Below are 57,671 nucleotides of genomic sequence, written 5' to 3'. Positions count from 1 at the left end.
TACGCTTCTATTCTAAAAATCTGATTTTTTTGAGTATGTTGAAAGTTGGCAATTAAATGGGATGCATTTTCAGCCTTTAAATTTTGTTCGAATTTCAAATAGTTATTACTTGGATTTTGATAAAATTGACCATAAGCTAAGGAGAATTGAGAGTTCTTACCTGTTTTGTATGATAATGAAGCTCTTGGTGAAATAGAAAACTCGTTAGAAAAACTTGAATGTTCTGCTCTTATACCAATTTTAGTAGCTAAATTTTTAGAAAAGAAAATATCAGTTTCTGCAAAAGAAGCGAACAAGTTATTATTAAAACCATAATCAAATGAAGAGTTATTGATTGGATTGTAAGTTTCATCAAATTTTGTGATAAAATATTCAGAACCAAAAGCAACTCTAAATCTACTTGAAAATAGTTTTTTGAATTTCAACTTAAAATGTGCAGAATTTTCATTGTTATGAATCAAATCGTCAATTATTTTTACAGTTGAATGGTCATTGGTAAAACTCATTCCTGTTTCTACCCTCCAATTGTTCCCAAATTTATTTTTGTAGGTGCTATTTATATACAGGTTTCTATTTTCTAATCCAAAACGGAATCCATTATCAAAATTAATATCATCTTGAATTACATCTAAATCAGTATAACTAAAAGCTCCGTAAACTTTTAACATAGAATCGTCTTTAAAACTGTGCCTATACACCATTTCTCCACTTGCAGATTGATAAGGGCTTAACCAAGTATTTCTGTCTGGAAACAATTCTGTATAGGGTTGTAAATTGATGTAAGAAGTATTGATGCTAAACGAATTGTTGCCCCATATTTGAGTATTTCCAACACCTACACCTACTGTCATTAAAGAAATGTCTGTCTTTTCTTGGTCGGGTTTATCAGTTGTTGTTAAATCTAAAACACCAGACAAGGCTTGTCCGTATTCAGCTGAATATCCACCAGTAGAAAAAGTAATTCCTTTGAATAAAAAAGGTGAATAACGTCCACGAGTTGGGGCGTTATTTGGAGATGGACTATAAGGTGTAAATACTCTAATACCATCAATAAAAATTTGAGTTTCTTCTGCATCTCCACCTCTCACAAATAGTCTACCATCTTCGGCAGCAGCAGAAGTTCCTGGAAGCGTTTGTAAAGCTCCTAAAACATCACCAACAGCACTTGCTGTAGTCACAATATCTAAAGGTTTTAATACAGTAACTTTAGCTTTTTCTCCCGCTCTAAATGTTCCCGCATTTATAGTTACTGCGTCTAAAGAGTTAATATCATCTCTTAATTTTACCACTAAATTTTTAAGTTTAGAAACATCCTCTATTTTAACAAAAGGCTCAAAAGAAACAAAAGAAACAACTAAAGTTTGCGTTCCTTTTTCATCGGTTTTGAATGAAAACTCTCCTTTGTCATTCGATGAGCTACCATCGTAAGTTCCATCTAAATATACATTTGCACCAATAATAGGATTGTTTTTTGAGTCAGTAACTTTTCCAGAAATTATTGCTTGTGCAACTATTGAAAGTTGACTAATAGTAAAAAGTAAAAATAAAATACGTTTCATCAGTTTTGTTTTTTGATGATACAAAGATGTGCAGGTTTTATCCTTTTAAATAAAAAGAAATACCGAGTTGTAAATTTTAAATGATGAGTTGTGATTTTTATTTATATTTAAAGAAAATTAACTAAACTTTAAATTTTATGAAAAAAGTAGGAAGCTATATGGCCATTTTTGGTCTGTTGGCAATTGTGTTAAATTTTGTAGATCGAGTGCCTACATTATTAATGTGGATTTATAACTGGGGAGATACTACAGCTTGGGTTATTAAAATTGGCCTTGTCGTTGTTGGTGCAGTTCTTTATTTTATGGGTGGTGCTTCTGCTAGTTCTGAAGAAGAAGCAAAAGAAGAAATAACAGAGTAAAAATTTTGTGTATTCCAGTTTATAAAATTGGAATACACAAATCTACTATAAACTTGTTTTCTGGATGTTCAGCAGCATTGTTATAATAGATTTCAAAAGGATCATTTTCTCCTTTTTTGTAACCATTTTCTGTCATCCACACAAAAGAAGATTCCCAGGCCTGTTGAAACTCAAAGGGTGTGATTTCTAACCTAGAAACTATACATCTTTTAGGGCTTAGTACTCGTAAATTCACTTCTTCATCTAGTTCAATTGGGTCATTTAGAACAATACAAGCACTCATTCTTAAATTATTAGGATCTGTAATTTTAGGACTATCATGATAAATAGTAACCATTCTTGTTTGATCATTTATCAAACCTTTTGGTGTTGCCCATTTAACTAATTTATTATAAATACTACCAATTGCTTCCATTTTTCCTTTGTGGGCAATGTATGCTAAATCTAATCTTTGCGTTTTTTTTATTTCTGGTTTTATTTTCATTGTTAACCAATTTAAAGCGTTATCTATATTACAAATATATTGTTCAAAAGTAATTTCTATTTGTCCATTCTTGCTTTCATTTTTACAAATCTTGCTGTATTTTTCAGTGCTTTCTTCTTTGAATTTGTTTGGTGAAATTCCATAAAACTTTTTAAATGCTCTTGAAAAGGATGATAAATCACTAAAACCAACTTGTTCTGCAATTTCAGTTATTGTTTTTTCTTTTTGATGTAATAAAAAAGAAGCCGCTTTTTCAATTCTTTTTCGGATGATAAAATTATGCACAGTTTCTCCAACGACAACAGAAAATAAACGATGAAAATGATATTGAGAAAAGTAAGCTTTATCTGCTATTGTTTTTAAACTTAATTTACCAGCTAAATTTTCTTGAATATAATGAATGGCTGTATTTAATCGAGCAATATTTTCTTTGGCAATTTTAGGATTACTCACGAATCTGATTTTTGTAATTGATAGAATATAAATCCACTTGCAAAATATAAAATTACATCTACATAGTCCTTTGTATATCTTGCTAAATATTTTGGAAATACAAACTCAAAAAGAATACTGTACAGTAAGCATAAGTATATAATTACACCTAAACTAAGGGTGTAGTTTTTATCATTTTTAGACCATCTTAAAGTTTGTAAACTTATAAAGAGCACAATAGGTACTATTAGAAAATCATTCAAATAATGGTTAATGATTTTAGGTAAAGGAACAGAAAAATGTTGAAGAATATAGACTGTAGTTCCCGTTACTAAACAGAAAAGAAAATAATATATAAGTTTTGTATTCATTAGTTAGCCAGCAGCAACCATTGCAATAAACCAAGCTAAACCAGCTCCAATTGCGCTTACTATCATAATTGCAGAATATAAAATCCATCCAAAAAGTTTATATAAAAAGAATGGATGTTTTTTTAAGCGTTCTGCTAAATTTGGATTTTCTAATTTATAAATTGCTCTTTCTATTTCTGCCTTTTTTACTTCTTCAGCTTTTATTTCTCTTTTTTTAGCATCAGAAATTAAAGCATTACAAAAAGTACAATAATCTGAATTTTTATTAACTGTACCACATTCAGAACACTTTATAATTTTTGTACCCATTAGAAGTTTATTTCTTTGTTTTTCTTTTTGTAAGGACGAATAATCAAACGTGTTTCTCTATCAAAACGAATATAATTATAGACCCAATTTAGAAAAACAATCGCTTTATTTCTGAATCCTATAAGAGAAAATAGATGTACAAACATCCAAACAAACCAAGCAAAAACACCTTGAAATTTCCATTTAGGTAAATCTACTACTGCTTTATTTCTTCCAATAGTGGCCATAGAACCTTTATCATTATAGACGAATTCTTTCTGCTTTTTGTTACTAAATTTTGAAATTATATTTTTAGCCACTAATTTTCCTTGTTGAATAGCAGGTTGTGCCATCATAGGATGACCATAAGGATTTTTTTCTGATGACATACAAGCCACATCACCTACAGCATAAATATTGGTGTAGCTTTCAACTTGATTGAATTCGTTTACTTTAATCCTAGCAGCTCTTTCTATAACACAATCTTGTTGTAAACCATCAATCATTTGTCCTTTTACACCAGCTGCCCAAATAACAGTTTCTGCTCTAAAATTATCTTCACCATTAGTGGTAACGGTTTTACCATCATAATCTAAAACGCGCAAATTTTTCCAAACATTTACTCCCAAACCAATTAAAAAATCTTCTGCTTTTTCGGATGCTTTTGAGCTCATTCCTTTGAGCAAACAATCAGAACTTTGAATTAAATTAATTTGCATCTGACGAATGTCTAAATCAGGATAATCTTTTGGTAAAATAGCCTTTTTCATTTCGGCTAATGCACCTGCCAGTTCTACACCTGTTGGACCACCTCCAACAATAACAAAATTCATTAAAGCATTTCTTTCATCAATATTAGAAGTTAATAATGCTTCTTCAAAATTTTCTAAAATTAAACTTCTAATGTTTAAAGATTGCGGAACTGATTTCATTTCCATTGCAAACTTTTGGATATTAGTGTTTCCAAAAAAGTTGGTGGTAGAACCTGTCGCAATGATTAATTCATCATAATCTAAATCACCAATTGTGGTTTCAACGATATTTTTATCAGGATGAATTTTAACTACTTCTGCTAATCTAAAATAAAAATTCTCTACATCATTAAAACGTTTTCTTAGAGGAAAAGCAATAGAATCTGGTTCTAAACCTCCAGTAGCTACTTGATATAGTAAAGGTTGAAACGTATGATAATTGTGTTTATCAATTAAAACGACTTGTATTTCTTGCTCTTCTAATCCTTTTGCAGCAGCTAAACCTGCAAATCCTCCACCAATAATGACTACTCTTGGAAAACTTGTTTGTGGAATATTCATTTAAATATTTTGATTGATCAATTTCGAATAACAAATTTACTGAAAAGTGCCGATTTCTTATTTGAAACTTCTTTTTATTTCTTGGAGTGTTTTGTTAGAATTGATAAATTCTGTAATAATTTTTTCTTGCAAAATTTCTAAAGGTGCTTCAAAATAATCTGCCCATTGATTGTTTTTAAATAGATGATGAATTTGTTTCACTCTTTTTTGGGCATCAGTAAAAGTAAAGTTTTGAATTTCTTTTGTTTCTTGATTAACTTGAATTCTAGCTGTTTTCAACTCAAAATCAACTTTAATTGAAAAGGTTTTTTCAGATGAATTGATAGGGTAGAAGTCAGTCCATTTTGCAAAACCAATTACAGTTTTTTGGTTTTTATAATTTTCATTTGAAATTAATTTCCATCTACAATTGGCAACTCTTCCCCAATGATTGGATTTTCTATACACACCTTCTTCAGTATAAAAATAATAACTATCAGATTTACTTTTGTAATGAGTGTTTTTTGGAAAATCAAAATCATCAACTTGCAAGAACTCGCAAAAAGTATGTTTAAAAAAGTTATTTTGATGATAGGTTTTCAAATGATTTTTGGATTAAAATAAAAACGCAACCAAGTTAATGATTGCGTTTTAAATATATATAGATTCTGAACTTTGTTCAGATATTGGACTTATTTAACTTCTTCGAAGTCTACATCCTCAACATTGTCACCTTGGTCAGTACTTCCTTCAGGTTGACCTTGTTGCGCTCCTGCATCTGCACCACCAGCTTGTTGTTGAGCAGCATACATTTCTTCAGAAGCAACTTTCCAAGCTTCATTAATCTTTTCCATTGCAGCATCAATTTGAGCTAAATCTTTAGACTCGTGAGCAGCTTTTAATTCAGTTAAAGCGGCTTCAATTGGCTCTTTCTTATCAGCAGATAATTTATCACCAAATTCTTTTAATTGCTTTTCTGTTTGGAAAATCATAGAATCTGCACCGTTTATTTTCTCTGCAGTTTCTTTAGCTAACTTATCTGCATCAGCATTTGCTTCTGCTTCTTGTCTCATTTTTTCGATTTCTTCTTCAGATAAACCAGAAGAAGCTTCAATTCTAATTTCGTGAGATTTGTTAGTTCCTTTATCTAAAGCTGATACTTTAATAATACCATTTGCATCAATATCAAAAGTTACTTCAATTTGAGGAACTCCTCTTTGTGCTGGAGGTAAACCGTCTAAATGGAAACGACCAATAGTATTGTTATCTGCAGCCATTGCTCTTTCACCTTGTAATACGTGGATTTCCACAGAAGGTTGATTGTCTACAGCTGTAGAAAATACTTGCGATTTTTTAGTTGGAATGGTAGTGTTTGCATCAATTAATTTTGTGAAAACATTACCCATTGTTTCAATACCTAATGATAAAGGTGTTACATCTAATAAAAGAACGTCTTTTACATCACCCGTTAAAACTCCACCTTGAATTGCAGCTCCTAAAGAAACAACTTCATCAGGATTTACACCTTTACTTGGTGCTTTTCCGAAGAATTTTTCAACAGCTTCTTGAATTGCTGGTATTCTTGTAGAACCACCTACTAAGATAATTTCATCAATTTCAGAAGTAGACAAATCAGCGTTTTTTAAAGCTGTTTTACAAGGTTCAATTGTTCTTTTTACTAAATCGTCAATTAATTGCTCAAACTTAGCTCTACTTAAAGTTCTTACTAAGTGTTTTGGTCCGCTAGCGGTAGCAGTTACATAAGGTAAGTTTATTTCTGTAGATGTAGAACTTGACAATTCAATTTTTGCTTTTTCAGCAGCTTCTTTTAAACGTTGTAAAGCCATTGGGTCTTTACGTAAGTCCATATTTTCATCTGCTTGAAACTCATCAGCTAGCCAATTGATGATTTTTTCATCAACATCATCACCACCTAAATGTGTATCACCATCAGTAGCTAATACTTCAAATACACCATCACCTAATTCTAAGATAGAAACATCGTGCGTACCACCACCAAAGTCAAAAACAACGATTTTTTTATCATCATTTGCTTTGTCCATTCCGTAAGCTAATGCAGCAGCAGTAGGCTCGTTAATGATTCTTTCTACTTTTAAACCAGCAATTTCACCAGCTTCTTTTGTAGCTTGTCTTTGCGCATCGTTAAAGTAAGCAGGTACAGTAATAACAGCAGCAGAGACATCAGTTCCAAGATAATCTTCAGCTGTTTTTTTCATTTTTTGCAACACCATTGCAGAAATTTCTTGAGGCGTATATAAACGACCATCAATATCTACTCTTGGAGTGTCATTATCTCCTTTTACTACTTTATAAGGTACTCTTTTTATTTCTTTTGAAGATTCAGAGAATTTGTTACCCATAAAACGTTTAATAGAATAAACAGTTTTTGTAGGGTTAGTTACTGCTTGTCTTTTTGCAGGATCACCAATTTTACGTTCTCCTCCTTCTACAAAGGCAACAATAGATGGTGTTGTTCTTTTTCCTTCAGCATTAGGAATTACAACTGGCTCATTTCCTTCCATTACAGAAACACAAGAGTTTGTTGTTCCTAAATCGATTCCAATTATTTTACTCATAATAATTTATTTATATTAATTTTTTTATTTCAATTTTACGTTTTCTATTAGTCAAAGGGTGTGCCAACCGATTTTTGACTTGAAAATGTCAGTTTTTTAAAAAAATATTGAAAATGATGTGACATATTGACACGATATGTATCTAAAGATTAGAAACAAATCCAATTTGAAGACAATTATTATTTTCTTATATTTGGATAGTTCAATAAAAATGAAATAATATTTAATACACTAAACACAAAATCATGAGTAAATTTGACGAAAAAGTTGCTTTGTACAAAAAATTTATGGACGATAGAAATCTACGTTCTAATACTGAATTGTTAGCTGCAGTTACTAAAGGTTTAGGCCCTTCTATCTATAAGAAAGATGCTGAAACTGTTTCAGGGTCAGATCCTAAAGAATTAGCTACAGTAAAAAATAATTTCTTAATTAAAAAATTAGGATTAGCTGATAGTAAAGAATTGGATGAAGGTATTGAAGAAGTGATGGAAAGAATTGGAAAATCTGAAAGAAACAAGTACAGGGCTTGTGTTTACTATATGTTGGTAAAGAAATTTGATAAAGAAGCTGTTTACGGTTTCTAATAAGGTTTTATTTTTAATAAATTATAAAAATCCAACTCAAATGAGTTGGATTTTTTACATTTACAACAGTTTTAAGTTTAATTATTAGGAATGTCGCAATTTATTAGTGTTTTTGATATGCTAAAGATTGGTGTTGGTCCATCAAGTTCGCATACACTAGGTCCTTGGAGAGCAGCTCAAGAATGGGTTCAGAAATTAAGAGATAGTAATCTTTTTAATATGATTGATTCTGTAAAAGTAGATTTATATGGTTCTTTGTCTTTAACAGGAAAAGGGCACGCAACAGATTTAGCTATTTTATTGGGATTAAGTGAAGCTGATCCAGAATACATTCCTATTGAAGATATTTTTACGATTGTAGACAGAATTAATACGCAGGAAGAATTGCATTTTAAAGGAGGCAAGCAAATTGTTTTTCCAAATAATGCCATTCAGTTTCATAGAGATTTTTTGCCATTTCATTCTAATGGAGTTACGTTTAGAGGTTATTCTAAAGGTAAAGAAATATCAACAGAAACTTATTATTCTATTGGAGGTGGTTTTATTGTTCAAGAAAATGATACTTTAGAAGATGAAATTGAAATCAACAAACAAAACTTTCCCTATCCGATAAACAGGGCAAAACAATTAGAAGAATATTGCGAAAACGATAATTTATTAATTTCTGAAGTTGTTTTTAAAAATGAGTTGGAAATCAATTCAGCAGAGAAAATAGATGCTGAATTATCTAGAATTTGGGAAACAATGTTAGAATGTATGTATATAGGATGTCATACAGAAGGTATACTTCCAGGAGGATTAAACGTAAAAAGACGTGCATACAATACGCATCAAAAACTGATTAAAGACGCTGTGTATTCCAATCAAAAAGAATGGATTACTGCCATTAGAAGTACAGAAGTAAAATTTAGAGAAATTTTAAAATGGGTGAGTTGTTTTGCCTTATCTGTAAATGAAGTTAATGCTTCTTTAGGTAGAGTAGTAACAGCACCAACAAACGGAAGTGCTGGCGTAATTCCTGCAGTTTTAATGTATTATTTGGTGATAGAAAATCACGAAGCAGATTTTAATGAAATCAAACAATTTCTACTAACTGCTGGAGAAATTGGTAGTATTTTTAAGAAAAATGCCACAATTTCAGCAGCAATGGGAGGTTGTCAAGCAGAAATAGGTGTTTCTTCTGCAATGGCAGCTGGAGCTTTAACAGAATTGTTAGGTGGATCGCCAGCACAATGTTTAGTGGCAGCAGAAATAGCCATGGAGCATCATTTGGGTTTAACTTGCGATCCAATTGGAGGTTTAGTACAAGTACCTTGTATTGAGCGTAATTCTATGGGAGCTATAAAAGCAATTAATGCGGCAGAAATGGCTTTAGAAACCGACCCAAAAGAAGTAAAAGTACCATTAGATAAAGTAATTGATACTATGTGGGAAACCGCTAAAGATATGCACAAAAACTACAAAGAAACCTCAGAAGGAGGTTTGGCAATTAACGTTGGTTTAGCAGATTGTTGATTCAGGAGGCAGTTCTCGGTGTACAGTTTGCAGTCATTGCCAGTTTACGAAGTAATCTCTTATTTTATTTCAATTTTATCACCTAAAAACTTAGGTTCTACATTAAAAATAATATCTACAAATACTTTTACACGAGCTAAATATTCTCTAATTTTTACTTTAAAACCATATCTGTTGGAAACATCTTTTGCATTATAAGCAATGGCGTTAATGTCAAAATGTTCAGCTAAATAAATGGCTCTTTCATTATGAAATTTTTGGGAAATAAAGGTTATCGATTTTTGCCCAAAAATTTCTTTTATTCTAACAACAGAATCTAAAGTTCTAAAGCCTGCGTAGTCTAGAAATATTTTATTTTCGGGAATTCCTGCCTTTATCAAATCGATTTTAAAATCTGTAGGTTCGTCATAGGTTTTAGAACCATTATCTCCGCTAATTACAATATATTCAATTTTCCCAGATTTAAAGAGTTTTATTGCAGCCTCTAATCGATATTTATAATACAAGTTGATATCTCCATTGCTAATTCTTTTTGAAGTACCTAGAACTAAACCAACTTTATTCTTAGGAATATTAAAAGTTTCTACAAATAGTTTTTTATCAGCATTTTTTTCAATGATATAGTTAGATAAAAAAATACTGATAAATGAAATAATTGTTAAATAAATAACAGCTTTAAAGAACTTTTTTTTACGACTCATTTACCTCGTAAAAACCAATTCAGTTTCAGAAGACATTTCTTCAGAAAAACGATAATTTTCAACATCAAAACCTTTTAATTCTTCAATGGTTTTAATATTGTTATCAATAATATAACGTACCATTAATCCACGTGCTTTTTTAGCAAACGTCATAATGGTTTTGTACTGCCCGTTTTTAAAATCTTTAAAAACAGGAGTTATCATTGGTACTTTTAAAACCTTTTTAGGAATCACTTTAAAGTATTCAGAACTTGCTAAATTTATTAACAATTCGTTATCAGATAACTCTTCATTTAAAGCTTTGGCAACAGTATCATCCCAAAACTTATAAAGATTATCTCTTCTTCCTACTTTTAAACGTGTTCCCATTTCTAAACGATAAGGTTGAATTAAATCTAAAGGTTTTAATAATCCGTATAAACCTGATAAAATTCGCAAACGATCTTGCAATATTGGTAATTTTTCTGAAGACAAAGAGTTCACGTCAATTCCTCTAAAAACTTCACCTGTAAAAGCATAAATAGCTTGTTTAGAATTGTCTGGAGTAAATGGAGTGTTCCATTCTTGATTTCTTTCATAATTCAACCTTGCTAAATCATCAGAAATAGACATTAAGTCAGATAATTTTTTTCTTGAAAGTGTTTTTAGTTTTTTATTCAATTTTTCAGATTGTTCTAAAAAACGAGGTTGGGTGTATAAGCTCGTAGGAACTTTACTTTCGAAATCTAAAGATTTTGCAGGTGATATGATGATTTTCATTGTGTTTCTTTTGAAAGCAATAAAAGTACAAATGATTTCAATAATATCTAGTTGAAATAACTAATTAATACCAATAATATTATTTGTAAAGTTTATTGAATTCGTTTAAATCAAAATTATTTTATACATTCATCAAAATAATTTGTTTTTGATAAATAAAAACGTAAAAAAACCAATGTTTGAGTAAAGACGCTGAACTTGTTAAAAAGTTAAAAGATCCTAAAGAAAAAGATAAAGCTTTTAGTGAGTTGCTTGATGTGTATCAAGAACGGTTGTATTGGCATATTAGAAAGCTAGTAGTAACTCATGAAAATGCAGATGACGTCTTGCAAAATACGTTTATAAGGGTTTATAAAAGTATTCAAAATTTCGAAGGTAAAAGCGCTTTACACACTTGGATGTATAGAATTGCTTACAATGAATCGATGCGATTATTAGAAAAAAACAACAAAAAATCTTTTGAGAGTATAGATGAAATTTCTAGTTCTTATTTAGAAGTTCTTTTTGAAGACGAATATTTTGATGGCAACGAAATTCAGAAAAAACTTCATAAAATTATAGATGGTTTTAAAGAAAAACAAAAAAGAGTTTTTCAGATGAAATATTTTGATGACTTAAGTTTCCGGCAGATTTCAGAAATTCTAAATGTATCGGAAAGCACATTAAAATCAACCTACTATACAGCGGTAAAAATTATTGAAGAAAAAATATTTAAATAAATTCAAACTTTTTTAAAAAGTTAGGGTCTAACATACATATTATGGAAAAATCAGCACAAAATAATAAACAAAAGAACTTTCTAAAAGAAGTTGTAACAGGTGATATTTCTAACCATCATAAAAAATATTTAGGAACAACTATTCCTGAAGGATATTTTGAAAAATCGAAACTTTCTATTTTAGATAAAATAAAAGAAGAAACTACAATTTCTGAAACTTCAATAGAAGTAAAAAAACAAAAAGTTTTTTGGTTACAACCTAAAGTAAGATATGTTGCAGCAGCTTCTTTGGTTTTTATTTTAAGCTTAACAATTTGGTTACAAAAAGCAAATAATAATACATTAGATGATTATGGTATAGAATTATTATCTTTTAATGATGACGTTTTAGTTAACTCATTATTTTTAGATGATGATGAGTTAGATGCTTATGCAAGTACAACTGTAATAAACGAAATTGTTATAAAAGCAGAACTTTCTGAACAAAAGATGGATGATTTAATTTTAGATTCAATGATCTTAGATGACACATTATCAGACAATACGTTTATTGAATCTTTAATTTTATAAAAAAAAATAAAAATTTTCAAACTATTTAAAAAAAGAAGGTTCTAAGAAATAGAAACAATTAATAATTAAAATTTACCGATTATGAAAACTACAATTTCAAGAGAACAAATTTTAAAATCTAGCATTTTATTTTTCTCATTTACCGCATTTATTTTATCAGCTCTATTATTTACATCTTGTTCTGAGTCAGAAGTATCAGAATCTTTAATAGATGACACAGCTTTAATTACAAAAATTGAAACAGCATCAAAAGTAACTGTAGAGGAATCAAGTTTACCAGCTGCAACTAAAACAAGTTTTAATGGAGAATTATCAGATACTTTTATAAAAACTGTTGAGTTTGCTACAGGTTTAGGGTATAAAGTTTCTGTAGGAACTGATAATGAATCTAGAGCAGAATCTAGTGCAGATGTTTTCTTTTCAGCAGAAGGAAGACAATTAGCGGACAAAAGTGAAAGAGCTAAGAAAAGAAGACAAAAATGTTTTCAGTTTGTATTTCCTATAGATTTTATAATGCCTGACGATTCATCAATCACTTTAAACAGTAAAGAAGATTGGACATTAATTAGAGAATGGTATAAAGCAAATGCTGATGTTAAAGAACGTCCAGAATTGGTTTTTCCAGTTAATGTTACTTTAGAAGATGGTACTGAACAGACTTTAATTGATAGAGAAGAATTAAAGGCAGTAAAAGATTCTTGTAAAAAAGGAAAAGACAAAAGAAAATGTTATAAATTAGTTTTACCTGTTACTTTTACTATGCCAGATGCATCTGTTATAACAGTAAATGAAAAATCTGATTTTAAATTATTAAGAAGATGGCATAAAGCCAACCCAAGAGTAAAACGCAAAGGAGTTTTAAACTTTCCAGTAGATATTACATATAAAGATGGAACTACTGCTACTATTAATAATGCTGATGAAATGAAAGCAGCAAAACAAAGTTGTCGAGATTAAATAAATTTATTACTTTAGATGTCATTGAGTAAAACAAATAAGAAAATGAAAATCAAAACCATCATATTACAAATTAGCTTTATGAGTTTAATGATGTTTGGTAGTGCAATTTTTGCTCAAGAATCTAACTACAAGTTAATTACTAAAGAGCTCACTAAAGAACAAAAAGTATTATTGCAAAAAGAACGTGAGATAATGAAAGCTAATAGAGATGCTTTCAAAGCAACACTAACTAAAGAGCAATTAGCTATTCTAAAAGATAAAACAATTTCAAGATCAGAAGTAAGATTGCGTTTGATGAAAACATTTACCAAAACTCAAAAAGATTTGGTAAGAAATCAGCAAGTACGTCTGAGAAAAACAAGAGAGAGTTTTAGAAAAACCTTAACTAGAGAGCAAAGAAAAATGCTAAAAGAAAGGATAGATAAAATTAGAAAAGCAAAAGATAGAGGTGAGTTAAAAAATGGTCCTAGAGAAAGAAATTCCGATGGGAGAAAAACAAGACCAAAAAAGAATTAACATGAATTAATGATAAACTATTATCATAAAATAAAAACAAAATTAAAGGTTTTAGGGTTGCTATTGTTAACAATAGCAACCTCTTTTTGTTCATATGCACAAGAGAGAACAGATGAAGATATTGATGTTATTTTAGATGATTTGTTTTTTAATGATTCACAGTTTTTAGATGAATTAATTGAAGGCGGAAATTCATATAATTTTATATATACTTCATTAGCATATAATAATAATACTTATTTCTCAGGAAGAGATTCTGGTACAGATCAGTTTAATATGATTCCTCAAATTTCATATTATCATTCTTCAGGATTTAACGCTAGTATATCGGGTGTTTATTATCAAAATTTTGACCCCCATTGGGATTTTACAAGTGTTTCATTAGGCTATTTAAACACATTAGGAAAAACGAATAGCTTTATCTATAATTTTGGATATACAAAGTATTTTTATTCTGATGATTTTGATGATTTTACAAACTCTATAGACTTAAGCATTGGCCTAAGAAATAAAAAAAGAACCTTAGGAACCTCGATAGCCGCTTCTTATTTGTTTGGAACAGACGAATCATACCAATTAGTTTCCAGTTCTTTTGCAAGGGTTAATTTAGTTAGAAAACCAAATTTTGCTTTGAGATTAAGACCAACTTTGAGCTTAATTCTGGCTAAACAAGAGTTTACATATTGGCAACGTTTTAGAACTAGGCCATTTTTAAGAACAGTAGTTAATACCGTATTTGATTTATTAAATACCCAAGTTTCTATACCCATAAATTTTACTACAAAATCTTGGGATTTTGAATTAGGTTATTATTTAAATATACCTAATGCTGTTGCTAATGAAAGCGATTTGCCAACAACAAGTTTTTTTAGCTTGTCTATAGGTTACTTATTTGATTTAAGTAAATAGTTTTTTTTATCAATTATTAATTGTAATATTGCAATAAATAAATAAACATGGGTTTAACTAAGTCAGAAATTTTCACAAAACAACAAAATAGAATTGCTGTCATTGCTAAAGTTCTAGGACATCCAGCTAGAATTGCCATTTTGGAGCATTTAATTAATTTAAAAAACTGTGTGTGTGGAGATTTGGTAAAAGAGATTGGTTTAGCACAACCTACCATTTCCCAGCATTTAAAAGAGTTAAAAAAAATAGGATTGATTAAAGGTAAAATAGAAGGCACAAGTGTTTGTTATTGTATTCATGAAGAAAATTGGGAAAACATCAAAAACATTTTGAGCACATTCTTAAATAAAAATACAACAGGCAGCTGTTGTTAAAACATAAAATTATGAAGTTATCAGAAATAAAACAACACTTAAAAGAACTAGATAAAATAGCGTTTCAATTACCTAATGGAAAATTAGTTCCATCTCACTTTCACATAACAGAAGTTGGTAAAATAACCAAAGATTTTATCGATTGTGGAGGAAAAGTAAGAAGCGAAAATGTAATAAATTTCCAATTATGGGAAGAAAATGATTACGATCACAGATTACATCCAGAGAAGTTAATACATATAATAGAATTATCTGAAAAGATTTTTAAGTTTGATGATTTAGAGATAGAAGTAGAATACCAGGGCAAAGAAACCATAGGTAAGTACAATTTAGGTTTTGATGGTAAAAACTTCTTGTTAACTTCTAAAGTTACTGCATGTTTGGCATTAGAGGCTTGTGGAATTCCACCTGTAAAACCAAGAATTAAGATGTCAGATATACAAAATTCTTGTTGCGACCCAAGTTCTGGCTGTTGTTAAAAACAATATTATAAATATTATTAAACTTGTTATGTCACTTAAAACTGGAATAATAAGTTTTTTTTGTTTCTAAATGTGATAAAATGTTTTAGAGTAAGTCAAAACAGGTATTTTTACTGTTGATTTTTAATTAAAAATTGCGAACTTAGCTAACTACGAATATAAAAACATTAAAATATTACATATCCCTGTTTACCTTTATGGTTAAGTAATCATATAAAATAAAGTGGAGTCCAGATATCACTAAAAAAAAACGGGGCGTTATCAGAAAAGCCTAACGAGTATGAAAACTAAATTTATATAAGATGAAAAAAGGAATGACCAAAGTGAGCGTATTATACCCAAATGGTGAAAATAAAACATTTGACATGGATTATTACTGTAACACTCATTTACCAATGGTGAGTGAATTATTAGGCAACTCTCTTAAAGGTGCTACAGTTGAAAAAGGTATAGGAGGAGCTTCGCCTGGGTCACCTGCGCCATATGCGGGAATGGGAAACATGTATTTTAATTCTGTAGAAGATTTTGGAAATGCTTTTGGGCCAAATGCAGAAAAAATAATGGGAGATTTACCCAACTTCACTAATATCGAACCTATCATTCAAGTAAGTGAAGTGATGTAGTTTAGTGAAATAAACCTTACATAAGATTGTATAAAAGGCGTTTTAACGCCTTTTATACTTACTGTAAGCGAGAATTATTCTAATTCAATATCTTTAGAATGTTCAGAATAGGTTCTCCATTTCTCTAAACACTCAGACATATCTTTTGGAATATCAGAATTAAATTGTAAAAACTCCCCAGTTGTAGGGTGAGTAAAACCTAATGTTTTGGCATGTAAAGCTTGTCTTGGTAATGCTTTAAAACAGTTTTCTACAAACTGTTTGTATTTGGTAAAAGTAGTTCCTTTTAAAATTGTATTACCTCCATAGCGTTCATCATTAAAAAGTGTATGTCCAATATGCTTAAAATGTGCCCTAATTTGATGTGTTCTACCTGTTTCTAATTTGCATTGCACCAAAGTAACATAGGTTAAACGTTCTAAAACTTTAAAGTGTGTTACAGCGTGTTTTCCAAACTCACCATCTGGAAAAACAGACATTTGCAAACGATTTTTTAAACTACGTCCAATATTGCCTTCAATTCTACCTTCATCTTCTTCAATATTTCCCCAAACTAAGGCATAGTATAACCGTTCTGTAGTCCTATCAAAAAATTGTTTTGATAAATGAGCTAAAGCAAATTCTGTTTTGGCCACCACTAATAATCCACTTGTGTCTTTATCTATTCTGTGTACCAAACCAGGTCTTTCATTAGAATTGGTTGGTAAGTTTTCGATATGATGAATTAAACCGTTTACCAACGTACCAGAATGATTTCCATGTCCTGGATGTACAACCATTCCTGCAGGTTTGTTAATCACTATAACTGCATTATCTTCAAAAACAATATCTAAAGGAATATCTTGGGCAACTAATAAGTTTTCTTGTGGTGGATAGGCTAAAACAACTCTAACAATATCATGTGGTTTTACTTTATGATTTGATTTTACAGTAATGTCATTTACTAAAACATTGCCAGCTTTTGCGGCTTGTTGAATTTTGTTTCTAGTGGCATTTTGAATAAAATTCATCAAAAATTTATCAACTCTTAAAGGCTCTTGACCTTCAGTTGCTACAAACCTATGATGTTCATACAAATCATCGTTTTCGATATCTTGTGGTTGGTTTTCTTGCATTATTAATTTCCTCTACCATCACCTAAAACCAAATCTACAATAGAGTTTAGTGGTAATTTATCACCTGGGTTTAAAATTTTTCCGTTAAAACGTAGTCCACGAACCACATCTTTACCAATATCATGAACATAAGTAAAATTAGTTCCTACATTTAATCCTTTTGCTTTTAATTGAGAAGTGGCCTGTCTTTTTGTTCTTCCGTTTAAATCGGGTATAGTTATATCTCTATATTTAGATGGATTTAAAGTAAGATAAACTTTACGTTTTTCTTTAACAAAATCTCCAGCTTCTGGACTTTGTTCTATTACAGATTTTTTGGGGTAATCTGGATTATAACTCGCGCTGTCAATTACTATAAAATCTAAATTTAAGTCTTTTAATTTTTTATTAACGTCCTCTAAAGACATTTTATGCAAATTAGGTACCTGAATTTTTTGATCGTGATTAGTTGTAATGCTTAGCCAATATTTTAAAACAAAAACTAAAACTAATACGCCTACAATGGTAATTAAAATTTGTTTAAAAAAGGATTTACTTTTTAGAAACTGAAAAATACTCATTTTTTGATTTTTAATACTCACAAAGATATAAAAACTAAACGTTGCCGTTTCTATAATTATTTTGATAAATTTGTTTTATTATTTTACAATCAATGAAGAAGAACATCGCAATTGTTATGGGTGGTTATTCATCCGAAGTTAATATTTCTTTAAAAAGTGGAAACGTAGTATTTAATCATTTAGATAAAGAAAAGTATAATCCGTTTAAAGTTCATATTCTTAAAGAAAAGTGGGTGGTTTTAGATGATAATGGTAATGAATACCCAATTCTTAAAGACGATTTTTCTTTCGTTTTAAAAGGTAATAGAGTTAATTTTGATTGTGTTTTTAATGCAATTCATGGAGCACCTGGAGAAAATGGTATGTTATTGAGTTATTTTGAATTGATAAAGATTCCTCATACTTCAGCTCCATTTTATCAAATGGCATTAACATTTAACAAAAGAGACACTTTAAGTGTAGTAAAAGCCTATGGAATTAAAACGGCAGTTTCTGTATATTTGAATAGAGGTGATGAAATAAATCTTGAAAAAATTGTAGAAAAAGTAGGATTACCTTGTTTTGTAAAACCAAACAACGCAGGATCTAGTTATGGTATTTCTAAAGCACATAATTTAGATCAAATAATGCCCGCTATAGAAAAAGCATTCCAAGAAGATTCAGAGATTTTAATAGAATCTTTTTTGGATGGAGTTGAGGTTTCTGTTGGAGTGATTGAATACAAAGGTGAAGTAAAAGTTTTACCAATCACCGAAATCGTTTCAGAGAACGATTTCTTTGATTATGAAGCAAAATATGAAGGGAAATCTCAAGAAATAACCCCTGCAAGTATATCTTTAGAAGAACAACAAAAGGTAAATCAAATCGCTAAAAAAGTATATAACATATTAAATATGTCAGGATTTTCACGTTCTGAATATATTTTAGTAAATTGCGAACCATATTTCTTGGAAATGAATACTGTTCCTGGATTGACAGAGGAAAGTATTTTACCTCAACAAGCACAAGCAGCAGGAATTTCATTAAAAGAATTATTTGATAATGCTATAGAGAGTTCCCTCAATGGCTTTAAATAAAGCTTTTAAAGGTTTTTATTAAAGTTATTTTTCTATTTTTGTCGATGATTAGTATTATACTTTTAAGTGTAAAAGAGGGTACATGAAAAAAGCAATTTTCCCAGGGTCATTTGATCCAATTACTTCTGGCCATTATGATATTATTACTCGTGGAGTAACATTATTTGATGAGTTAATTATTGCTATTGGAGTTAATTCCAACAAAAAATACATGTTTTCTCTAGAACAAAGAAAAAAATTTATCGAAGACTCTTTTCAAAATAATCCAAAAATTAAAGTGGTGACTTACAAAGGTCTAACAGTAGATTTTTGTCAAAAAAACAATGTTGAATTTATATTAAGAGGTTTAAGAAACCCTGCTGATTTTGAGTTTGAGAAAGCTATAGCACATACAAACAGAGATTTAGCACCAATAGAAACGGTCTTTTTATTAACCGCGGCAAGTACCTCTTATATATCTTCATCAATTGTTCGAGAAGTAATAAGAAATAATGGAGATTATACAAAATTAGTTCCAGAAAGTGTTAGAATAACAAAAAAACAATAAATCAAAACAATTAATAGTAAATCAAAAAAAATGAAAAAATTTGTAGTTACAGTAATAATGATGATGATGATGATTGTTGGATACGGACAATCTTCTTTTTATAAGGTAGGAGATACATTGTATTACACTAATAACCGAGCCACCTATGTAAAAACAAATACTTTAGTAATTGTTAAAGAAACGAATGTTGGTAATAACAGTAATGTTTATAACGTTGAAAAATATTTATTAGACGATTCTAAGAATGAATATGTCTTGGATTCAAAATTTACATCAAATGGTTTGCAATTATTAAAAGCTAACGGAGATTTTGTTTCTTATCACAAAAACGGAAACAAAGCTTCTGAGGGGAAAACCGTAAATGGTCAAAAAGGTAAAGGAATTTGGACATATTACTACGAGAATGGTAAGAAGAAGTCTGAAGAAAAAATGTCTACAGGAAATTACTTTAGTGATAAAACACAAAATTTAATAATGAACTTTTGGGATGTTAATGGAGTACAAACTGTAACTGATGGAAATGGATTTGCTGAATTTATAAATGAAGAAGGTTTTACAGAAAAAGGGAGTTACAAAGGAGGTTTAAAAAACGGACTATGGACTGCCTTTGAAGGAAAAGTAAAAAAGTATGAAGAAACTTACAAAAAAGGAAAACTATCTAAAGGAACAAGTTGGAATGATGCGGGCGAGAGTTTTTCATACAAAGAGATTAGTAGTCCCGCTTATTACAAGAAAAGAGATAATGGTGCTGTAAGAAAATATGTAGATAAAAACTTTAATTCAAATACAGCAGGAATTGCAGGAGATATATTTGTAACTTTCTTAGTTACTAAAGAAGGTTTTGTTGGTCAAGTTAATGTTATAAGAGGTTTAACTGTAGACTATAATACCGAAGTAAAAAGAGTATTATCTGAAATGAAAGGGTGGGTGCCAGCTCAAAAAAGAGGTCAACCCTACAACTCAACTTATTCTTTAAACTTACGTTTTACAGAGTAATTATATGAAAAAAATACCTGTTGTAATTTCACTTATTTTAATAGCTTTTTCTTGTAGTAAAAGCAATAACAAGAATAAAGATTTTACAACAGTTTTCGAGAAAACAAAAGGATCTGAAACTCCAGAATATAAAACTGTTATTTCTTATTATCAAGATTTAGCAGAAGAATTTTCTGGAGTTTCTTTGTTTTCATTCGGACAGACAGATTCAGGAGAACCTTTGCACTTAGTAGTCTATAGTCAAGAAGAAATTTATAATGTTGATGAAATTAAAACTTCATCAAAGAATAGAATTCTAATTAATAACGGAATTCATCCAGGAGAATCTGATGGAATAGATGCTTCTATGATGATGTTAAGAGATATTGTTCAAAATGATTCTCTGAAAGAAAAGTATAAAAACTCAATTATTTGTATAATTCCAGTTTATAATATTGGAGGTGCGTTAAATCGAAATTCGCATACTAGAGCAAATCAAAACGGACCAAAAGAGTATGGTTTTAGAGGGAATTCTAGAAATTATGATTTAAATCGAGATTTTATAAAGCAAGACACCAAAAATGCTGCTGCTTTTACAGAAATATTTCATACAGTTAATCCAGATGTTTTTATTGATAATCACGTGAGTAATGGTGCAGATTATCAATACGCAATTACACACTTATTTACGCAGCATAATAAGTTAGGAGGGGATTTAGGGAAGTTTCTTGAGACAGAAATGAGACCTAGTTTAGAAAAATCTCTTAAAAACAAAAGCATAGAAATTACACCTTATGTTAATGTTTGGGGAACTACTCCTGAGAAAGGTTTTTCTCAATTTTTTGATTCACCAAGATATTCTACAGGTTATACCTCATTATTCAATACATTAGGATTGATGGTAGAAACCCATATGTTAAAACCTTATAAAATAAGAGTAGAACAAACGTATGAATTAATGTTCTCTGCATTAGATTTTGGAGAAGAAAAATCAACCCAAATTAAAGAGTTAAGACAAAATGCAGTTGCTCAAATTTTGAACTCAAAAAAATACCCTATTGCATTTAAAGTAGATAAAGACAATCCAACTGAATTGCAATTTAAAGGATACGAAGCTGAAGTAATAGAAAGCAAAGTAACTTCAGGAAAACGTTTGTTTTATGATGTAAATAAGCCTTTTACAAAACCAATTAAATATTATAATAACTTTGTTCCTACAAAACAAGTAAGAATACCAAAAGCATATATTTTACAACAAGGTTGGCATAGAATTATTGAGAGATTAAAAAATAATCAAATCCAATTTCAAAGATTAAAAAAAGACACTACTATTAAGGTTGAGGTAAATCATATTGCAGATTATAAAACTAGAACGACTCCATATGAAAGTCATTATTTACACTATAATACAACAATAAAAAAATCAAATCAAAATATTAAATTTAGAAAAGGAGATTTGTATATTCCTACAAATCAAAATGGTATTCGTTACTTACTAGAAACGCTAGAAGCTGAAGCTACAGATTCTTTTTTTAATTGGAATTTCTTTGATACTATTTTACAACAAAAAGAAGGGTATTCTGCTTACGTTTTTGAAGATATAGCTGAAAATATTTTAACTAATAATACACCTTTAAGAAATAAATTTGAAGAAAAAATTAAAACTGATAAAAATTTTGCAGAAAACTCTAGAATGCAATTAAGTTTTATTTATAAAAATTCCCCGCACTTCGAAAAATCGTATTTACGTTTGCCTATTTTTAAAGTTTTTTAGATTTTAGAATTTACGTAACTTGTAACTTTCTAAATATTTACGAGTGAACAAAATTTTATCAATTAACGGAAAATCTTATACGATTGATGTACAAGACGATATGCCTTTATTATGGGCAATTAGAGATATCATAGGTTTAACAGGAACTAAATTTGGTTGTGGGGTAGCGCAATGTGGAGCATGCTCTATCTTGATTGATAGGAAACTTATAAAATCTTGTAGTATGCCGGTTTCCTATGGAGTTGGAAAAGATATTTTTACGATAGAAGGAACCTCAGAGAATTTAGAGTTTTTAAGACAAGCTTGGAATGATGAAAATGTACCACAATGTGGATATTGTCAATCAGGGCAATTAATTGCGGCTACTTATTTGTTAGATACCGTTCAAAACCCAACAGATAAAGATATAGATGATGTAATGAGCAGTAATATTTGTAGATGTGGAACGTACACTAGAATTCGAAAAGCAATTCATAAAGCGGTTGAACTTAAAAACCAAGCATATGAGTAAAATTCAACAAATAAACCGTAGAGATTTTGTGAAATTATTGGGTTTAGCATCGGGAGGTATATTGTTAGGATGTAACTTATCTTCTGACCAAAAAGATTTTATTCCCCAAGTAGAAGGTGCTTTTTCTCCCAATTTATTCATTCACTTAGAAAAAAACGGAAACATAACTTTAATGGTTTCTCGTTCAGAAATGGGGCAAGGAATTCGAACTTCTTTAGCCTCTGCAATTGCTGAAGAAATGGAAGCAAATTGGCAGTACATTTCAGTAAAACAGGCAACAGGAAATGCTAAATATGGCAATCAAAATACAGATGGATCTAGAAGTGTAAGAACTATTTTAGAACCAATGCGTAAAATGGGAGCTGCTGCAAAAATGATCTTAATTACTGCTGCTGCAAAAAAATGGAATGTAACTGAAAATGATTGTAAAGCAGAAAATCATTTTGTAATTAATACCACTACAAATACAAAAATTTCTTTTGGTGATTTGGTTGATGAAGCAAAAAAAGTAGCAGTTCCTGCTGATGATACTATTAACCTTAAAAAGGTTGAAGATTTTAAGTTTATAGGAAAAACCTTAAAGAGTGTCGATTTAAAAGATTTTACACATGGAACGGCAACCTATGGAATTGATGTTCGCATTCCGAATTTAAAATTCGCTGCTATTGCAAGATGTCCTGTTACTTTTGGAACTGTAAAAAAAATCGACAAATCAGATGCAGAAAAAACTCCCGGGGTTGAAAATATATTTGAGTTAAATAGGATTATTCCACCAATTGGAAAATTTTTTGGAGCATTAGGAGGTGTTGCAGTAATTGCGAATAACACCTGGTCTGCTTTTCAAGGAAAATTAAATTTAAATATAGAATGGAATTATGGGGAAAATCATTCTTTTGATACAGTAGAATTTAAAAACAAATTAACAGAAAGAGTTCATCAAAAGGGAAAATTAGTCCCTGGAAGTAAAGGAAATGTAGTATCAGCTTTTAAAGAGTCAGAAAAAACAATAGAAGCAACTTATCACGTACCTTTTTTAGTACACGCGCCTATGGAAGTGCCAAATGCCACTGCTTGGTTTCAAGGTAATAAAATTGAAGTTTGGGCACCTTTACAAGATCCACAAACAGCGAGAGCAGAATTGTCACACTTTTTTGAAATTCCTTTAGAAAATATTACTGTAAATGTTACTTTTTTAGGTGGAGGTTTTGGTAGAAAATCTAAGTCAGATTTTGTGGTAGAAGCTGTTGCTTTATCTAAAAAAATAAATGCACCAGTTCAAGTGATTTGGACACGAGAAGACGATATTCAAAACAGTTTTTATCATGCAACAAGCGTGCAATATTTAAAAGGGAGTATTGGTAAAAACGGGAATGTTTCTGGTTGGCTACAACGTGTTGCTGTTCCTTCTATTGTATCATCTTTCAAGCCAATGTCTGACTACGTTTCGGGTTTGGAATTAAATCAAGGCTTTACAAACAATCCTTATAATTTAAAAAACTTTAGGTTAGAAAATGTAAAAGCAGAATCTCATCTTAGAATTGGTTGGTTGAGGTCAGTGGTTCATATTCACAGTGGTTTTGGAAATAATTCTTTTGTTGATGAATTAGCAAATGCTGCTAAAATGGACCCTGTTCAATTTCATCTAGATTTAATAGGGAAAGATAAAATAATTACAGGAAAATCTAATCATCCATATAATTCTAAGCGAATGAAAGCTGTATTGAAAAATACTGCAAAAATTTCGGGTTGGGGTAAATCATTACCTAAAAATTACGGAATGGGAATTGCCATTCATTATAGCTTTTATTCTTATGTAGCAACAGCTGTGGAGGTTAATGTAAATGATGGAAAAGTAAAAGTAGAAAATGTTTGGACGACTATAGATTGTGGCTTGGCATTAAACAAAGACAATATTAAAAATCAGTTAGAAGGAGCAGCAATCTTTGGGATGTCTATAACGATGTATGGAAAGATAACAACTAAAGAAGGAGCAGTGGAACAAAATAATTTCTTTGATTATCAAATGACTAGAATGAAAGATGCACCTCATATTCATATAGAAATTATGGATAAAATGCACGAACCTCCAACAGGAGTTGGTGAACCTGGAGTTCCTGTTATAGCTCCTGCGATTTGCAATGCTATTTTTAATGCTACAGGGAAACGTATTAGAACGCTACCTTTAATTGATGAGGGGTTGGTTTAGAATTTATATTCTCCCAAAGGTTTTGGGAATTTTTCAGGATTAGCTGCTAAATGATAACGAGGGTCATCAATACCTTCTTCAATAATATCTGTAAAAATTGGACTCGCTTTATATAGTAAGATTTTACAATCTTCACTTAGATGTTTCAGTGTAATTTTCTTTCCTGCTGCATGATATTTTTCTACCAAAGCAAAAATTGCTTCAATAGCAGAATGATCGGAAACACGAGCTTCTACAAAATCTATTTCAATGACATCTGGGTCATTTTTAACATCAAATTTTTCATTAAAAGCAGAAATACTTCCAAAAAACAATGGTCCCCATATTTCATAAATTTTAGTGCCATCAGCCTTAAAACGTTTTCTAGCTCTAATTTTTTTTGCATTTTCCCAAGCAAAGGCTAAAGCAGAAATAATTACTCCTACAAAGACAGCAATGGCTAAGTCATAAATTACGGTAACTGCAGATACTGTAATTAAAACGAAAGCATCAGATTTTGGTATTTTCTTTAAAATTCTGAAACTAGACCACGCAAAAGTTTCAATAACCATCATAAACATTACTCCCACTAATGCAGCAATAGGTACTTGTTCAATAAATTTATCAGTAAAAAGTATAAAAGTTAACAAAGTAATAGCCATCATTACACCAGAAAGTCTTCCGCGACCACCTGCGTTAATGTTAATTACAGTTTGTCCAATCATTCCACATCCACCAGTACCTCCAAAAAGCCCACTAACAATGTTTCCAGCACCTTGTGCAACACATTCTCGGTTTCCATTTCCTCGACTTTCTGTGAGCTCATCAACTAAATTCATTGTCATTAAAGACTCTATTAAACCAACAGAAGCTGCCAGAAAAGCAAAAGGTAATATAAAAGACAAAGTGTCTAAATTAAAAGGTAAATTTTGCCAAAGTTCTAAATTGGGAGTTGGAAACTCTCCTTTTAAACCAGTTCCTCCTCCTTCGACAATGTAAGAACCAACAGTAGAAACATCTATGCTAAAGGCAATAACTACAAATGTGGTAATTAATATAGCAGTTAATGAAGCTGGTAATTTTTTTGTAATTTTTGGTAAAACCCAAATGATAGCCATAGTTAAAGCAACCAAACTAATCATTATATACAGTTCGGTTCCTTGCATAAAAGAAGTAACATATTCTTTTACACCACTATCCGAAACATTTAACGTTTTATGAGAAAACATTTTTACTTGCGCCCAAAAAATAACAATAGCTAAACCATTTACAAACCCCATCATTACGGAGTGTGGAATTAAACGAACAAAACGCCCAAGTTTAAATACTCCTGCAAAAACTTGAATAATTCCCATTAAAATAACACAAGCCAATAAGTAAAAGTATCCCATATTATCAATTGGAGTGTCAAATAACATTCCTTTTTCGTGTCCTTCTGCTATCATTGTAACAAAAATAACAGCTACAGCTCCTGCAGCTCCAGAAATTAAACCAGGTCTACCGCCAAAAATAGCAGTTATTAAACCAATAATAAAAGCACCAGAAAGTGCTACTAAAGGATCTATTTGAGCAACGAATGCAAAAGCAACAACTTCTGGTATCATTGCTAAAGAAACTGTGATACCCGCTAAAATATCATCTTTAGCGTTTGGTGTTATTTTTTTGATAAATTCAGTCATAATTTGGTTGATTTTACAAGTCGGCAAAGATAGTGGGTTTTTTTAGAAAACTATCCTTCTATATAAGTATCATAAACTAATTTAATATTTGGGTAAGAATTTTTTAAAATTCTATCAATTTCAGCTTCATTTTTAAAGCCAACATCAGTAATTCCTTCTTCTACTTGCGGAGTTAATTCTTTCTTATCATTAGAAGACATCAAAAACCAATGGGTTTCTTTTAGTTTTATTCCTTTGTGAAAATAAATGTGATGCGTGGTAACTATAGGTTTTATCAATTTTAAATTAGAAATTCCACATTCTTCTTCAACTTCTCGAATTGCTCCAATTTCTTTGGTTTCTCCTTTTTCAATCCACCCTTTGGGTAAATCCCAAACATTATTTCTATAAATAAATAATACCTCTTTTTTTTTGTTTAAAACCAAACCACCAGCTGCAGGAATAACTTCAAAATTTGAGCAAAAACACTTCCAATCTTTCTCTAAATCAGTTGAATATAAATTTAATCCTTTATTCTTTTTACTTTTAAGTTTTGTTAAAATTTCATCAAAAGAGATATGTTTAAAAGGAAAAACAGGGAAATTATTTTCTTTTTGTGAAGAACTCGTAAGAATTATTGGGGCATCATTTACAAAAACTTTATACATTTGCGATATGATTTTAAACAAAGATACGGCAAAAAAAACAGCCGAACTTTTATTGCAAATTAAAGCAATAAAGTTGAGTCCAAATGAACCATTCAATTGGGCGTCAGGCTGGAAATCGCCAATATATTGCGATAACAGAGTTACGCTATCTTATCCTCCAGTTCGTGTTTTTTTAAAAGAAGAAATTGCAAAAATTGTTGAATTAGAATATGGTAAGCCAGATGTAATTGCTGGTGTTGCTACAGGCGCAATCGCTATCGGAATTTTGGTGGCTCAAGAACTTGGTGTTCCGTTTATTTACGTGAGACCAGAACCGAAAAAACACGGTAGAAAAAACCAAATAGAAGGACACTTGGAAAGTGGTCAGAACGTTGTGGTTATTGAAGATTTAATTAGCACAGGTAATAGCAGTTTAAATGCTGTAGAAGCTTTAAAAGAAGCAGGAGCAGTAGTTAAAGGTATGGTTGCTATTTTTTCTTATGGATTTGATGTAGCTGATAAAAATTTTGAAAAGAAGAATGTAAGTTTAACTACCTTAAGTAATTACGAAAACTTGCTAGAACAAGCCTTAGAAAGTAATTACGTTACTCAAAAAGAGTTGGTTACGTTAAATGATTGGAGGAAAAATCCTAGTGAGTGGAATCAATAAAATAAAAACATGAATATAAACGGAAATACTGTTACATTAGAAAAATCTGCAGAAGAGGTATTTACTTTTTTTTCTGATTTGAATAATTTTAAAGAAATAATGCCCGAGAATATTCAAAAATTTGAAGTGGATGGAGATTCTTTTTTGTTCGGATTACCTGGAATGCCAGAAATTAGATTGGTGTTAAAAGAAAAAACTGAGTTTTCTAACATTACTTTGGGTGCTGCAAGTAGTAAATTACCATTTACTTTAGCTGCTAATATCAATGAAATTAAAGAAAATAAAACAGAAATAGAATTAAAGTTCGAGGGTGATTTTAACCCAATGATGGCAATGATGATTAAAAAACCATTGACCAAATTCGTTGGTACGCTCACAGAAAATATAGGTAAAATTTAAAGAAAAGAAACTTCTTTAATGCCAAATTCTTTGATAGAATCGTCTTCTAATTGAATTTGTAATTTACCATCTGTAGAAATACCATAAATTATTCCTATAAAAATCTCATTCTGACAATTTTTAAACATTGTTGGAATGTTTTTTTTATACAGAACATTCAAATAACTATTTTCAAGTAAATCAAACTCATTATTTTCTAATAATTTTATTTTTTCTTGAATTTTAATTAAAATATCATTCAGGAGATTATTTAAATTGAAATCAAACCCTTTTTCTAACTTTAAAGAAGTGACATTTTTTAAATATTCAGGAAATATTTCTTGATTAACATTCAAACCAATTCCAGTAATAGAATTCTTAATTCTATCTCCAATAAATGTATTTTCAATTAAAATTCCGCAAATTTTTTTATTTGCTGCCATAATGTCGTTGGGCCATTTTATAGAGATTTTGTCTATTTTTTTTTCTAAAAGAGCATCATAAATCGCCAAAGAAATAGCAAAGTTTAAATATCTTTTTTGATTGATTCTTAATTTGTTGAACTTTACAAAGATGCTGAATGTAAGGTTTTTAAGGGGTGCTGTAACCCATTTACTCTCTTGTTGTCCTCTGCCTTTGGTTTGATCTTCAGTTATTGCGACAGTGTAATTTTCTAGTGTAGAATTCTGTGCCAAATCTTTCAAAAAAGAATTGGTAGAATCAATGGCATTAAGTTTGATTATTTTCAACTGTTAAATAAAGTGTAAACTACTGTAATATTACATAAAATAGTCGCAAAAAAATAATAACTTTGCGTTTAATTAGAAAAAAGTTAATGACAAAAAAACAAGTAAGTAAAGACGATTTAATTGCAGCAATCATAAAAGGCATTGATGAAGTTAAAGGAGAAGATATTCAATTATTAGACTTACGAGATATAGAGAATACCGTTTGTGATTATTTTATAATCTGTTCTGGTAGTTCAAATACACAGGTAAATGCAATTTCTGGTTCAGTTCAAAAAATAGTGAGTAAAGAACTGAAAGATAAGCCTTGGCATATCGAAGGTCAGACAAATTCTGAATGGGTTTTAATGGACTATGTGCATGTTGTAGTGCATATTTTTCAAAAACATGTCCGAGATTTTTACGACATAGAGAGTCTTTGGGGAGATGCCAAAATAACAGAAATAAATCCAGTTTAATTTTTTGATTTTAATATAAATGAGTGATTCAAAGAAAGATAATAATTCGAATATGCCTAAATTTAAATTTAATGCATATTGGATCTATGCTGCTATATTTATTGTAATAATTGCAGTTCAGTTTTTTAGTAGTGGAGATTTAGCTTCAAAAAATATTTCAAAAAACGAGTTTAATGAAATTCTAAGAGAGAATGATATAAAGAAAATTGTTGTTATAAATAACAATTTAGCTCAAATTTTCATTAAAGACGAAGCTTTAAATAAAGAACGTTATAAAAAAATGGTAAGTTCTGCTTTTTATTCTAAAGGTTCTTCTCTTTTTGAATATAATTTTGGCGATTTACAAAACTTCGAAAATAATATTGAAAAAGCGAAAGAAGAGAATAATCTTGATTTTGATAAAGAAAATGTAGAACGTACTAGTATGTTCGAAACAATTTTAGGTTTCTTGCCATTCATAATTTTAATTGCTATCTGGTTATTTTTTATGAGAAGAATGTCTGGCGGTGGCGCTGGCGGCGGTGGTGGCGGTCAAATTTTTAATATTGGAAAATCAAAAGCAAAATTATTTGATAAAGACACCAAAGTAAAGACAACATTCGAAAATGTAGCCGGTTTAGAAGGTGCAAAAGAAGAAGTTCAAGAGATTGTAGATTTCTTAAAAAGCCCAGAAAAATATACTTCTTTAGGTGGAAAAATTCCTAAAGGAGCTCTTTTAGTTGGTCCTCCAGGTACAGGTAAAACTTTGTTGGCTAAAGCTGTTGCAGGAGAAGCAGGCGTGCCTTTTTTCTCTTTATCAGGTTCAGATTTTGTAGAGATGTTTGTTGGTGTTGGAGCTTCTAGAGTAAGAGATTTATTTAAACAAGCTCAACAAAAATCCCCTTCAATTATTTTTATTGATGAAATTGATGCGATTGGTAGAGCTCGTGGTAAGAATAGTATGACAGGAGGAAATGATGAGCGTGAAAATACTTTGAATCAGTTATTAACTGAGATGGATGGTTTTGGAACTGACACCAATGTTATAGTTTTGGCTGCTACGAATAGGGCAGATGTTTTAGATAAAGCTTTAATGAGAGCTGGACGTTTTGATAGACAAATATATGTTGACTTGCCGGATATAAAAGAAAGACAAGAAATTTTCGAAGTACATATAAAACCTTTAAAGTTAGGAGAAGATGTAAATGTTGAGTTTTTAGCTCAACAGACACCAGGTTTCTCTGGTGCCGATATTGCAAATATGTGTAATGAAGCAGCTCTAATTGCTGCTAGAAACAGTAAAAAACTCATAGAACATCAAGATTTTTTAGATGCTGTAGATAGAATTGTTGGTGGGCTAGAGAAGAAGAATAAAGTAATTACTCCTAAAGAAAAGAAAGTAATTGCTTTTCATGAAGCAGGTCACGCAACAGTTAGCTGGATGCTAGAGCATGCAGCTCCATTAGTAAAAGTTACTATTGTTCCAAGAGGACAATCTTTAGGAGCTGCTTGGTATTTGCCTGCTGAAAGGATGATTGTTCAAACCGAACAAATGTTAGATGAAATGTGTGCCACCTTAGGAGGTAGAGCAGCAGAAAAAATCATTTTTGATAAAATTTCTACAGGTGCCTTAAGTGATTTAGAAAAAGTAACCAAACAAGCCAGAGCAATGGTTACAGTTTATGGTTTAAATGAAGAAGTTGGTAATATTACCTATTATGATTCTTCTGGAAATGATGCTTTTGTAAAACCTTATAGTGAAGAAACAGGACAGAAAATAGATAAAGAAATCTCTAAAATGATTGAGGCTCAATATGTAAGAGCAATTGAGTTGTTAAGTAAAAATAAAGAGAAATTGACTATTTTAGCTGAGTTGTTGTTAGAAAAAGAAGTTATTTTCAAAGACGATTTAGAAAAAATATTTGGAAAAAGGCCATTTGAAGAAGTAGAAGAAAAAAATGAAGAAAAAAAAGATATTCCCCCAGTAAATCAGAGTGCTGAAAAATTATAAATATCTTTAATTAAATGAATTTTTTTAAGAAATTATTCAATATCCCTATACAAGAGGATAAAGAAATTCAAAAGCAAGAGGTAAATCTATCATTAGATGATCTTTTTGTGCATAATTTTGTCCAAAAAGGAGGTAAGTTTTTGTATTGTCTCAAAAAAGAAGAGGTTTCAGAGAACTTAAGAAATATCTCAAAAGAAAACTCATGGACAAATATTACACTCTTAGACAATAAATTGAAAGTTTTTTTTAATAAAAAAGAACTTAATATTTCTGAAGATTTAAAACCAGCCACTCCAGTGTTTTCTTCTTGTGAACATTTGATTGCTGATAATGGTGATATCTTATTTTCATCAAATCAACTAAAAAGTATAAAGTTATCTTCAATGCCACAAAACTTTATTGTTTTTGCTACTACAAGTCAGTTGGTTAAAGATATGGGAGAAGGATTAACAGGAATTAAAATTAATCACAAAGAAAATTTGCCAACAAATATTTCTGCTATAAAAAATTATGGTGTTGATAAAAATGATGATAATTTCTTAAACTACGGAAACAGTAACTCAAAAAACTTATATTTGCTGCTATTAGAAGATTTATAAAATGAGTAACCTTTTAAAAAGGAGTTTTTCAGGCATTATTTACGTTTTAATATTTTTATTTGCTATTCTTTTTTCTAAAGAATCGTACATAGTATTAGTATCTTTATTTAGTTTTTTATGTATTTGGGAGTTTAGTAAACTAATTAAGTTTAATGGCTTTATTAGTTATATATTGTTTGCATTAACATTGTTTTTAATGTTAAAAAAAACTAATACATATGCGATAAAAGGTATATTAATTATTACGATTTTATCTTCAGTTTATTTAATATATCAACTATTGGTTAAAAAAGAAATAACTTTTATTAATGATAGAGAAAAATTAGGTTTGATGATAAGGTATATTATTTTTTCACTCCTTTTTTTAGTATTATTACCGATTTATCAAGGAGAGTATCACCCTAATTTGATGATTAGTATATTAATAATGATATGGGTAAATGATAGTTTTGCTTTCTTAGTAGGAAAAAACTTTGGGAAAAGAAAACTATTTGTTTCTGTATCACCTAAGAAAACTATTGAAGGTTTTGTAGGAGGCTTAATCTTTGCATTGATAGCTGCTTTTGCGATTAGCAAATTTAATTTAGAATTTACAACTTTTAATTGGCTAGTAATAGCTTTAATTGTTAGCGTTATTGGAACAGTTGGTGATTTAGTAGAATCTAAATTTAAAAGACAAGCAAACATTAAAGATAGTGGAAGTATAATGCCTGGTCATGGAGGTATCTTAGACAGGTTAGACAGTTTGTTGTTTGTTGCTCCGTTTGTATATTTGTATATTAATTTTATAATTTAATTATGATTCGTTTTCACAAAGAAGGATATAAAATAATTACCATAGCTTTAATTTTATCGGTTATAGGTATTTTATTGGTAGAGAAATTTATTGATATTCCTTGGTTGGTTAAAACAATTCAAATAGTAATTATAGTATTTTTAATTATTATTTTACAATTTTTTAGAAACCCAAAAAGAGTTGCACCAACTAAAGAAGATGTTTTAATTGCTCCAGTAGATGGTAAGGTTGTGGTTATCGAAGAAGTTGAAGAACCTGAGTATTTTAAAGATAAAAGACTTCAAGTTTCGATTTTTATGTCTCCAATTAATGTACATGTTACAAGGTATGCAATGAGTGGAATCATTAAGTATAGTAAATATCACCCAGGAAAATACTTAGTTGCGTGGCATCCTAAGGCATCAACAGAAAATGAAAGAACCACAGTGGTTATTCATAACAATTCTTTTGGAGATGTTTTATATAGGCAAATAGCAGGTGCTTTGGCAAAAAGAATTGTAAATTATGCCAAAGAAGGAGACAAAGTAGCAATAGGAACAGATGCAGGTTTTATAAAATTTGGGTCTAGAGTTGATTTGTTTCTCCCTTTAGGAACCAAATTAAATGTAGCTCTAGGTGATAAAGTAAAAGGAGGAGAACAAATTGTCGCTCAAAAGTAAAAATGGATACTGATTTAGATAAAAAATTTAATGAAGCTTTTGATAAAATTTCAGAGTTAAAAAAAGTACTTGCACCTGATGTAATGCTAAAATTCTATGCTTATTATAAACAAGCTAATTTTGGAAATAAATTTTCTCTAAACAGTAATCTAACCGTAAGAAGTGCATTTAAATTTAATGCTTGGATGCAACTAAATGGTATGACAACAGAAGAAGCAAAAAAAGAATATATAAAATTAGCAAATACAGTTTTAAAAAATACAGATTAAATCATGAAAAGAATATTTACCCTATCAGTACTAACCGTATTAATTTTTAACTTTTCTGCTTGTAAGTCAGAAAAAAAACCTAATTATAGTAAAGAAGATAAAGCTAAAGAGAAAAAGAGTACAGCTGTATTTTCATTAAAAAATGCCAAGAATGAAATTAATTTTACAGCCTACAAAACTACAGATAAAGTACCTGTAGGTGGTCAATTTAAAAAAGTTAATATTAACTCTGGTGGTGAAGGAAATACCATTAAAGAAGCAATTAATAATACTGAGTTTTCGATTCCAGTTAGCAGTATATTTACTAAAGACACCAGTAGAGATTTTAAGATTAAGAAATTCTTTTTTGCAGTAATGGACAATACTAAGTTACTGTCTGGAAAATTAGTTATAGAAAATGATTCTTTAGGATATACAAATATTACAATGAATGGTGTTTCTAATAAAGTGCCTTTTTCTTACACTATACAAGGTAAAACTTTTACAATGAATGCTACCATGGATGTTACTAAATGGAATGCTATAGAAGCACTAAACTCTTTAAATACAGTTTGTAAAGATTTACATAAAGGAGCTGATGGAGTTTCAAAAACTTGGGCAGAAGTAGCCTTAAATATAAAATCGACTTTTTAGTTTTTTAAAGTTTTTTATTTACTTTTAAAAAAAAATATATATATTTGAAGAAATTAATAATTAATTAACCCCTAAAACTTAAAAAGTTAAGTATTAATTAAATACTCTTTTTGCCCCTAAACCAATGACTAAAAAATTTCCCTATAATTTTTTAAGATTTACAACTTTACCAATATTAACTATTGTATCTGTTCTCGTATTTCAACAAAATGTGGATTCATTAAACACGTTGAAATTTTTACAAGTGGCTACAAAGAGTATTCATAAAATATATTCAACTGCATTTTTTTTCTCTAAGGATGCTGTATTAACAACATCAAGAAATAATATAATTATGCACCCTAAACCTACACAGGTTACAATAACTGAACCTGAAGAAAGTTTTTTATTACACCTTATTTATAAATAAAAATAATTTTAACCCTAATTAAAAAATATTAACCCCTAAAATTTATTACAATGAGAAATTTTAAAAACAAATTATTAATAATTGCTACCTTAATGATAACAATTAGTGTTAGCGCACAAGATTATTTAATGACACTTAAACCACTTTCTGCAAGTGTTTTAAAAATTGATGGAAAAAAAACAACTGAAGCCCCTCTAATAGAGAATAAAACTTTTAGTTACGTTTATAAAGGAGGTGAAGTACAAGTAGTTTTTGAAGGTAATTTACATTATGAGTTTTTTAATAATAAAAAGCATTTTATAAAATCTGAACTAGTTTGGACTTCTAAAGATGAGTGTTATATGATTATTAAAGATTTTAATCTTCCTAACTTTCCTTTTAAAACAGGTACTAAAATGAAGATGAAAATTACAAAAGTTAAAGATGGATACATTCATTATAAATCTACATTGGGTGGTAGAACTTGGAAAGGTAAAATGAAAGAATCTACTGAAAAAAAATAGTTAGGTTAAATTAATTAAAGCTTTTTTAAGTATTGAAAATCGAAAAGAATAACCCCCGTTCTTTTCGATTTTTTTTGACGATACTCTGCTTCCTTTTAGTAATATATTTGCCATTTCTCCAAACAATAACTTTAATAAAAATGAAGGAACATTTATGGGTATAAATGGCTTTTTGAATACCTTAGCCAAGGTTTTAGAGAAAGATATGCCGTTGTGTATTTCAGGTGCTACTGCATTATAAACACCAATTAGATTGTTTTCTATTGGCATTAAGTAAAGGTTACATAAATCATCAATATGAATCCAAGGAATATATTGTTTTCCTGAACCTAAGGGAGATATTATTGGAGTTTTCATTTTTTCTAAAGCACCACCTTGCTTTGTTAACACAATACCAGTTCTTAGAATAGTTAAGGGGATTTTTAAGTTTTTAAACTGATGAGCTGAATTTTCCCAAGCAAGACAAACTTTTCCTAAAAAATCATTTGCATGTGTATCTTCTTCATTGTAAATTTTTTCAGAAGTTACTGTTCCATAAAAACCTGTCCCTGAAGCTGAAATATATCCCTTTAAGTTTATATTTAGTTCTTTAACTTTTTTGAATAGTAAGTTAGCTGACTCAACTCTACTATCAATTATTACTTTTTTTCTTTTGTCAGTCCATTTTTTTTCAGCAATTCCTGCACCAGCGAGATGAATTATATAATCAATATTAACCAATGATTTTTCGTCAAGGTAGTTCCTCGAAATATCCCATTTAAATTCATTTTTTTTACTTGGGTTTCTTGAAAGTATCCTTACTTCATGATTTTTTTTGATTAACAATTTTGTTAGATGTTTTCCCACTAAACCTGTTCCTCCAGTAATCAATACTATTGCCATATTGTAAAAATAAAAAAACCGCAATCAAAAAGATTACGGTTTTAATAAATAAAATTTATTTATCTATTTAATTTCTTTCATTGCATTGGTAATTAATGTTTTTAAATGGTTTTTATGCGCTTTTGTAGCTAAATCACCAGTTCCATTACTTACCCATGTTTTTATATTCTTTAGGTTGTATATTGCCATAGACCTAGCAGCGATGTTATATCTACCACTTGTTCTACCAGAAATCATTTCAATTAACCTTTTTGTGTAAACGGCTTGTAAGTTTTGACGGAAAGAATTAATACTTCCGTAAACATCTGGTTTAAACATCATAGTATTTAAATCTGTCATAAAATTAGATAATTTGTATTGGTTGCCGTATAACTCAGAGTTTGAAATTCTTTGTAGAGTATTTGGATGTAATAAATGTGATAGAACATATGTTTGATATCCTAAAATTTGTTCGTTAATTTTAGGGTCCTCAGTTCTTCCAAAGAAATTATAACCTCTTCGTTGTCTTGCTAAATAATTATAAACATCTTTGGGTACATTAAAAGCATTTGGAGCAAAAATATATTTTTTCATTGCTGTCATTGCTCTTTTTTGATCTTTTAGGCTAACAGGGGTATAGGGTTGAGTTCCTCCTTCTTGCCCAAAGGTAGCTCTATCAACATAAACGCCACCTACAAATCTAGATATTACACCTCCTGCAATAGCAGATTGACTTTGTAATGTGTAATACGCCCTCCTTAAATCTTCATAAGTTTCTCCTTTTTTAGTAAATTGAGTTTTTATCTTTTTCATCATTGTATTTACCAATTCAAATCTATTAATAGAATAAGTAATTTGATCATTTGATAAATCCCCAATCATTACTCTTGGGTCAATTCCATTACTAGAAGAACGCATATCGTCTGCATCATTACCAAAAGTTAATTCAGGCTCGGTAGATCTATTTAATAAAGCATTTTTTTCAGTTTTGTTTTTAAAAGGAGTATATCCAAATTGGATAGCCCAAACATCATAAGGTCCAACAGCCATATCTGCATACTGACCTTGTTTGCTTCTATCATTTGTAATATTAATACCAGCATAATCCATTACAGATCCAGTTAATGCTTTGCCTTTAATAAAATCTTTATCAGCTAATTGAGCAGGAGAAAATAATTGACTAGCCTTCATGTTATGATTTAAACCTAAAGTATGACCAACTTCGTGCATAATTAAAGATTTCATTCCTTCTTTTTTTATGGCTTCCATGTCTAGGTCAGAACCACCATTAGCTTGAATTACAGCTGCACCTAATTGTAGATTATTATGCATTACATGTCCCATTGAACAAAAATTTGGGTTATGTTTCTCAAATAATTGTTTATTCTTTAATTCTTCAACAGTTTCTAACTTCATATTTGAGGCTGCATCGTTATATAATTTATCTGCAAAAACTCTATTTGTAAAATGAACAAATTCTAACATAATGTCAGCACCCAAAATTTCTCCTGTTCTAGGGTTTACAAAACTTGGACCATAACCGCCAAAAGGAGGATTTGGAGAAGATGTCCAACGTAAAACATTATATCTAACATCCCCAGCATCCCAATCCGCATCATCTGGTTGTACTTTTACAACCATTGCATTTTTAAAACCTGCCTTTTCAAAAGCTTCATTCCATGCTAAAACACCTTCTTTAATGGTTTCTCTCCATTTTAAAGGAGTAGTGTTTTCAATCCACCAAGTAATTGGGGTAACAGGTTCAGAAATAGCTGCATCAGGATTTTTCTTTACCAACTTCCATCTATGAATCATATCTCTATAATTTATAGTATTAGTTGTTGTCATATCATTCGTTTGTGTTAAGAAATATCCAACTCGAGGATCATCCATCCTTGGTTTGTAATCTTCTTTTGGCATATTCATAAACGTATGAAAAACTTTAATAGAAACATTTCTTCCATCAGTAATTGCATTACTACCACCATTTAAAACAGAAGGGTTATTGTAAACGTATTCTGTTTTTACATTAGTATTTTCTGGATAATTTTTAATGGCATGAATTTTTGACTTGTATTTATCAAATCTACCTAAACTGAAAGAAAAAGGAGATTGTCCAGGAAACCTTGGACGCTTTACTCTTGTAAATGTTTCTGATAAAAATAAACCATTTGCATCTATTAAATATTCACCCTTTTTATCATCTGATGCTAATATTTTTGCTGTGGCAACAACAGCATCACTAATATTTGCTTCAGAAGATTTTGATAAAGCACTCTTTTTATCAAAATAAAAAGAGGTATTAGGAGCATAAAAATCTAATTTATCAAAGTATTTTTTTACGTGAAAAACACTAGAACCCTGATAAGCTCCTCTAAATTGACCAGCTTCAACAACTCCGTCTGCGATTTGAGAGAAGTAGATAAAGTCTTTGTCTAATTGTTTTTTCTTTACTAATAGTTTGATTGAGCCAGTCACTGTATCTTGATAAATAGTAAATAAACCTTCAATTTTTTTACTACTTTTTGTTAAACTTTTAATAGATTTTCCCTTCTTTTTTGGAGGTGCTTTTTTTGTTGTAGTGGTTTTCTTTACTTCTTTTTTCTTCTTTTTCCAGAATTGAGCATTAGCATCTTGAGTTCCAATAACCGATAAAGTTAGGAACAAAGTAAAAAGAATTTTAAATTTACTTGAATGAATTGTTTTCATATAGTTTATGTTGATTAAATAATCGTACAAGTTAGTTTTTGACAACCAATTACAATGTTAATTTTATGATAAAATTAAATTTTCTATTTAGACTTAACTTTACAAATAGTATTGAACTTTTTATTTGTTTTGCCAGCTTTTGTTTAACGATAAAAAGAAGTAATACTCATATATATTAAAGCAATGTTAATCTTTTTTGAAGCACTTAATAAAGACGTATTTTTATAGTGATGAAAAATAGAACGATTAGAAAAGGGTTTGTTTTTAAGACTTATGAGGCAGAGAATCAATCTCCATTTGAAAAGCTTTTTGAGATTTTCAAAGAATTAATAACTTATACTTCTGGCGATTTTGATGAAGCCATAGATTGGTTACGTTCTTTGGATAAAGAATACAAATTAACTACTTCAGAGTATACTATAGATGATTTTATAGAAGATTTAAAGAAGAAAGGATTTATCAAAGAAGAAATTAAACCTGATGGAAGTGGAGGTACAGCTATTACCGCAAAAACCGAACGTGCTATTCGCCAACAAGCATTGAATCATATTTTTGGAAAAATAAAAAGAAGTGGTTCTGGTAATCATAAAAGTAAATCTCCTGGAATAGGAGATGAGCATACAGGTGATTTTAGAGCGTATCAATTTGGAGATAATTTGGATAAAGTTTCAATGACCGAAAGCATCAGAAACGCACAAATTAATAACGGAATTGGAGATTTTACCTTGTCAGAAAACGACTTGGTAGTTGAAGAAACGCTTCATAAAAGTCAAATGAGTACAGTGTTAATGATTGATATTAGTCACTCAATGATTTTATATGGAGAAGATAGAATTACACCCGCTAAAAAAGTGGCAATGGCGTTAGCGGAATTAATTACCACTCGTTATCCAAAAGACACTTTAGATATTTTAGTTTTTGGGAATGACGCTTGGACCATTAAAATTAAAGATTTACCTTATTTACAAGTTGGTCCTTACCACACAAATACAGTTGCAGGTTTAAATTTAGCAATGGATTTGTTACGCAGAAAGAAAAATACCAACAAACAAATTTTTATGATTACAGACGGTAAACCAAGTTGTTTACGTTTACCAGATGGACAGTATTATAAAAACAGTAATGGTTTAGATAAATACATTGTAAATAAATGTTATGCAATGGCACAACAAGCTAGGAAATTGCACATACCAATCACAACCTTTATGATTGCACAAGATCCTTATTTAATGCAGTTTGTAAGAGCTTTTACACAGGCAAACCAAGGAAAAGCATTTTATACAGGTTTAAAAGGTTTAGGGGAGATGATTTTTGAAGATTATGAAACAAATAGAAAGAAAAGAATAAGAGGATAAATGAATTTACATAACATACAAACATTAGGAGATTTAAAACAATCAGGTTATCAATCAAAATCAATTAAAGACGAGTTAAGAGAAAATCTCATCAGTAAAATGATGAATAAAGAAACTGTTTTTAAAGGTGTACACGGTTATGAAAATACCGTAATTCCAGAGTTAGAAAGAGCTATTTTAAGCAAACACAATATCAATTTATTAGGTTTAAGAGGACAAGCAAAAACCCGTTTAGCAAGATTGATGGTAAATTTATTAGATGAATATATTCCTGTAGTTGAAGGCTCAGAAATTAATGATGATCCACTCAATCCAATATCTAGATTTGCCATTGAAACTATTAAAGAAAAAGGAGATAAAACTCCGATTTTTTGGTTGCATAGAGAGGAACGTTTTGCAGAAAAGTTAGCAACTCCAGATGTTACTGTGGCTGATATTATTGGTGATGTAGATCCCATAAAAGCCGCCAATTTAAAACTGAGTTATGCAGATGATAGGGTTATTCATTATGGAATGATTCCAAGAGCAAACAGATGTATTTTTGTAATTAATGAATTACCAGATTTACAAGCTCGAATTCAAGTAGCATTATTTAATATTTTGCAAGAAGGCGATATTCAAATTCGTGGTTTTAAATTGCGATTGCCTTTAGATATGCAATTTGTGTTTACTGCTAACCCGGAAGATTATACTAATAGAGGAAGTATTGTAACGCCTTTAAAAGACAGAATTGGTTCACAAATTTTAACGCATTATCCTGTAAATATAGAAACTGCTAAAATTATTACGCAACAAGAAGCAAAAAACGTTCAGAAAGATTTTATTAAAGTTACAGAGTTGGCAAAAGACTTACTAGAACAAATTGTTTTTGAAGCTAGAGAAAGCGAATATATTGATGCTAAAAGTGGTGTAAGTGCTCGTTTAAGTATTTCTGCTTTTGAAAACTTATTGAGTACTGCTGAAAGAAGAGCATTACTTTCTGGTGATGATGAAACAATGATACGTTTAAGTGATTTTGATGGAATAATTCCTGCTATAACCGGAAAAGTAGAATTGGTTTATGAAGGAGAACAAGAAGGAGCACAAGTAGTTGCTGAAAATTTAATTAAAAAAGCAATAAAATCATTATTTCCAACATATTTTCCTGAGATAAAGAAACTAGAAAAACAAGAATCAGAAACGCCTTATGATGAAATTGTATCATGGTTTTTTAATGCTGAAGCAGATTTTGAATTGTTAGATGATTTTAATGAAAATCAATACAAAACAGAACTTGATAAAATTGAGCCTTTGCACCATTTTATTTTAGAACATCAACCTAATGCAAATAAAGAAGATATTTATTTTGTGAAAGAATTTGTATTGTGGGCACTTGTAGAATTTAAAAAATTAAGTAAACATCGTTTTTTAGAAGGCACTCAGTTTAAAGATCCTTATGGTAATTTTATAAGTGGTTTATAGTTTTAACAAAAGAAGCGAGAAATCGCTTCTTTTTCTTTTTATTCCAACTTAAACATTTTTATAGGATCGTGATTACCTCTCTTTAAATTCTCACACATTATTAATGCTTTGTCAATTTTTTGCTGACTACTTTTAAAACGTAATACCCCATAAATAATACTTCTTTGTTTTCCCTTTGTAAGAGATTCAAAAATGGTATATGCATCGTAATCACTCATTAAAACTGCTTCTAATTCTTCTGGCATATCCACACCGTATTTAGAAGTGTCTTCAAATAATTGTATGGTAAATTCATCACCTAAAGACAATTCCAACTCCTTTTGTTTTTGCTTACTAAACATCATTTTGTAATCTCCAGACATTTTATCTTTTTTTACGGCAGCATAAAATTCGATGGTTTTATTTTGATGATTAGTTTTTACTTTTACACGACTCATTTTTTGATCTGCAAAAGGTTCAAAGATTTCTTTTGAGATAAAAATGTTGTAAATATCTGTATGAATTAGAGTAAATTGTTTAGTTGTAATCATTAACGTGTATCTCTCGATTTTATATTAGCTTCACAAAAAATTATAATTTCAGCAATCCTTTTTTGTCTTGTAGTCTCTCTTTTAGCTTGATTTAACCAATACAAATAGCTCTTTCTATAACTAGGTGCAAAGTTTTTGTAATTTTCAAAAGCGATTTGATTCTTATTGAATTCTGTTTGTAAGTCTTCAGGAATAATTCCTTTTTCTACATGATCTAAAGCTGTCCAAGAACCATTTTTTTTACCAATTTTAATAATATCTATTCCGCTTTTGTGCATTAAATTTTTAGCAGATAAATCTTTAATGTACTTTTTGTTTAAGGCACTCCAAACACTTTTAGGATTTCTAGGGCAGAAATATTGTCTTCGCTTTCCATTTCCTAAACTTTTTACAGTAGAATCTATCCATCCGTAACACAATGCTACTTTAACAGCTTCTTCCCACCGCATTGAAGGTTCTTTATTTTCAACTTTAAAGAAAATTAAATAAATACCATTTGAAGTATTATAATTTTGAGACAACCAAATTCTCCATTCGGTATCATTTTTAAAATAAATTTCTTCTTTGGAATTCATACTGTTAAAATAACTAAAAAAAATTGGCACTGCAATAGAATTACAGCACCAATATAATCAACCAAAAATAACAATTTAACTTAATGAAGAGTTTATGTTTAAAAATTAATTACTAATAAATTTAAACTGTTTTGTAATGTTTTATCAATTTCACTTTTATAAAGTTTATTAATGTAACTGTAAATTTTTTTACCAATTTGAATATCTATTTGTGAATTTGTTTTATAATTGATATTTAATTTGTCTATTGATTTGGGATATTCTTTTAATAATATAACTTCTCTATCTCCATAAAACATTTGCTCGCTAACAAAGTTATTTGCTATGATATTTGTTTCAATAAGTTTTTGAATCAGTTTATTGTCTATAAAAGCAATATCACTTAAAGTTTCTAATGAATTAGAATTCACTATATTTTCAGAAATATTTAATGTTATTTCCTTTGATTCGTATTTAGGAAATTTTCCTTCAGAATTGTTATAGGGTTCTAAGAGTTTCTCTTCTTTTATTTCTTTTAAAGAATCTGGAAATATATCATCAACCAAGTAGTGGTTTTCTTCAATATTAGCCTCGAATATTTTATGTTGTATAGTATTCTTTTTTTCTTGACCAATAGAAATGCTTGTAATTAAAATAACCAAATAAAGTATTGAATTTTTCATATCTAAAAGTTTTACACTGTAAATATAATAGTAATACTTTTAAAAAAGAATTAAACACTATTGATGTTTCTTATAGATGCATAATTTACATTTATAAATTGGTGTTAATTAGAAAGTTGAGTAATTTTTTCTTATCTCCAAATTTTATTAGGGAAAACAACCACGCTTTCGTGCCCGTTTTTACCAACAGCAGAAACCCCAAAAAAGAAATTATCAATTACAATACCCTCTAAAGTGAATTCTGTAGTTTCTACATATCTAGAATTATCCCAAGTGGGAGAGGTGGTATCTCTCCAATAAATTTTATAACCTATAGCATCTTCTACTTTACTCCATTTAAGTTTAGCAGCTGGTTTTACAATTCCCCCAATAGCCACTTCTTTTGGAGCGGGAGGCGCCCAAGCTAAAGAAGCTAAAATAATAGCATTTACAGCAGTTAATTTTTTAGCATATGGAAAATTTACGTGTTCAAAAGTATCTCCATATTTTATTCCGTTTTTGGTTCTTATATCTTGATGTTGTTGGGTGTAATTTTCGTGAGCTTCCATGATTCGAATACCTGCAAAACCTAAATCATTAAAAGGTCTATGATGTCCTCCTCTCCCAAACCTGTCTAGTCTGTAAATCATCATAGGATTCATTTCTGGCATATATGTTTTTACATTTTTATGTATATATCTTGCCAATTGACGAGAAATTCCGTCAACTTCACCTCCATAAAAACGACGAACTCTAGCTTGTCTAGCTAACTTTTTAGGATCCTTTTCATCAGTTGTAATGGGTTCGCTAAAAATTCTAAATGAACGATTGTCAATAACTCCATCAACTCCTTTAATATTACCAATCATATCATTATTTAGAATTCCAATGATTTCCCATCCTTTTTCTTTTGCATATTTTGCTAATCCTGCACCACCAAACAAGCCTTGTTCTTCTCCAGAAAGACCTACATAAATAATACTATTTTCAAACTTGTATTTACTTAAAACCCTTGCTGTTTCTATGGTTCCTGCCATTCCTGAAGCATTATCATTTGCACCTGGAGCATCAGTTTTAAAGTCCATAGTATTGCTAGCGCGAGAATCTATATCTCCGCTCATAATAATGTATCTATTTGGATATTTTGTCCCTTTTTGTATGGCAACTACATTTACAACCCAAGCATCGTGAGGAACTCTTCTATTTCCTTTTTTTGTAACAAAATCCTTTTGATAAAAAACGTTTAAACAATTATCACAATTAAAAGAAATATTATCAAATTCAGATTTTACCCAACGTCTTGCAGCTCCAATTCCACGAGTATTAGAAATAGTGTCAGAAAAGGTGTTTCTTGTACCGAATTCTGTTAGTGTTTTTACGTCGGATTTAATTCTGTCAGCAGATACCATTTTAATTATTTCATAAATTTTAGCATCTGTTTGAGCGTTAAATGATATTGAAAATAATAAAAATAATAGCGTAAATTGTTTCATTAGGTTATTGTTTAAAATGCCAAAAAGGAATATTGATTTCTGTAACTCTTATAGTGTCTTTTTTCTTCTTTCTTAGTCTTTTTAACTTTAATATATGTTTTCCTTCAGTTAAATGTTTAATATTTATATAAGTTTCAAACCCAAATTGCTTTTTGTTGTTTTGAGAAATAAAAAAATCTGTTTTAAATTTAATACTATCTATAAATATTTGATGTGTTTCATTAAAAACAGCTAAATATTTTTTGGTTAAACTATCTTTATTTTTGAGATATTCTGTAGAATTAAACATTACAATATCTGAACTAAAACCTCTTTTATCATTTTTTGGTTTTAAAGTAGGTTCGTAATCATAAATTCTATTTTCCACATTTTCTGAAAAAATTCTAAAAAACTTAATATAAGGATCAATAATTACTTTAGACTGTATGGTAGCAATTCTTGCAAAATCATCTTCTTTAACTAATAAATTTTCATAATTTCTAGTATCTAAATATGTAGAAGATATTTTTGTTGCAGATTCTAAATAGTTTGTTTTTTTGTGTTTAAAGGAGATTAAAACAGAAATAGCAATATAAGAGGGTACTAAAAAAAAACTTAATCTTCTTGTAAATTTGTTATCTAAAAAATTATAAACTAATGGTCTGTATAGAAATGTTAAAGTTATATAACTAAATACCCAATAGAAAGGAAAATAAATTTTAGAAAGCCATTTTTTCTTTTTTAAATATCCTTGAGTTAAAAAATCTATAAAAACTAAAAAAGCACCAATTAATATGAAAAACAAAAACAAAATACCAATTATAGTTCTTGGAGTATCTGGAAGATTATCATTAGAAATTATTAAAGTGGCTATCCCTACAAGACTAAGTAAAATTATACTTATAGAGATAACATAAAAAATAAGTAGAAAAGAAACAGCAAATAGAACACTACAGTAATTTTCTAATGTAGCCACATATTTATCAAAAGATACTATTCTCTTTTTTAGGTGCTTCGTAAAGTTATGCTGATAGTTTAATTTTTTAAAATCAATTTCTCCAGAAACATATCTTAAGCCCAATGCACCAATCCATAATCCTCTTAAAACAACGTGTATAAGTAAGTTAAAAACAAGTATAGAGCAAGCAATAAAAGCGATTAACAAAGCCACAAAAGAATAAATTTGTTTATCATTTTCAGCAACTATCATTGCTGTTCTTATATGTGGCATAGCAGTTATTAAACCAAAAATGGCAAAACCAGAAATTAGTAATTCTAATTGCCAACTTTCTTGCTGAAGTTTATCTAATAGTTCTTTAAACTTACTGTCTTTATAGTCGTTACTCATCTAAAAACTTTGTTTAAAGATACTACCCTTTTTAAAAATAAAAAAACCACTTCAAACTAATGAAGTGGGTTTATTATATTTTTTAGTATTGATTTTATTCTTTATCTAATTTTTTAGTAAGATTAAAACCAACAAATAAGCCTACACCTGCCATCAAGAAAATCATTGCAGGATAAACTGAATCACTATCTAAGCCAGAATATGTGTCTAAAATCAGTGCTAAAAACACTCCAACTCCAATTCCCATTAATAAAACGGATAGATTAAGAATTAAAACTTTCCAGAATGGTGCAGCATTTTTGGGTTGTCCTTTTATAAAGATACTTGCATCTGCTCCTTTTTCTATCAATGCTAAACGTTCTTTGTTTCTTGTAGAGAAGAATAAATAGAATACTCCGAATATGCTTCCAAATATTATTGCCAAAACTGCGATTTCCATAATTTATAATTTTTAAGTTTAAATGATTAATTTTATTGTGTTTGTAGCTTTGACGAAGCATTCGAAAAAAAGGTTACAAAAAAAATAATTTTTTTTTAAGTAAAAATGTAACCTATTTATACCTATAGTAGTCAAAGATAAAATGACTAACAAAAACGACCAACTATATATTACTAAAGTCATCAATGGAGATACAAATGCATTTTCGTATCTGATTGATAGTTATAGCGATATGGTTTTTTCTTTGGCGTGTAAAATGCTAAAAAATAAAGAAGAAGCTGAAGAGGTTTGTCAAGACACATTTATAAAAGCTTTTAAAAATTTAAATAAGTTTAAAGGTGATTCTAAATTCTCTACTTGGTTGTATCGAATTGCTTATCATACAGCTTTAGACCATATAAAAAAGAATAAAAATAGTAATCGTACTTTTGAAATTAACGAAATTACGTTTAATCAAATAAAATCTGTTGAAGATATTTTACAAACGATAGAAAGAAAAGAAAGAGAAAAAGTAATGAATGATTGTTTGTTAAAATTAACCCAAGAAGAGCGGTCTATAATTTGGATGTTTTATTATGATGAATTATCACTGAAAGAGATTATCGAGGTAACTCAGTTGTCTGAAGCAAATGTAAAGGTAAAGTTACACAGAGCAAGAAAAAGACTTTTAACGATTGTAGAAAAAAACGTGGAACCAGAAATTATTAATCATTATGGGAGAAAATAAGAACATTGAAGAATTAGATGCATTTGCAAGAAAGTATGTAAAAGAAATTCCTAAGGAGAAAATTTCTTTGGATTTTACCGCATCTGTGATGAACAAAATTTTATTGCAAAGTCAACAAAAAGTATTTACGACTAAAGCATTAATTTCTAAAAAAGGTTGGTTTGTTATTGCAATAGTAGTTTTAGCAATTGTTTTAATACCTTTTAAAAATTTAGAACAAAGTTTTTTGAATTTCCCAGAATTTAATTTTTCTTTTCTTGAAAAATTTCAATTTCTAAACCTATTAGAATCTGTAAACATTTCGAATACGGTTTTATATGCAATTTTTTTCTTTGGATTAATGATAATTGCTCAAGTTTTTGTCTTAAAAAATTACTTTAATAAACGATTTAGTTAGATTAATTATTACAAAACTAGTTTAGTATAATATTTATTTTTTTAAAATTTTTATACTAATCATTTTTTAAAACCTTAAAAGTGTAAGTTGCAATTATTTTTTTATCAATGTAGAGGTGAATATCATAAAACCCTTTTCTTTTAAAAGTATGTGTTATTTTTAAGAGGTTCTCTTTAAGTTCAATTTTTGGTTTTAGTTTTATTTCCGAATCTGATTTAAAATAAACGAGTTTTACATTTTTCAACATTACTTTTTTATTCAATTTATACTGAAAGTTAAATGCTGAACCTTGCTTTATAACATGGTACATTGTAGAAGGTGAAATATGTTTTTTTAAGTAAACGAAAGCATCATTATAGAGAAGTGGTAACTCAGAAAACTCTAAAAATGATGTAGATTTATTTTCTATTAAAGAAAACTCTTTTTTAATTGGATAATGGTTGTGAAAAAAAAGTTTAGGATCAGTTAAAAAGTAACCATCATTATATTGAAATTGAAACCTACCTTCTTCTGGAAAAGAAATTCCTGTTGACCAAGTGGGGTCACATAAATACCATTTGTTATTTAGTTTTACAATATTCCAAGTGTGATTTGGCATTTTTAGAACACTTAAGTCAACAGAACTAGTTCTGCCAATACCATTCACCATTTTAGATTCTATTCCAGCAATAGTACACATTTCTTTGAGTAAATATGCATACCCTGTGCAAATGGTTTTTTTTCTTCTAAGTAACTTTTTAAAAAGAACTTTTTTAAATTTAGAATTCCATTTTTCTAATTTGATTGAATCTTGTAAGAATCGTTTTCTTTTTCTATTGTTTAAAGCGTATAAACTAAAATCGTTTGCTATGTTGGTGCAAATCCAAAGATAGATTGCGCGTAGTTTTTCTACATCAGTTTCTAAGTTTTTGGTAAGAAGATGTGTCGTTTTATTGAGTTCTAATAACTTTTTAGTTTTGTAGGTTTTTGCAATGTAGTCTGCTTTGGTAAAATCGATATGCTTAAAGTCAGATTGTTGAGCAAAACAAAAATTAACAAAAAAGAAAAGCAAAAAGAACCCAATTTTTTGCATATAAATGTTATTGCTTAGGTTGTTTTGATACATACCTTTTATTGCTATTTAATGCGCCTAACATTTGGTTGTCATCTTCATTTAATACAATTACTAAATTGTTGGAATTCGAGGTTATCTTTACTCTTTTTTTTACGAAACCTAAATAAGAAAAAACTAAAATATCTCCAATTTTAAGTTTTTGAGGAAATGAAAATTCTCCTTTTTTATTAGTAGTAGTACCAATTTTGGTTCCTTTTAGAAAGATATTTGCTCCATTAAGAAGTTCAGTTTTTTCAATAGACTTTCCTTTTACAATACCTTTTACCTTAATTTCTTGCGCATTAGCAGAAAGTGAAAAGCAGAAAAATAATACTAGAAAGCTGCCAATTACAAAGGTTGATTTTTTAATGTTTAATAATGTTTTCATGATAATATAATTTAAGTTCATTGTAAAACTATAGTATTAATCTATTTTTTTAAAATTACATTTAGTAATAGTGTAATTTTAAGAAGTTAAAGTTACTTTTAATTTAGGGAAAACAAAAAAACTGTGCGTTAAATAATTTAGATATACTTTATTTTAAAATACTTTAATCCTTAAAAAAAATTGTGTAAAGTAATATTTCTTTTTTTTAGTTATAAATTAATTTTAAAGTGGCAATAATTTTAAAAAGTTTGTTTAACGGTCTCGGCTATGGTTTCGTTACGGAATGGTACGCGAGTATCATTCCGCAGTAACCATAAATTTAGCAAAAAGGCTCGAAATTCCGATTAGGAATTTCAGCCGTAATGAACTATAGCCGTTGTTGTGCATAGTTATTTTTTATTCCAATTCTGTTCAAACTGGTCGATATATTGCAAGTATCTTTTGTCCTTAGTTGAGTACTTTCTGGTTAATTCAGCCCATTCATCAAATTTCTTTTTGTTCTTAAGTTTGAAATAAGCTTGAGCCATATTAACTGACATTTCACTTTTTTCAAAATCATTATCGGACATTTTAATTCCTTTTCGATAAGTTTTTTCTGCATTCTCCATTTTATCTAAACCTAAATACGAATAACCTAATTCTCTGAAAAAGTAATAGTTTTTAGGGTTGTTCTCAATTGCTTTTTCCAAAATTGGAATTGCATTTTCGAACTGTCCCAAATGATTGTAGGCATATACCAATTCAAATTCAAGTCCATCAAAATGAGGCTCAATTTCATAAGCTTTTAACAATGGTTTTAGAGCTTGTTCACAAGCACCAACGTGGTTGTAATGATAGCCCTCTTGTTTTAAATAATCCACTTGGTCGGAACCTTCTTTATAAATCGATAACCATTCAGGTTCTTTAGGTAAATTCAGGTCAGAAATTTGATTTTCGGTCAAAACAGAAACTAAACTTGTATTTGGTTCAAGTCGATATTTCATAAAACCGACTGTTGAGTCACGTTTTATATTTATTAGCTCTTGGTCTTTAATTTGAAATCTAGTTTCATAATTTAAAGTGAAACCTGCTTGATTATCCAAATAAATGAATCCGTATGCGTAAGTTGAATCCGTGTCTTTTTTAGGAAATGCAACCCATTTGTCAACTGCATTAAAATACTTTGTGTCAAATTTTAATTCAGTCAAATCATTTTGAGAAAATCCAATATTTGAAATCAATATCAGAGCTAAAATTGTTATCCTCATAGTTTTTTTCATAATTATGCACAACTATAATGAAAAAGTGAGTTTTAATTCATTTTATCAGAAGTTAAACGAAGTTAGTGGATTTTTTTGAGAAAGTCAATAAAAAAACCTCCTTGCAAAACAAGGAGGTTTGTAATATTATTAGCAAATAGTGTTGCTTACTTTATCAACTCGTAAGAACGTTTTATAAAGTTTGTTAACTCTTCACCGTGTAATAGGTTTTGAGATAATTTTGCTAAGTCAAAAGCTTGAGAAATCAATCCTTTTTGCTTGTCTTCATCCGCAGCTAAAATTTCTGAAACTAATGGACTATTCGTGTTTACAACCAAGTTGTACATATCTGGCATATTACCCATTCCCATCATTCCTCCACCTCCAGAAGCTTGCATTTCTTTCATTCTACGCATAAATTCTGGTACAGTAATAATAAATGGAGAAGAAGCAGAATCCATAGCCTCTAATTGCACTGTATAAGCAGAATTGTTAACAGCACCTTCAATAACTGGCTTTAATTTTTCTTTTTCTTCATCAGATAATTTAGAAATTACGTTATCGTCTTTCTTAATTAAGTTATCTATATGGTCTGCATCCACTCTAGAGAATTTAATTTTTCCTTCTCCAGAAGTTTCTAATTTCTGCATTAAATGCGAAATAATTGGCGAATCTAAAATCAACACCTCATAACCTTTTGCAGTTGCATCTTGAATGTAACTGTGTTGCGCATCTTTATTAGCAGCATATAAAATTACGTGGTTTCCATCTTTATCAGTTTGTGCATCTTTTGTTTTCTCAATCAACTCATCAAAAGTGAAAAACGTATCAGCTACTGTTGGATATAAAGCAAATTTCTTAGCCTTGTCAAAGAATTTATCTTCAGACAACATTCCGTATTCGATAATTACTTTAATATCATTCCATTTTTTCTCAAAATCTTCACGATCTTTTTTGAATAATGATGATAATTTATCAGCAACTTTTTTAGTGATGTAACCAGAAATTTTCTTAACAGCTCCATCTGCTTGTAAATAAGAACGCGATACGTTTAATGGAATGTCTGGAGAATCAATCACCCCTTTCAGCATTTGTAAGAAATCAGGAACAATTCCTTCTACATTATCCGTTACAAATACTTGATTTTGGTACAATTGGATTTTATCCTTTTGCATATCTAAGTTTTGAGACAACTTAGGGAAGAATAAAATTCCTGTTAAATTAAAAGGATAATCTACATTTAAATGAATGTGGAATAAAGACTCTTCAAATTGCATAGGATACAATTCTCTATAGAAATTTGCATAGTCTTCTTTTTCTAAATCTGCAGGTTTTTTTGTCCAAGCAGGATCTGTATTATTGATAATATCATCTACTTCAATTTGTCTGTGAGGTTCAGTAGTTTCTTTACCGTCTTTATCTTTTGTTGTTTTTGGCTCGTGAGTTGGGTCGTTAACTTTCTTTGTTCCAAATTTAATTGGTACTTGGTTAAACCTGTTGTACTTGGTTAACAAACCTCTAATTTTACCTTCTTCTAAAAACTCTGTAGAATCTTCAGCAATGTGTAAAATAATTTCTGTTCCTCTGTCAGATTTGTCGTGTTCAACTAGGGTATATTCAGGAGAACCATCACAAGTCCAATGAGCAGCAGGTTCATCTTTAAACGATTTTGTAATGATTTCTACTTTATCTGCCACCATAAAAGCAGAATAAAAACCTAAACCAAAGTGTCCAATAACACCCGTTTCGTTTTTATCGTCTTTGTATTTATCTAAGAATTCCTCTGCACCAGAAAAGGCAATTTGGTTGATGTATTTTTCAACTTCATCAGCAGTCATTCCTAAACCTTGGTCTTTAATGGTTAAGGTTTTCGCGTCTTTATCAATACTGATTTCAATTTTAGCATCGCCTAATTCTGTTTTTGCTTCACCAATAGAAATTAAGTGTTTTAGCTTAGTAGTGGCATCAGTTCCGTTAGAAATAAGTTCACGTAAAAAGATTTCGTGATCAGAATACAAGAATTTTTTAATCAGCGGAAAAATATTTTCAACTGATACATTAATGTTTCCTTTACTCATAATTTTATCTATTTTTATTTAATATTATTTTCTGTTGTTAGAGTAGTCAAAAAAAATACCAAAGATTTAATTATGACAAGATGACAGAAATTAGAAAGGCTTTATTATTTCTTTTATTCTTATTGGGAATTCTAAGTTTAGGTTTTTAGTATTCCATGTTTCTTGTTTTTCTAAAATATTTTTTTGATCTGGATCGCTTTCATCTCTATAATAAGTGCCTAGTAATTCAATGTTTACAAAATTAATATCACCCAAAAGGTACAGATAGTCTTCGAATAGAATATCTGAGTTAATTTCTAATTGTATTTGTGTATTTAATCTTGTACTTCTATTCTGTTTTAAAAATCTAACAACACTATTTCTTAATTGAAAGTAGTCTGTAATTTGGTTATTCACGAGACAAGAATCTTTCTTGAAAATTTTAAAGTTTAAAATGGAATCTATTTTTTTTGTTGGATGTTTTTCGCAATATTCACAGGTGTTTATAGTTGTTATACTTTTATTTATCTTAATGTTTTTAATAGATTTATTAAAAATAATAACCTGTTCATTGTTTTCTTGTTCGTCTTTTGAAGAAAAGTGAATTTTATAATTTTTATCAGTTAGTTCTTTAAGGATAGTTACAACTTCTTTTAAGCGAATTTTTTTATCAATATATATCAAGATATCTTTAGAGCTTTTTTGTTTCGTTATATTGAAAGAATTTTTCGAAAAAGTTAAAATTTGATTATTAAAAATGTAAAAAGTATTGTTTTCTTTTTTTCCAATTATTAACTCATTTTTAAAATCAATCGGAAAAGCAGATTCTCCATGTGTATTGTAATAAAGAGAAACTAGGTCAAAAGAAGTTTTTAAATTAGATACTTTTTTATTCAAGTAATCTTTAGAGTTGATACAATTTTCTTTAGGTATTAATTTTATGGTATCGAATCTATCATCGTAATTTGTAGTTGTAATAATTGTACCATTTTCATCAATTTTAAATTTAGCAGCATATATTATATCAACCCAAGTTACAAAAATAGAATCTCCTTTAAATTTTATTGGCATTCCAAAACAGATTTCTTTTTTATCAGAACAAACAGAGTCGTTTATTTTCATCCTATTATTTTTAATATTCCAAGTTTGAAAACTACTTCTATTTCCCCATTCAACATGATAATGACCATTTAGCTTTGGAGAATTACAAGAAAAGTAATTAGAAATAATAAAAACGATAAACACATACTTTTTCATAACAACAAATATTCTAAGCCTTTTTGTAAAGATATTAATTAATCACTATTTTTGATATTAACAAATAGCTAATAATTAAAATACATCCCAATAAATTATGTATAATTCAAAAATCACAGGTTTAGGATATTATGTTCCTGAAAATATAGTTACCAATAACGACTTGAAAGCATTTATGGATACTTCCGATGAATGGATTCAAGAAAGAACAGGAATTAAAGAAAGACGTTGGATTGATCCAAAAACTGATGATACTACAGCAGTTATGGGAGCAAAAGCAGCTAAAATTGCCATTGAAAGAGCAGGTTTAACTAAAGATGATATCGATTTTATTGTGTTTGCCACTTTGAGTCCGGATATGTATTTTCCAGGAGGTGGAGTGCAAGTGCAAGATATTTTAGAAATGCCAACTATTGGAGCTTTAGATGTGCGTAATCAGTGTTCTGGTTTTATTTATTCGATGTCAGTTGCAGACCAGTTTATAAAAACAGGAATGTATAAAAATATTTTGGTGATTGGAGCAGAAAATCATTCAGGTGGATTAGAGCGTTCTACCAGAGGTAGAGGTGTTACTGTTATTTTTGGTGATGGAGCAGGAGCTGCTGTTTTATCGAGATGTGAAGAGAAAGGAAGAGGGATTTTATCTTCTCATTTACATTCTGAAGGAAAACACGCTAAAGAATTGGTTTTAGAAGGACCATCAACTCAAAGATGGGTGCCAGAAATTATGGAACAAAATGATCCTGATGATACTTCTTACTATCCTTATATGAATGGACAATTTGTGTTTAAACACGCCATAACTCGTTTTTCTGAAGCCATTGTAGAAGGTTTAGAAGCGAATAATTTACAGAAAGATGATATTGATATGTTAATTCCTCATCAAGCGAATTTGCGTATTGCACAATTTATACAGAAAAAATTTAGATTGTCTGATGACCAAGTTTTTAATAATATTATGAAATACGGAAACACTACTGCTGCTTCTGTAATTATTGCCTTAACAGAAGCTTGGGAATTAGGAAAAATAAAAGATAATGATTTGGTAGTTCTAGCCGCTTTTGGAAGTGGATTTACTTGGGGAAGTGTGATTATGAGGTGGTAGAATTACTATACAAATTTAAACGGAGCGTTACATGTGTAACGCTTTTTTTTATGATTATTTTTTCCGTGAATCATTGTAAATATCTGTAAGTCAGTGTTTGTGGTGTTAAATGTTTATTAAAATAATACATTTTGTTTAAATAAATAGTATATTTGTTAAACAAAATATATTTACCATCATGAAATCATCCGTTTTAAAATTCACTTTAGTTGCTATTATACTATTCATTAGTCTAAACAATTATGCCCAAAAATTCCAAGGAAAAGCCGTTTATGTATCCAAATCTAAAATGGAACTTGGTAATTGGGGAGCTAAATTAAGTGAGGCTCAGAAAAAACAAATTCAAGCTCGTTTAAAAAATAGGTTAGAAAAAACGTATGTGTTGACTTTTAATAACACTGAATCTATGTTTCTTGAAGAAGAACAAATTGATGCAATATCGGGTGCAACTGATACTTGGGGGGCGTATTTTTCTAGAGGAGACCAATATAAAAACATACAAAATAGTAAATTGGTACAAAGTCAAGAGTTTTATGGGAAGCGTTTTTTGGTTAAAGATGATTTGTATAAAATAAAATGGGAGCTAGGTACTGAAACCAAAAAGATAGGAAATTACTTGTGTTACAAGGCTAAAGCATTTGTACCAAAAAAGGAATTAGATTGGTATGATTTTTCTTGGAGTGATTTAAGAAATAAAGAAAAAACTGGAATGGCAAAAGAAGATTTGGTAGTCGTGGAAGCATGGTATACGACACAGATACCAGTAGCTCAAGGTCCTGGAGAGTATTGGGGATTACCAGGATTAATTTTAGAAGTGAGTAGAGGGAATACCACCTTGTTATGCTCGGAAATTATTATAAATCCAGAAGATAAAATTACAATTGAATTACTTAGTAAAGGAAAAGAAACTACCAAAAAAGAGTATACAGCAACCATACAAAAGAAAATGGTAGAAATGAGAGAAAATAGAATGGGGAGAAGAAGAAGTCGTTAGATACAAAGTGCTTTATTTTAAAAATAATTTCCGTAAAAAAAAAATCTCAAAATTTTCTAATGAATTTTGAGATTTTTTAATTTTTATAGAAATGGTTTAAAAGAAACCACCTCCACCTTGTTTTTCTCTGTTGTCTCTTCTTCTTCTAGATTTTGCTTTATTTTTTCCACCTCCAAATCTATAGTTAAAGCCTAAGTAAGTTGTTCTACTTTCCCAGTTAAATTGGCCATTTTGAACAAAAGGATTCGATGAGTTAAAAGCAAATTTCATTCCTCTAAAAATATCGTTAAAACGTAAATTTATTGTTCCTTTTCCTTTTAAAACTTGCAAACTAGCACCTGTGTTTACCATCCACATGTTTTCAACATCCCATTGAATATCTTTTTGAGGGCCTCTATACATGGCAAATAATTGTAATCTTAAATTTTTTGTAGCAGTGAAGCTATTACTTACCCTTGCGTTAAATACGTTATTTTGTACAGATAATTGAGTAGGATTAGTACCTGTATTATTAATGTTTCCTAGCTGTTCTTGCGAATAAAAATCCATACTCGAATTTACTCTCCACCATTTATTTAATTTAAAGTTTGCCGAGAATTCCAAACCATAAGCATCAGTATCACTAAAGTTTGTAAAAGATAGCACTTGACCAACTTCTGGATTTGCAGGGTCTATATTTGTGATTCTTGAAATAACATCAGAAATTTTTCTGTAAAAAGTTCCAAAAGTTAAGTTTCCACCTTTAATTTGTCTAGTATAGTTTAACTCAAAAGAGTTTGTAAATTGAGGTACTAAATCAGGATTACCAATAGAAACAATTAAGGGAGTACTCCACTCTCTAATTGGGTTTACTTGCTGAATTCCAGGTCTGTCAACTCTTCTACTATAACTAAATTGCCATTGGTTTTTATCTGATGGAGTATAAGTAAAAAAAGCAGATGGATAAACTGTAAAAATATGATCGGTAACTGGGTCGGGATTTTGCCCCACTCTGTTAAATATACCTTCTACATTAAAGTCTTCTAATCTTGCACCTAATTGCATAGTAAACTTATCAAAAGATGTCGCATAATTTAGGTAACCAGAATAAATGTTTCTTTTAAAATCGAAGTTAGAGTTACCAATAGAAGTTGTTCCATTAATATTTCCGTTGTTATCGAAAGTATAAATTTCTTGATCTGTTATATTGGTGTTCTTGGTCTCATCAGTTCTATACTCTAAACCTAATTCTAATTTAGTCTTGTCTGATAATGGGTTTGTATAATCTAAGTTGATTAATGTGTTGTTTCTATTGTTTCCAATATCATTAAAATAGTTAAAAACTCTGTAATCGGAATCAGAAGGTTGTTGCAATGTATTCATATTATTTAAATCATTAGCTGCGTCAGTTTTAGAATACGTAGCTTCAAATTCTAAATTATGTCCTTTTTTATCAAAATCTAATTTATAATTAACATTATAAGTTTGGGTTGGAGAATAATTTTTTTGAGTATTTGGTGCTTGTATCAAAGCAGTTCCATTGTTATCAAAAATATTTGCGGTTCCTCTTCCTGCTCCATTAAACCAATTTTGATTGGTATAAACCGAAAGAGTGTTTTTTTCGTTTATGTAAAAGTCAGCACCAAATTTTAGTAAGTTTGAATTATTCTCATTTACAAACGTAAATTTTTGAAGGTTAACACCTGGTCTTTCGACAAAGCCAAAATTATAATTGTCACCACTATTATGACCATAATTCATAAAGAAGTTTACTTTTCCAGTTTTATAATT

General features: G+C 29.6%; 61 protein-coding genes (2 of these 61 only partly in view). 33 read left to right on the top strand and 28 right to left on the bottom strand.

Translation table 11 applies throughout. The features are described from left to right. Nucleotides 1-1,559, bottom strand: the 5' portion of a protein-coding gene (locus DIS07_RS01090; protein ID WP_109403372.1) for a TonB-dependent receptor. Its footprint begins 598 nt before the window's first position; the window shows 1,559 of its 2,157 coding nt (coding positions 1-1,559); the start codon lies at nt 1,557-1,559; its stop codon lies off the left edge, out of view. Between the two features lie 137 nt (nt 1,560-1,696). Here DIS07_RS01090 and DIS07_RS01085 point away from each other — a divergent pair, with 137 nt between their 5' ends. After that, complete coding sequence (locus DIS07_RS01085) at nt 1,697-1,918, top strand: hypothetical protein (RefSeq protein ID WP_109403371.1); 222 nt, start codon at nt 1,697-1,699, stop codon at nt 1,916-1,918. A 19-nt stretch (nt 1,919-1,937) separates the two neighbouring features. Here the strand turns inward: DIS07_RS01085 and DIS07_RS01080 are convergent, their stop codons facing one another. The 6 genes from DIS07_RS01080 to dnaK all read right to left on the bottom strand — a co-directional run bounded on the left by DIS07_RS01080 (nt 1,938) and on the right by dnaK (nt 7,382). Then, nucleotides 1,938-2,855, bottom strand: coding sequence for an AraC family transcriptional regulator (locus tag DIS07_RS01080; RefSeq protein WP_109403370.1), 918 nt, complete (start codon nt 2,853-2,855; stop codon nt 1,938-1,940). Further along, nucleotides 2,852-3,205 carry a hypothetical protein gene (locus DIS07_RS01075; protein WP_109403369.1) on the bottom strand — a complete coding sequence of 118 codons (354 nt, stop codon included), beginning with the start codon at nt 3,203-3,205 and terminating at the stop codon, nt 2,852-2,854. The genes DIS07_RS01080 and DIS07_RS01075 overlap by 4 nt, the downstream gene beginning before the upstream one ends. A gap of 3 nt (nt 3,206-3,208) precedes the next feature. Then, complete coding sequence (locus tag DIS07_RS01070) at nt 3,209-3,514, bottom strand: hypothetical protein (protein WP_109403368.1); 306 nt, start codon at nt 3,512-3,514, stop codon at nt 3,209-3,211. Then, nucleotides 3,514-4,806: an NAD(P)/FAD-dependent oxidoreductase gene (locus DIS07_RS01065; RefSeq protein WP_109403367.1), complete on the bottom strand. Its 1,293-nt coding sequence runs from the start codon at nt 4,804-4,806 to the stop codon at nt 3,514-3,516. Before DIS07_RS01065 ends, DIS07_RS01070 begins: the two co-directional genes overlap by 1 nt. Nucleotides 4,807-4,863: 57 nt before the next feature. Continuing rightward, on the bottom strand, nt 4,864-5,388 hold the full coding sequence (locus DIS07_RS01060) for a hypothetical protein (protein ID WP_109403366.1): 525 nt from the start codon (nt 5,386-5,388) through the stop codon (nt 4,864-4,866). An 89-nt stretch (nt 5,389-5,477) separates the two neighbouring features. Further along, nucleotides 5,478-7,382, bottom strand: coding sequence for a molecular chaperone DnaK (gene dnaK / locus DIS07_RS01055; protein ID WP_109403365.1), 1,905 nt, complete (start codon nt 7,380-7,382; stop codon nt 5,478-5,480). Between the two features lie 245 nt (nt 7,383-7,627). On the opposite strand from dnaK, the gene DIS07_RS01050 reads away from it, so the two are divergent. Further along, entirely contained in the window at nt 7,628-7,969 is a 342-nt protein-coding gene (locus tag DIS07_RS01050) for a DUF2853 family protein (RefSeq protein ID WP_109403364.1), read from the top strand. Nucleotides 7,970-8,059: 90 nt separating this feature from the next. After that, on the top strand, nt 8,060-9,484 hold the full coding sequence (locus tag DIS07_RS01045) for an L-serine ammonia-lyase (protein WP_109403363.1): 1,425 nt from the start codon (nt 8,060-8,062) through the stop codon (nt 9,482-9,484). A 59-nt stretch (nt 9,485-9,543) separates the two neighbouring features. On the opposite strand, the gene DIS07_RS01040 is transcribed toward DIS07_RS01045, so the two are convergent. Beyond that, nucleotides 9,544-10,185: a SanA/YdcF family protein gene (locus DIS07_RS01040; protein WP_109403362.1), complete on the bottom strand. Its 642-nt coding sequence runs from the start codon at nt 10,183-10,185 to the stop codon at nt 9,544-9,546. Beyond that, nucleotides 10,186-10,944, bottom strand: a complete 759-nt coding sequence (yaaA, locus tag DIS07_RS01035) for a peroxide stress protein YaaA (RefSeq protein WP_109403361.1) — start codon at nt 10,942-10,944, stop codon at nt 10,186-10,188. It abuts the gene before it with no gap. Between the two features lie 179 nt (nt 10,945-11,123). On the opposite strand from yaaA, the gene DIS07_RS01030 reads away from it, so the two are divergent. The 8 genes from DIS07_RS01030 (at nt 11,124) to DIS07_RS00995 (ending at nt 16,096) form a co-directional block, all read left to right on the top strand. Next, nucleotides 11,124-11,663, top strand: coding sequence for an RNA polymerase sigma factor (locus DIS07_RS01030; protein ID WP_109403360.1), 540 nt, complete (start codon nt 11,124-11,126; stop codon nt 11,661-11,663). A 41-nt stretch (nt 11,664-11,704) separates the two neighbouring features. Next, nucleotides 11,705-12,232, top strand: coding sequence for a hypothetical protein (locus tag DIS07_RS01025; RefSeq protein WP_109403359.1), 528 nt, complete (start codon nt 11,705-11,707; stop codon nt 12,230-12,232). A gap of 81 nt (nt 12,233-12,313) precedes the next feature. Beyond that, the gene (locus DIS07_RS01020; RefSeq protein WP_109403358.1) at nt 12,314-13,189 is read left to right on the top strand and encodes a hypothetical protein; all 876 of its coding nucleotides are present in this window, start codon (nt 12,314-12,316) and stop codon (nt 13,187-13,189) included. 45 nt (nt 13,190-13,234) lie between these two features. Then, nucleotides 13,235-13,708 carry a hypothetical protein gene (locus DIS07_RS01015; RefSeq protein WP_146190693.1) on the top strand — a complete coding sequence of 158 codons (474 nt, stop codon included), beginning with the start codon at nt 13,235-13,237 and terminating at the stop codon, nt 13,706-13,708. Nucleotides 13,709-13,717: 9 nt separating this feature from the next. Further along, nucleotides 13,718-14,617 (top strand): hypothetical protein, encoded by a 900-nt coding sequence (locus tag DIS07_RS01010; protein WP_146190692.1) that lies wholly within the window; start codon nt 13,718-13,720, stop codon nt 14,615-14,617. Between the two features lie 47 nt (nt 14,618-14,664). Further along, on the top strand, nt 14,665-14,991 hold the full coding sequence (locus DIS07_RS01005; protein ID WP_109403355.1) for an ArsR/SmtB family transcription factor: 327 nt from the start codon (nt 14,665-14,667) through the stop codon (nt 14,989-14,991). Between the two features lie 11 nt (nt 14,992-15,002). Then, nucleotides 15,003-15,470, top strand: coding sequence for a DUF6428 family protein (locus DIS07_RS01000; protein WP_109403840.1), 468 nt, complete (start codon nt 15,003-15,005; stop codon nt 15,468-15,470). Nucleotides 15,471-15,775: 305 nt separating this feature from the next. Next, the gene (locus DIS07_RS00995; RefSeq protein WP_235869068.1) at nt 15,776-16,096 is read left to right on the top strand and encodes an EthD family reductase; all 321 of its coding nucleotides are present in this window, start codon (nt 15,776-15,778) and stop codon (nt 16,094-16,096) included. Nucleotides 16,097-16,170: 74 nt separating this feature from the next. On the opposite strand, the gene DIS07_RS00990 is transcribed toward DIS07_RS00995, so the two are convergent. Further along, complete coding sequence (locus DIS07_RS00990; RefSeq protein ID WP_109403354.1) at nt 16,171-17,211, bottom strand: RluA family pseudouridine synthase; 1,041 nt, start codon at nt 17,209-17,211, stop codon at nt 16,171-16,173. Between the two features lie 2 nt (nt 17,212-17,213). Continuing rightward, nucleotides 17,214-17,771: a PASTA domain-containing protein gene (locus tag DIS07_RS00985; RefSeq protein ID WP_109403353.1), complete on the bottom strand. Its 558-nt coding sequence runs from the start codon at nt 17,769-17,771 to the stop codon at nt 17,214-17,216. Between the two features lie 92 nt (nt 17,772-17,863). Here DIS07_RS00985 and DIS07_RS00980 point away from each other — a divergent pair, with 92 nt between their 5' ends. The 6 genes from DIS07_RS00980 (at nt 17,864) to DIS07_RS00955 (ending at nt 24,860) form a co-directional block, all read left to right on the top strand. After that, the gene (locus tag DIS07_RS00980; protein WP_109403352.1) at nt 17,864-18,847 is read left to right on the top strand and encodes a D-alanine--D-alanine ligase; all 984 of its coding nucleotides are present in this window, start codon (nt 17,864-17,866) and stop codon (nt 18,845-18,847) included. Nucleotides 18,848-18,929: 82 nt separating this feature from the next. After that, nucleotides 18,930-19,394 carry a pantetheine-phosphate adenylyltransferase gene (coaD, locus tag DIS07_RS00975; protein ID WP_109403351.1) on the top strand — a complete coding sequence of 155 codons (465 nt, stop codon included), beginning with the start codon at nt 18,930-18,932 and terminating at the stop codon, nt 19,392-19,394. Between the two features lie 30 nt (nt 19,395-19,424). Continuing rightward, entirely contained in the window at nt 19,425-20,390 is a 966-nt protein-coding gene (locus DIS07_RS00970; RefSeq protein WP_146190691.1) for a toxin-antitoxin system YwqK family antitoxin, read from the top strand. A gap of 4 nt (nt 20,391-20,394) precedes the next feature. Next, a complete protein-coding gene (locus tag DIS07_RS00965) occupies nt 20,395-22,143 on the top strand; it encodes a M14 family metallopeptidase (RefSeq protein WP_109403349.1) in 1,749 nt (582 codons plus the stop codon). A gap of 43 nt (nt 22,144-22,186) precedes the next feature. Beyond that, nucleotides 22,187-22,654 (top strand): (2Fe-2S)-binding protein, encoded by a 468-nt coding sequence (locus DIS07_RS00960; RefSeq protein ID WP_181374498.1) that lies wholly within the window; start codon nt 22,187-22,189, stop codon nt 22,652-22,654. Further along, complete coding sequence (locus DIS07_RS00955; protein WP_109403348.1) at nt 22,647-24,860, top strand: xanthine dehydrogenase family protein molybdopterin-binding subunit; 2,214 nt, start codon at nt 22,647-22,649, stop codon at nt 24,858-24,860. The genes DIS07_RS00960 and DIS07_RS00955 overlap by 8 nt, the downstream gene beginning before the upstream one ends. Here DIS07_RS00955 and DIS07_RS00950 read toward each other — a convergent pair. Together DIS07_RS00950 and DIS07_RS00945 are read right to left on the bottom strand one after the other, a co-directional pair. Further along, nucleotides 24,857-26,518 carry a SulP family inorganic anion transporter gene (locus tag DIS07_RS00950; RefSeq protein ID WP_109403347.1) on the bottom strand — a complete coding sequence of 554 codons (1,662 nt, stop codon included), beginning with the start codon at nt 26,516-26,518 and terminating at the stop codon, nt 24,857-24,859. The genes DIS07_RS00955 and DIS07_RS00950 overlap by 4 nt on opposite strands. A gap of 50 nt (nt 26,519-26,568) precedes the next feature. Next, nucleotides 26,569-27,165: an NUDIX hydrolase gene (locus DIS07_RS00945; RefSeq protein WP_109403837.1), complete on the bottom strand. Its 597-nt coding sequence runs from the start codon at nt 27,163-27,165 to the stop codon at nt 26,569-26,571. 7 nt (nt 27,166-27,172) lie between these two features. On the opposite strand from DIS07_RS00945, the gene pyrE reads away from it, so the two are divergent. After that, entirely contained in the window at nt 27,173-27,814 is a 642-nt protein-coding gene (gene pyrE / locus DIS07_RS00940; protein ID WP_109403346.1) for an orotate phosphoribosyltransferase, read from the top strand. Between the two features lie 9 nt (nt 27,815-27,823). Continuing rightward, nucleotides 27,824-28,213 carry an SRPBCC family protein gene (locus tag DIS07_RS00935; RefSeq protein ID WP_109403345.1) on the top strand — a complete coding sequence of 130 codons (390 nt, stop codon included), beginning with the start codon at nt 27,824-27,826 and terminating at the stop codon, nt 28,211-28,213. Here DIS07_RS00935 and DIS07_RS00930 read toward each other — a convergent pair. Then, entirely contained in the window at nt 28,210-28,941 is a 732-nt protein-coding gene (locus tag DIS07_RS00930) for a biotin--[acetyl-CoA-carboxylase] ligase (protein WP_109403344.1), read from the bottom strand. The genes DIS07_RS00935 and DIS07_RS00930 overlap by 4 nt on opposite strands. Nucleotides 28,942-29,027: 86 nt before the next feature. Between DIS07_RS00930 and rsfS the strand changes: the two genes are divergently transcribed. From rsfS to DIS07_RS00885, 8 genes are all read left to right on the top strand, one after another. Beyond that, nucleotides 29,028-29,396 (top strand): ribosome silencing factor, encoded by a 369-nt coding sequence (gene rsfS, locus DIS07_RS00925; RefSeq protein ID WP_109403343.1) that lies wholly within the window; start codon nt 29,028-29,030, stop codon nt 29,394-29,396. 19 nt (nt 29,397-29,415) lie between these two features. Next, nucleotides 29,416-31,386, top strand: coding sequence for an ATP-dependent zinc metalloprotease FtsH (ftsH, locus tag DIS07_RS00920; RefSeq protein ID WP_109403342.1), 1,971 nt, complete (start codon nt 29,416-29,418; stop codon nt 31,384-31,386). Between the two features lie 14 nt (nt 31,387-31,400). Next, nucleotides 31,401-31,985, top strand: coding sequence for an LUD domain-containing protein (locus tag DIS07_RS00915; protein WP_109403341.1), 585 nt, complete (start codon nt 31,401-31,403; stop codon nt 31,983-31,985). Between the two features lies 1 nt (nt 31,986). Then, nucleotides 31,987-32,781 (top strand): phosphatidate cytidylyltransferase, encoded by a 795-nt coding sequence (locus DIS07_RS00910; RefSeq protein WP_109403340.1) that lies wholly within the window; start codon nt 31,987-31,989, stop codon nt 32,779-32,781. Nucleotides 32,782-32,783: 2 nt separating this feature from the next. Further along, a complete protein-coding gene (locus DIS07_RS00905; RefSeq protein WP_109403339.1) occupies nt 32,784-33,440 on the top strand; it encodes a phosphatidylserine decarboxylase family protein in 657 nt (218 codons plus the stop codon). A gap of 2 nt (nt 33,441-33,442) precedes the next feature. Then, nucleotides 33,443-33,709 (top strand): acyl-CoA-binding protein, encoded by a 267-nt coding sequence (locus DIS07_RS00900; RefSeq protein WP_109403338.1) that lies wholly within the window; start codon nt 33,443-33,445, stop codon nt 33,707-33,709. A 3-nt stretch (nt 33,710-33,712) separates the two neighbouring features. Beyond that, entirely contained in the window at nt 33,713-34,342 is a 630-nt protein-coding gene (locus tag DIS07_RS00895; RefSeq protein ID WP_109403337.1) for a YceI family protein, read from the top strand. A gap of 459 nt (nt 34,343-34,801) precedes the next feature. Then, entirely contained in the window at nt 34,802-35,254 is a 453-nt protein-coding gene (locus tag DIS07_RS00885) for a hypothetical protein (RefSeq protein WP_109403335.1), read from the top strand. Here DIS07_RS00885 and DIS07_RS00880 read toward each other — a convergent pair whose 3' ends face one another. Continuing rightward, nucleotides 35,255-36,136 carry a TIGR01777 family oxidoreductase gene (locus DIS07_RS00880; RefSeq protein ID WP_109403334.1) on the bottom strand — a complete coding sequence of 294 codons (882 nt, stop codon included), beginning with the start codon at nt 36,134-36,136 and terminating at the stop codon, nt 35,255-35,257. Between the two features lie 63 nt (nt 36,137-36,199). Next, nucleotides 36,200-38,824, bottom strand: a complete 2,625-nt coding sequence (locus DIS07_RS00875) for a zinc-dependent metalloprotease (protein ID WP_109403333.1) — start codon at nt 38,822-38,824, stop codon at nt 36,200-36,202. Between the two features lie 230 nt (nt 38,825-39,054). Here DIS07_RS00875 and DIS07_RS00870 point away from each other — a divergent pair, with 230 nt between their 5' ends. Beyond that, nucleotides 39,055-40,179, top strand: a complete 1,125-nt coding sequence (locus DIS07_RS00870) for a vWA domain-containing protein (protein ID WP_109403332.1) — start codon at nt 39,055-39,057, stop codon at nt 40,177-40,179. Continuing rightward, nucleotides 40,180-41,640 (top strand): MoxR family ATPase, encoded by a 1,461-nt coding sequence (locus tag DIS07_RS00865; protein ID WP_109403331.1) that lies wholly within the window; start codon nt 40,180-40,182, stop codon nt 41,638-41,640. Between the two features lie 38 nt (nt 41,641-41,678). Here DIS07_RS00865 and DIS07_RS00860 read toward each other — a convergent pair whose 3' ends face one another. The 6 genes from DIS07_RS00860 to DIS07_RS00835 form a co-directional block, all read right to left on the bottom strand. Continuing rightward, nucleotides 41,679-42,170 carry a YdeI/OmpD-associated family protein gene (locus DIS07_RS00860; RefSeq protein WP_109403330.1) on the bottom strand — a complete coding sequence of 164 codons (492 nt, stop codon included), beginning with the start codon at nt 42,168-42,170 and terminating at the stop codon, nt 41,679-41,681. Next, complete coding sequence (locus tag DIS07_RS00855) at nt 42,170-42,745, bottom strand: YdeI/OmpD-associated family protein (protein ID WP_109403329.1); 576 nt, start codon at nt 42,743-42,745, stop codon at nt 42,170-42,172. The genes DIS07_RS00860 and DIS07_RS00855 overlap by 1 nt, the downstream gene beginning before the upstream one ends. 98 nt (nt 42,746-42,843) lie before the next feature. After that, the gene (locus DIS07_RS00850; protein WP_109403328.1) at nt 42,844-43,407 is read right to left on the bottom strand and encodes a hypothetical protein; all 564 of its coding nucleotides are present in this window, start codon (nt 43,405-43,407) and stop codon (nt 42,844-42,846) included. A gap of 131 nt (nt 43,408-43,538) precedes the next feature. Further along, a complete protein-coding gene (locus DIS07_RS00845; RefSeq protein WP_109403327.1) occupies nt 43,539-44,879 on the bottom strand; it encodes a M28 family metallopeptidase in 1,341 nt (446 codons plus the stop codon). A 4-nt stretch (nt 44,880-44,883) separates the two neighbouring features. Then, entirely contained in the window at nt 44,884-46,206 is a 1,323-nt protein-coding gene (locus DIS07_RS00840) for a hypothetical protein (protein WP_109403326.1), read from the bottom strand. A gap of 94 nt (nt 46,207-46,300) precedes the next feature. Next, on the bottom strand, nt 46,301-46,645 hold the full coding sequence (locus DIS07_RS00835) for a DUF6249 domain-containing protein (protein WP_109403325.1): 345 nt from the start codon (nt 46,643-46,645) through the stop codon (nt 46,301-46,303). A 142-nt stretch (nt 46,646-46,787) separates the two neighbouring features. Here DIS07_RS00835 and DIS07_RS00830 point away from each other — a divergent pair, with 142 nt between their 5' ends. After that, the gene (locus DIS07_RS00830; protein WP_109403324.1) at nt 46,788-47,372 is read left to right on the top strand and encodes an RNA polymerase sigma factor; all 585 of its coding nucleotides are present in this window, start codon (nt 46,788-46,790) and stop codon (nt 47,370-47,372) included. Then, nucleotides 47,359-47,769: a hypothetical protein gene (locus tag DIS07_RS00825; RefSeq protein WP_109403323.1), complete on the top strand. Its 411-nt coding sequence runs from the start codon at nt 47,359-47,361 to the stop codon at nt 47,767-47,769. The genes DIS07_RS00830 and DIS07_RS00825 overlap by 14 nt, the downstream gene beginning before the upstream one ends. Nucleotides 47,770-47,824: 55 nt before the next feature. Here the strand turns inward: DIS07_RS00825 and DIS07_RS00820 are convergent, their stop codons facing one another. From DIS07_RS00820 to DIS07_RS00800, 5 genes are all read right to left on the bottom strand, one after another. Beyond that, nucleotides 47,825-48,841, bottom strand: coding sequence for a transglutaminase domain-containing protein (locus DIS07_RS00820; protein ID WP_181374497.1), 1,017 nt, complete (start codon nt 48,839-48,841; stop codon nt 47,825-47,827). Between the two features lie 7 nt (nt 48,842-48,848). Beyond that, nucleotides 48,849-49,250 (bottom strand): carboxypeptidase-like regulatory domain-containing protein, encoded by a 402-nt coding sequence (locus DIS07_RS00815; protein ID WP_181374496.1) that lies wholly within the window; start codon nt 49,248-49,250, stop codon nt 48,849-48,851. Between the two features lie 389 nt (nt 49,251-49,639). Beyond that, nucleotides 49,640-50,497, bottom strand: a complete 858-nt coding sequence (locus tag DIS07_RS00810; protein ID WP_181374495.1) for a tetratricopeptide repeat protein — start codon at nt 50,495-50,497, stop codon at nt 49,640-49,642. A gap of 158 nt (nt 50,498-50,655) precedes the next feature. Then, on the bottom strand, nt 50,656-52,566 hold the full coding sequence (htpG, locus tag DIS07_RS00805) for a molecular chaperone HtpG (protein WP_109403319.1): 1,911 nt from the start codon (nt 52,564-52,566) through the stop codon (nt 50,656-50,658). A gap of 90 nt (nt 52,567-52,656) precedes the next feature. Beyond that, nucleotides 52,657-53,802, bottom strand: coding sequence for a hypothetical protein (locus DIS07_RS00800; protein WP_109403318.1), 1,146 nt, complete (start codon nt 53,800-53,802; stop codon nt 52,657-52,659). A gap of 97 nt (nt 53,803-53,899) precedes the next feature. Between DIS07_RS00800 and DIS07_RS00795 the strand changes: the two genes are divergently transcribed. After that, entirely contained in the window at nt 53,900-54,907 is a 1,008-nt protein-coding gene (locus DIS07_RS00795; protein WP_109403317.1) for a 3-oxoacyl-ACP synthase III family protein, read from the top strand. A 178-nt stretch (nt 54,908-55,085) separates the two neighbouring features. Further along, nucleotides 55,086-55,901 (top strand): GLPGLI family protein, encoded by an 816-nt coding sequence (locus DIS07_RS00790; protein ID WP_109403316.1) that lies wholly within the window; start codon nt 55,086-55,088, stop codon nt 55,899-55,901. Nucleotides 55,902-55,997: 96 nt separating this feature from the next. On the opposite strand, the gene DIS07_RS00785 is transcribed toward DIS07_RS00790, so the two are convergent. Beyond that, nucleotides 55,998-57,671, bottom strand: partial view of a TonB-dependent receptor domain-containing protein gene (locus DIS07_RS00785; protein ID WP_109403315.1) — the 3' portion only. Its footprint extends 783 nt past the window's final position; only the last 1,674 of its 2,457 coding nucleotides appear in the window; its start codon lies beyond the right edge, outside the window; it ends in the stop codon at nt 55,998-56,000.

This window comes from Polaribacter aquimarinus (genome assembly GCF_003129485.1).
GTDB lineage: Bacteria > Bacteroidota > Bacteroidia > Flavobacteriales > Flavobacteriaceae > Polaribacter > Polaribacter aquimarinus.
The sequence above is the reverse complement of the archived record's forward strand: the minus strand, read 5'-3'. Positions and strand labels throughout refer to the sequence as shown.

What these genes read in the sequence shown, in the direction of transcription:
- DIS07_RS00865 (WP_109403331.1), top strand. Translation starts at nt 40,180, where the DNA reads ATGAATTTACATAACATACAAACATTAGGAGATTTAAAACAATCAGGT.
- DIS07_RS01040 (WP_109403362.1), bottom strand. Translation starts at nt 10,185, where the DNA reads ATGAGTCGTAAAAAAAAGTTCTTTAAAGCTGTTATTTATTTAACAATT.
- DIS07_RS00910 (WP_109403340.1), top strand. Translation starts at nt 31,987, where the DNA reads ATGAGTAACCTTTTAAAAAGGAGTTTTTCAGGCATTATTTACGTTTTA.
- htpG (WP_109403319.1), bottom strand. Translation starts at nt 52,566, where the DNA reads ATGAGTAAAGGAAACATTAATGTATCAGTTGAAAATATTTTTCCGCTG.
- ftsH (WP_109403342.1), top strand. Translation starts at nt 29,416, where the DNA reads ATGAGTGATTCAAAGAAAGATAATAATTCGAATATGCCTAAATTTAAA.
- DIS07_RS00995 (WP_235869068.1), top strand. Translation starts at nt 15,776, where the DNA reads ATGAAAAAAGGAATGACCAAAGTGAGCGTATTATACCCAAATGGTGAA.
- DIS07_RS01000 (WP_109403840.1), top strand. Translation starts at nt 15,003, where the DNA reads ATGAAGTTATCAGAAATAAAACAACACTTAAAAGAACTAGATAAAATA.
- DIS07_RS01045 (WP_109403363.1), top strand. Translation starts at nt 8,060, where the DNA reads ATGTCGCAATTTATTAGTGTTTTTGATATGCTAAAGATTGGTGTTGGT.
- DIS07_RS00900 (WP_109403338.1), top strand. Translation starts at nt 33,443, where the DNA reads ATGGATACTGATTTAGATAAAAAATTTAATGAAGCTTTTGATAAAATT.
- DIS07_RS00955 (WP_109403348.1), top strand. Translation starts at nt 22,647, where the DNA reads ATGAGTAAAATTCAACAAATAAACCGTAGAGATTTTGTGAAATTATTG.
- DIS07_RS00895 (WP_109403337.1), top strand. Translation starts at nt 33,713, where the DNA reads ATGAAAAGAATATTTACCCTATCAGTACTAACCGTATTAATTTTTAAC.
- DIS07_RS01075 (WP_109403369.1), bottom strand. Translation starts at nt 3,205, where the DNA reads ATGAATACAAAACTTATATATTATTTTCTTTTCTGTTTAGTAACGGGA.
- DIS07_RS01020 (WP_109403358.1), top strand. Translation starts at nt 12,314, where the DNA reads ATGAAAACTACAATTTCAAGAGAACAAATTTTAAAATCTAGCATTTTA.
- DIS07_RS00885 (WP_109403335.1), top strand. Translation starts at nt 34,802, where the DNA reads ATGAGAAATTTTAAAAACAAATTATTAATAATTGCTACCTTAATGATA.
- DIS07_RS01050 (WP_109403364.1), top strand. Translation starts at nt 7,628, where the DNA reads ATGAGTAAATTTGACGAAAAAGTTGCTTTGTACAAAAAATTTATGGAC.
- pyrE (WP_109403346.1), top strand. Translation starts at nt 27,173, where the DNA reads ATGATTTTAAACAAAGATACGGCAAAAAAAACAGCCGAACTTTTATTG.
- DIS07_RS00985 (WP_109403353.1), bottom strand. Translation starts at nt 17,771, where the DNA reads ATGAGTATTTTTCAGTTTCTAAAAAGTAAATCCTTTTTTAAACAAATT.
- DIS07_RS00870 (WP_109403332.1), top strand. Translation starts at nt 39,055, where the DNA reads ATGAAAAATAGAACGATTAGAAAAGGGTTTGTTTTTAAGACTTATGAG.
- DIS07_RS00840 (WP_109403326.1), bottom strand. Translation starts at nt 46,206, where the DNA reads ATGAGTAACGACTATAAAGACAGTAAGTTTAAAGAACTATTAGATAAA.
- DIS07_RS00945 (WP_109403837.1), bottom strand. Translation starts at nt 27,165, where the DNA reads ATGTATAAAGTTTTTGTAAATGATGCCCCAATAATTCTTACGAGTTCT.
- rsfS (WP_109403343.1), top strand. Translation starts at nt 29,028, where the DNA reads ATGACAAAAAAACAAGTAAGTAAAGACGATTTAATTGCAGCAATCATA.
- DIS07_RS01010 (WP_146190692.1), top strand. Translation starts at nt 13,718, where the DNA reads ATGATAAACTATTATCATAAAATAAAAACAAAATTAAAGGTTTTAGGG.
- DIS07_RS00815 (WP_181374496.1), bottom strand. Translation starts at nt 49,250, where the DNA reads ATGAAAACATTATTAAACATTAAAAAATCAACCTTTGTAATTGGCAGC.
- DIS07_RS00915 (WP_109403341.1), top strand. Translation starts at nt 31,401, where the DNA reads ATGAATTTTTTTAAGAAATTATTCAATATCCCTATACAAGAGGATAAA.
- DIS07_RS00980 (WP_109403352.1), top strand. Translation starts at nt 17,864, where the DNA reads ATGAAGAAGAACATCGCAATTGTTATGGGTGGTTATTCATCCGAAGTT.
- DIS07_RS00830 (WP_109403324.1), top strand. Translation starts at nt 46,788, where the DNA reads ATGACTAACAAAAACGACCAACTATATATTACTAAAGTCATCAATGGA.
- DIS07_RS00795 (WP_109403317.1), top strand. Translation starts at nt 53,900, where the DNA reads ATGTATAATTCAAAAATCACAGGTTTAGGATATTATGTTCCTGAAAAT.
- DIS07_RS00950 (WP_109403347.1), bottom strand. Translation starts at nt 26,518, where the DNA reads ATGACTGAATTTATCAAAAAAATAACACCAAACGCTAAAGATGATATT.
- DIS07_RS00800 (WP_109403318.1), bottom strand. Translation starts at nt 53,802, where the DNA reads ATGAAAAAGTATGTGTTTATCGTTTTTATTATTTCTAATTACTTTTCT.
- dnaK (WP_109403365.1), bottom strand. Translation starts at nt 7,382, where the DNA reads ATGAGTAAAATAATTGGAATCGATTTAGGAACAACAAACTCTTGTGTT.
- DIS07_RS01025 (WP_109403359.1), top strand. Translation starts at nt 11,705, where the DNA reads ATGGAAAAATCAGCACAAAATAATAAACAAAAGAACTTTCTAAAAGAA.
- DIS07_RS00790 (WP_109403316.1), top strand. Translation starts at nt 55,086, where the DNA reads ATGAAATCATCCGTTTTAAAATTCACTTTAGTTGCTATTATACTATTC.
- DIS07_RS00820 (WP_181374497.1), bottom strand. Translation starts at nt 48,841, where the DNA reads ATGCAAAAAATTGGGTTCTTTTTGCTTTTCTTTTTTGTTAATTTTTGT.
- coaD (WP_109403351.1), top strand. Translation starts at nt 18,930, where the DNA reads ATGAAAAAAGCAATTTTCCCAGGGTCATTTGATCCAATTACTTCTGGC.
- DIS07_RS00965 (WP_109403349.1), top strand. Translation starts at nt 20,395, where the DNA reads ATGAAAAAAATACCTGTTGTAATTTCACTTATTTTAATAGCTTTTTCT.
- DIS07_RS00855 (WP_109403329.1), bottom strand. Translation starts at nt 42,745, where the DNA reads ATGAATTCCAAAGAAGAAATTTATTTTAAAAATGATACCGAATGGAGA.
- DIS07_RS01015 (WP_146190693.1), top strand. Translation starts at nt 13,235, where the DNA reads ATGAAAATCAAAACCATCATATTACAAATTAGCTTTATGAGTTTAATG.
- DIS07_RS00875 (WP_109403333.1), bottom strand. Translation starts at nt 38,824, where the DNA reads ATGAAAACAATTCATTCAAGTAAATTTAAAATTCTTTTTACTTTGTTC.
- DIS07_RS01005 (WP_109403355.1), top strand. Translation starts at nt 14,665, where the DNA reads ATGGGTTTAACTAAGTCAGAAATTTTCACAAAACAACAAAATAGAATT.
- DIS07_RS00880 (WP_109403334.1), bottom strand. Translation starts at nt 36,136, where the DNA reads ATGGCAATAGTATTGATTACTGGAGGAACAGGTTTAGTGGGAAAACAT.
- DIS07_RS00935 (WP_109403345.1), top strand. Translation starts at nt 27,824, where the DNA reads ATGAATATAAACGGAAATACTGTTACATTAGAAAAATCTGCAGAAGAG.
- DIS07_RS00970 (WP_146190691.1), top strand. Translation starts at nt 19,425, where the DNA reads ATGAAAAAATTTGTAGTTACAGTAATAATGATGATGATGATGATTGTT.
- DIS07_RS00990 (WP_109403354.1), bottom strand. Translation starts at nt 17,211, where the DNA reads ATGCAAGAAAACCAACCACAAGATATCGAAAACGATGATTTGTATGAA.
- DIS07_RS00845 (WP_109403327.1), bottom strand. Translation starts at nt 44,879, where the DNA reads ATGAAACAATTTACGCTATTATTTTTATTATTTTCAATATCATTTAAC.
- DIS07_RS00835 (WP_109403325.1), bottom strand. Translation starts at nt 46,645, where the DNA reads ATGGAAATCGCAGTTTTGGCAATAATATTTGGAAGCATATTCGGAGTA.
- DIS07_RS01070 (WP_109403368.1), bottom strand. Translation starts at nt 3,514, where the DNA reads ATGGGTACAAAAATTATAAAGTGTTCTGAATGTGGTACAGTTAATAAA.
- DIS07_RS01085 (WP_109403371.1), top strand. Translation starts at nt 1,697, where the DNA reads ATGAAAAAAGTAGGAAGCTATATGGCCATTTTTGGTCTGTTGGCAATT.
- yaaA (WP_109403361.1), bottom strand. Translation starts at nt 10,944, where the DNA reads ATGAAAATCATCATATCACCTGCAAAATCTTTAGATTTCGAAAGTAAA.
- DIS07_RS00825 (WP_109403323.1), top strand. Translation starts at nt 47,359, where the DNA reads ATGGGAGAAAATAAGAACATTGAAGAATTAGATGCATTTGCAAGAAAG.
- DIS07_RS00860 (WP_109403330.1), bottom strand. Translation starts at nt 42,170, where the DNA reads ATGATTACAACTAAACAATTTACTCTAATTCATACAGATATTTACAAC.
- DIS07_RS00810 (WP_181374495.1), bottom strand. Translation starts at nt 50,497, where the DNA reads ATGAGGATAACAATTTTAGCTCTGATATTGATTTCAAATATTGGATTT.
- DIS07_RS01065 (WP_109403367.1), bottom strand. Translation starts at nt 4,806, where the DNA reads ATGAATATTCCACAAACAAGTTTTCCAAGAGTAGTCATTATTGGTGGA.
- DIS07_RS00905 (WP_109403339.1), top strand. Translation starts at nt 32,784, where the DNA reads ATGATTCGTTTTCACAAAGAAGGATATAAAATAATTACCATAGCTTTA.
- DIS07_RS00850 (WP_109403328.1), bottom strand. Translation starts at nt 43,407, where the DNA reads ATGAAAAATTCAATACTTTATTTGGTTATTTTAATTACAAGCATTTCT.